This window comes from Nocardiopsis sp. NPDC006139 (assembly GCF_040614155.1).
GTDB classification, from domain to species: domain Bacteria; phylum Actinomycetota; class Actinomycetes; order Streptosporangiales; family Streptosporangiaceae; genus Nocardiopsis; species Nocardiopsis changdeensis.
In genome coordinates this window covers 162,466-217,642 of the sequence record NZ_JBEXTT010000008.1, presented here as the reverse complement: position 1 = coordinate 217,642, position 55,177 = coordinate 162,466, and the positions used below count along the sequence as shown (strand labels likewise).

The 55,177-nt window shown below is 75.2% G+C and carries 53 protein-coding genes and 2 pseudogenes (1 of these 55 cut by a window edge); 31 read left to right on the top strand and 24 right to left on the bottom strand.

Annotated features, from left to right (window positions below; all coding sequences use genetic code 11):
- A protein-coding gene (locus ABZ249_RS13410; RefSeq protein ID WP_355261590.1) for an MFS transporter crosses the window boundary here: on the bottom strand, nt 1-146 show its 5' portion. 1,408 nt of this gene lie to the left of the window's left edge; the window shows 146 of its 1,554 coding nt (coding positions 1-146); its start codon is at nt 144-146; its stop codon lies off the left edge, out of view.
- 123 nt (nt 147-269) lie between these two features.
- Here ABZ249_RS13410 and ABZ249_RS13405 point away from each other — a divergent pair, with 123 nt between their 5' ends.
- The 3 genes from ABZ249_RS13405 (at nt 270) to ABZ249_RS13395 (ending at nt 5,532) form a co-directional block, all read left to right on the top strand.
- The gene (locus ABZ249_RS13405; protein ID WP_355261587.1) at nt 270-3,542 is read left to right on the top strand and encodes a BTAD domain-containing putative transcriptional regulator; all 3,273 of its coding nucleotides are present in this window, start codon (nt 270-272) and stop codon (nt 3,540-3,542) included.
- Between the two features lie 34 nt (nt 3,543-3,576).
- Complete coding sequence (locus ABZ249_RS13400; protein ID WP_355261584.1) at nt 3,577-4,101, top strand: pyridoxamine 5'-phosphate oxidase family protein; 525 nt, start codon at nt 3,577-3,579, stop codon at nt 4,099-4,101.
- 72 nt (nt 4,102-4,173) lie between these two features.
- Nucleotides 4,174-5,532 carry an NAD(P)/FAD-dependent oxidoreductase gene (locus tag ABZ249_RS13395; protein ID WP_355261581.1) on the top strand — a complete coding sequence of 453 codons (1,359 nt, stop codon included), beginning with the start codon at nt 4,174-4,176 and terminating at the stop codon, nt 5,530-5,532.
- 110 nt (nt 5,533-5,642) lie between these two features.
- Here the strand turns inward: ABZ249_RS13395 and ABZ249_RS13390 are convergent, their stop codons facing one another.
- Together ABZ249_RS13390 and ABZ249_RS13385 are read right to left on the bottom strand one after the other, a co-directional pair.
- On the bottom strand, nt 5,643-6,530 hold the full coding sequence (locus tag ABZ249_RS13390) for a glycoside hydrolase family 19 protein (protein WP_220560891.1): 888 nt from the start codon (nt 6,528-6,530) through the stop codon (nt 5,643-5,645).
- A gap of 342 nt (nt 6,531-6,872) precedes the next feature.
- The gene (locus ABZ249_RS13385) at nt 6,873-7,727 is read right to left on the bottom strand and encodes a siderophore-interacting protein (RefSeq protein ID WP_355261578.1); all 855 of its coding nucleotides are present in this window, start codon (nt 7,725-7,727) and stop codon (nt 6,873-6,875) included.
- Between the two features lie 151 nt (nt 7,728-7,878).
- Between ABZ249_RS13385 and ABZ249_RS13380 the strand changes: the two genes are divergently transcribed.
- Nucleotides 7,879-9,102 carry an MFS transporter gene (locus ABZ249_RS13380; RefSeq protein ID WP_355261575.1) on the top strand — a complete coding sequence of 408 codons (1,224 nt, stop codon included), beginning with the start codon at nt 7,879-7,881 and terminating at the stop codon, nt 9,100-9,102.
- Between the two features lie 240 nt (nt 9,103-9,342).
- On the opposite strand, the gene ABZ249_RS13375 is transcribed toward ABZ249_RS13380, so the two are convergent.
- Both ABZ249_RS13375 and ABZ249_RS13370 read right to left on the bottom strand, forming a co-directional pair.
- Nucleotides 9,343-10,350 (bottom strand): BadF/BadG/BcrA/BcrD ATPase family protein, encoded by a 1,008-nt coding sequence (locus ABZ249_RS13375; RefSeq protein WP_355261842.1) that lies wholly within the window; start codon nt 10,348-10,350, stop codon nt 9,343-9,345.
- A gap of 77 nt (nt 10,351-10,427) precedes the next feature.
- Nucleotides 10,428-11,042 carry a TetR/AcrR family transcriptional regulator gene (locus ABZ249_RS13370; RefSeq protein ID WP_355261572.1) on the bottom strand — a complete coding sequence of 205 codons (615 nt, stop codon included), beginning with the start codon at nt 11,040-11,042 and terminating at the stop codon, nt 10,428-10,430.
- Between the two features lie 110 nt (nt 11,043-11,152).
- Here ABZ249_RS13370 and ABZ249_RS13365 point away from each other — a divergent pair, with 110 nt between their 5' ends.
- The 3 genes from ABZ249_RS13365 (at nt 11,153) to ABZ249_RS13355 (ending at nt 14,905) form a co-directional block, all read left to right on the top strand.
- Nucleotides 11,153-12,193 carry a carboxymuconolactone decarboxylase family protein gene (locus ABZ249_RS13365; RefSeq protein WP_355261569.1) on the top strand — a complete coding sequence of 347 codons (1,041 nt, stop codon included), beginning with the start codon at nt 11,153-11,155 and terminating at the stop codon, nt 12,191-12,193.
- Nucleotides 12,194-12,251: 58 nt separating this feature from the next.
- Nucleotides 12,252-13,529, top strand: coding sequence for a GNAT family N-acetyltransferase (locus tag ABZ249_RS13360; protein ID WP_355261566.1), 1,278 nt, complete (start codon nt 12,252-12,254; stop codon nt 13,527-13,529).
- A gap of 101 nt (nt 13,530-13,630) precedes the next feature.
- Nucleotides 13,631-14,905: a GNAT family N-acetyltransferase gene (locus ABZ249_RS13355; RefSeq protein ID WP_355261563.1), complete on the top strand. Its 1,275-nt coding sequence runs from the start codon at nt 13,631-13,633 to the stop codon at nt 14,903-14,905.
- Between the two features lie 53 nt (nt 14,906-14,958).
- Here ABZ249_RS13355 and ABZ249_RS13350 read toward each other — a convergent pair whose 3' ends face one another.
- A complete protein-coding gene (locus ABZ249_RS13350) occupies nt 14,959-16,011 on the bottom strand; it encodes an aminotransferase class V-fold PLP-dependent enzyme (RefSeq protein ID WP_355261560.1) in 1,053 nt (350 codons plus the stop codon).
- Nucleotides 16,012-16,126: 115 nt separating this feature from the next.
- Nucleotides 16,127-16,669, bottom strand: coding sequence for a MarR family winged helix-turn-helix transcriptional regulator (locus tag ABZ249_RS13345; protein ID WP_220560898.1), 543 nt, complete (start codon nt 16,667-16,669; stop codon nt 16,127-16,129).
- 398 nt (nt 16,670-17,067) lie between these two features.
- Here ABZ249_RS13345 and ABZ249_RS13340 point away from each other — a divergent pair, with 398 nt between their 5' ends.
- The 6 genes from ABZ249_RS13340 to ABZ249_RS13315 all read left to right on the top strand — a co-directional run bounded on the left by ABZ249_RS13340 (nt 17,068) and on the right by ABZ249_RS13315 (nt 24,161).
- Nucleotides 17,068-18,030 carry an MBL fold metallo-hydrolase gene (locus ABZ249_RS13340; protein ID WP_220560900.1) on the top strand — a complete coding sequence of 321 codons (963 nt, stop codon included), beginning with the start codon at nt 17,068-17,070 and terminating at the stop codon, nt 18,028-18,030.
- A gap of 157 nt (nt 18,031-18,187) precedes the next feature.
- On the top strand, nt 18,188-19,870 hold the full coding sequence (locus tag ABZ249_RS13335; protein ID WP_355261556.1) for an FAD-dependent monooxygenase: 1,683 nt from the start codon (nt 18,188-18,190) through the stop codon (nt 19,868-19,870).
- Nucleotides 19,871-19,925: 55 nt separating this feature from the next.
- On the top strand, nt 19,926-21,131 hold the full coding sequence (locus tag ABZ249_RS13330) for a cupin domain-containing protein (protein WP_220560902.1): 1,206 nt from the start codon (nt 19,926-19,928) through the stop codon (nt 21,129-21,131).
- Nucleotides 21,128-22,027 carry a hypothetical protein gene (locus tag ABZ249_RS13325; RefSeq protein ID WP_355261553.1) on the top strand — a complete coding sequence of 300 codons (900 nt, stop codon included), beginning with the start codon at nt 21,128-21,130 and terminating at the stop codon, nt 22,025-22,027. The genes ABZ249_RS13330 and ABZ249_RS13325 overlap by 4 nt, the downstream gene beginning before the upstream one ends.
- Nucleotides 22,028-22,109: 82 nt before the next feature.
- Entirely contained in the window at nt 22,110-23,330 is a 1,221-nt protein-coding gene (fahA, locus tag ABZ249_RS13320) for a fumarylacetoacetase (RefSeq protein WP_355261551.1), read from the top strand.
- A 195-nt stretch (nt 23,331-23,525) separates the two neighbouring features.
- Nucleotides 23,526-24,161, top strand: a complete 636-nt coding sequence (locus ABZ249_RS13315; protein ID WP_355261548.1) for a maleylpyruvate isomerase family mycothiol-dependent enzyme — start codon at nt 23,526-23,528, stop codon at nt 24,159-24,161.
- 45 nt (nt 24,162-24,206) lie between these two features.
- Here the strand turns inward: ABZ249_RS13315 and ABZ249_RS13310 are convergent, their stop codons facing one another.
- Nucleotides 24,207-24,611, bottom strand: coding sequence for a hypothetical protein (locus ABZ249_RS13310; RefSeq protein WP_355261545.1), 405 nt, complete (start codon nt 24,609-24,611; stop codon nt 24,207-24,209).
- Nucleotides 24,612-24,823: 212 nt separating this feature from the next.
- Here ABZ249_RS13310 and ABZ249_RS13305 point away from each other — a divergent pair, with 212 nt between their 5' ends.
- The 5 genes and pseudogenes from ABZ249_RS13305 to ABZ249_RS13285 all read left to right on the top strand — a co-directional run bounded on the left by ABZ249_RS13305 (nt 24,824) and on the right by ABZ249_RS13285 (nt 28,024).
- On the top strand, nt 24,824-25,402 hold the full coding sequence (locus ABZ249_RS13305; RefSeq protein WP_355261542.1) for an HD domain-containing protein: 579 nt from the start codon (nt 24,824-24,826) through the stop codon (nt 25,400-25,402).
- A gap of 20 nt (nt 25,403-25,422) precedes the next feature.
- Nucleotides 25,423-26,550 (top strand): sensor histidine kinase, encoded by a 1,128-nt coding sequence (locus ABZ249_RS13300; RefSeq protein ID WP_355261539.1) that lies wholly within the window; start codon nt 25,423-25,425, stop codon nt 26,548-26,550.
- Nucleotides 26,547-27,227, top strand: coding sequence for a response regulator transcription factor (locus ABZ249_RS13295; protein WP_260697222.1), 681 nt, complete (start codon nt 26,547-26,549; stop codon nt 27,225-27,227). Before ABZ249_RS13300 ends, ABZ249_RS13295 begins: the two co-directional genes overlap by 4 nt.
- Before the next feature lie 52 nt (nt 27,228-27,279).
- Nucleotides 27,280-27,630: pseudogene (locus ABZ249_RS13290) on the top strand (hypothetical protein); the annotation flags it as partial.
- A 91-nt stretch (nt 27,631-27,721) separates the two neighbouring features.
- Nucleotides 27,722-28,024, top strand: coding sequence for a DUF2306 domain-containing protein (locus tag ABZ249_RS13285; protein ID WP_355261535.1), 303 nt, complete (start codon nt 27,722-27,724; stop codon nt 28,022-28,024).
- A gap of 21 nt (nt 28,025-28,045) precedes the next feature.
- Here the strand turns inward: ABZ249_RS13285 and ABZ249_RS13280 are convergent, their stop codons facing one another.
- A complete protein-coding gene (locus tag ABZ249_RS13280) occupies nt 28,046-28,357 on the bottom strand; it encodes a hypothetical protein (RefSeq protein WP_355261532.1) in 312 nt (103 codons plus the stop codon).
- 211 nt (nt 28,358-28,568) lie between these two features.
- Between ABZ249_RS13280 and ABZ249_RS13275 the strand changes: the two genes are divergently transcribed.
- Complete coding sequence (locus ABZ249_RS13275; RefSeq protein WP_355261529.1) at nt 28,569-28,934, top strand: hypothetical protein; 366 nt, start codon at nt 28,569-28,571, stop codon at nt 28,932-28,934.
- Nucleotides 28,935-29,222: 288 nt separating this feature from the next.
- Here ABZ249_RS13275 and ABZ249_RS13270 read toward each other — a convergent pair whose 3' ends face one another.
- Both ABZ249_RS13270 and ABZ249_RS13265 read right to left on the bottom strand, forming a co-directional pair.
- A complete protein-coding gene (locus tag ABZ249_RS13270) occupies nt 29,223-29,915 on the bottom strand; it encodes a haloacid dehalogenase type II (protein WP_355261526.1) in 693 nt (230 codons plus the stop codon).
- 256 nt (nt 29,916-30,171) lie between these two features.
- Nucleotides 30,172-30,720, bottom strand: coding sequence for a GNAT family N-acetyltransferase (locus tag ABZ249_RS13265; protein WP_220560913.1), 549 nt, complete (start codon nt 30,718-30,720; stop codon nt 30,172-30,174).
- A gap of 267 nt (nt 30,721-30,987) precedes the next feature.
- Here ABZ249_RS13265 and rox point away from each other — a divergent pair, with 267 nt between their 5' ends.
- Nucleotides 30,988-32,430 (top strand): rifampin monooxygenase, encoded by a 1,443-nt coding sequence (rox, locus tag ABZ249_RS13260; RefSeq protein WP_355261521.1) that lies wholly within the window; start codon nt 30,988-30,990, stop codon nt 32,428-32,430.
- A 96-nt stretch (nt 32,431-32,526) separates the two neighbouring features.
- Nucleotides 32,527-33,996 (top strand): family 43 glycosylhydrolase, encoded by a 1,470-nt coding sequence (locus ABZ249_RS13255; RefSeq protein ID WP_355261518.1) that lies wholly within the window; start codon nt 32,527-32,529, stop codon nt 33,994-33,996.
- Between the two features lie 61 nt (nt 33,997-34,057).
- Here ABZ249_RS13255 and ABZ249_RS13250 read toward each other — a convergent pair whose 3' ends face one another.
- The gene (locus ABZ249_RS13250) at nt 34,058-34,546 is read right to left on the bottom strand and encodes a GNAT family N-acetyltransferase (protein WP_355261515.1); all 489 of its coding nucleotides are present in this window, start codon (nt 34,544-34,546) and stop codon (nt 34,058-34,060) included.
- A gap of 277 nt (nt 34,547-34,823) precedes the next feature.
- Nucleotides 34,824-35,453, bottom strand: a complete 630-nt coding sequence (locus ABZ249_RS13245; protein WP_355261512.1) for a TetR/AcrR family transcriptional regulator — start codon at nt 35,451-35,453, stop codon at nt 34,824-34,826.
- Nucleotides 35,454-35,508: 55 nt separating this feature from the next.
- On the opposite strand from ABZ249_RS13245, the gene ABZ249_RS13240 reads away from it, so the two are divergent.
- Entirely contained in the window at nt 35,509-36,966 is a 1,458-nt protein-coding gene (locus ABZ249_RS13240; RefSeq protein ID WP_355261509.1) for an aldehyde dehydrogenase family protein, read from the top strand.
- 19 nt (nt 36,967-36,985) lie between these two features.
- On the opposite strand, the gene ABZ249_RS13235 is transcribed toward ABZ249_RS13240, so the two are convergent.
- Nucleotides 36,986-37,723, bottom strand: a complete 738-nt coding sequence (locus tag ABZ249_RS13235) for a polysaccharide deacetylase family protein (protein ID WP_355261506.1) — start codon at nt 37,721-37,723, stop codon at nt 36,986-36,988.
- A 142-nt stretch (nt 37,724-37,865) separates the two neighbouring features.
- Nucleotides 37,866-39,425, bottom strand: coding sequence for a polysaccharide deacetylase family protein (locus ABZ249_RS13230; protein WP_355261503.1), 1,560 nt, complete (start codon nt 39,423-39,425; stop codon nt 37,866-37,868).
- 391 nt (nt 39,426-39,816) lie between these two features.
- On the opposite strand from ABZ249_RS13230, the gene ABZ249_RS13225 reads away from it, so the two are divergent.
- The gene (locus ABZ249_RS13225) at nt 39,817-40,056 is read left to right on the top strand and encodes a hypothetical protein (protein ID WP_220560921.1); all 240 of its coding nucleotides are present in this window, start codon (nt 39,817-39,819) and stop codon (nt 40,054-40,056) included.
- A 95-nt stretch (nt 40,057-40,151) separates the two neighbouring features.
- On the opposite strand, the gene ABZ249_RS13220 is transcribed toward ABZ249_RS13225, so the two are convergent.
- A complete protein-coding gene (locus tag ABZ249_RS13220; protein ID WP_355261500.1) occupies nt 40,152-41,213 on the bottom strand; it encodes a pyroglutamyl peptidase in 1,062 nt (353 codons plus the stop codon).
- Between the two features lie 193 nt (nt 41,214-41,406).
- Between ABZ249_RS13220 and ABZ249_RS13215 the strand changes: the two genes are divergently transcribed.
- From ABZ249_RS13215 to ABZ249_RS13205, 3 genes are all read left to right on the top strand, one after another.
- Nucleotides 41,407-42,951 (top strand): aldehyde dehydrogenase family protein, encoded by a 1,545-nt coding sequence (locus tag ABZ249_RS13215; protein WP_355261497.1) that lies wholly within the window; start codon nt 41,407-41,409, stop codon nt 42,949-42,951.
- Nucleotides 42,952-43,097: 146 nt separating this feature from the next.
- A complete protein-coding gene (locus ABZ249_RS13210; protein WP_220560924.1) occupies nt 43,098-43,568 on the top strand; it encodes a MarR family transcriptional regulator in 471 nt (156 codons plus the stop codon).
- A gap of 68 nt (nt 43,569-43,636) precedes the next feature.
- Nucleotides 43,637-44,065, top strand: coding sequence for an organic hydroperoxide resistance protein (locus ABZ249_RS13205; RefSeq protein WP_355261494.1), 429 nt, complete (start codon nt 43,637-43,639; stop codon nt 44,063-44,065).
- A 78-nt stretch (nt 44,066-44,143) separates the two neighbouring features.
- On the opposite strand, the gene ABZ249_RS13200 is transcribed toward ABZ249_RS13205, so the two are convergent.
- Nucleotides 44,144-44,734, bottom strand: coding sequence for a TetR/AcrR family transcriptional regulator (locus ABZ249_RS13200; RefSeq protein WP_355261491.1), 591 nt, complete (start codon nt 44,732-44,734; stop codon nt 44,144-44,146).
- 76 nt (nt 44,735-44,810) lie between these two features.
- Here ABZ249_RS13200 and ABZ249_RS13195 point away from each other — a divergent pair, with 76 nt between their 5' ends.
- The 3 genes and pseudogenes from ABZ249_RS13195 (at nt 44,811) to ABZ249_RS13185 (ending at nt 46,174) form a co-directional block, all read left to right on the top strand.
- The gene (locus tag ABZ249_RS13195) at nt 44,811-45,593 is read left to right on the top strand and encodes a class I SAM-dependent methyltransferase (RefSeq protein ID WP_355261488.1); all 783 of its coding nucleotides are present in this window, start codon (nt 44,811-44,813) and stop codon (nt 45,591-45,593) included.
- A gap of 9 nt (nt 45,594-45,602) precedes the next feature.
- Nucleotides 45,603-45,806: pseudogene (locus ABZ249_RS13190) on the top strand (ABC transporter ATP-binding protein); the annotation flags it as partial.
- A 173-nt stretch (nt 45,807-45,979) separates the two neighbouring features.
- Nucleotides 45,980-46,174, top strand: a complete 195-nt coding sequence (locus ABZ249_RS13185) for a hypothetical protein (RefSeq protein ID WP_355261485.1) — start codon at nt 45,980-45,982, stop codon at nt 46,172-46,174.
- Between the two features lie 60 nt (nt 46,175-46,234).
- On the opposite strand, the gene ABZ249_RS13180 is transcribed toward ABZ249_RS13185, so the two are convergent.
- The 4 genes from ABZ249_RS13180 to ABZ249_RS13165 form a co-directional block, all read right to left on the bottom strand.
- Nucleotides 46,235-47,245, bottom strand: a complete 1,011-nt coding sequence (locus ABZ249_RS13180) for a hemolysin family protein (RefSeq protein ID WP_220560930.1) — start codon at nt 47,243-47,245, stop codon at nt 46,235-46,237.
- Nucleotides 47,242-48,624: a hemolysin family protein gene (locus tag ABZ249_RS13175; RefSeq protein ID WP_355261482.1), complete on the bottom strand. Its 1,383-nt coding sequence runs from the start codon at nt 48,622-48,624 to the stop codon at nt 47,242-47,244. Before ABZ249_RS13175 ends, ABZ249_RS13180 begins: the two co-directional genes overlap by 4 nt.
- A 264-nt stretch (nt 48,625-48,888) precedes the next feature.
- Nucleotides 48,889-49,449 (bottom strand): TrmH family RNA methyltransferase, encoded by a 561-nt coding sequence (locus tag ABZ249_RS13170; RefSeq protein ID WP_355261479.1) that lies wholly within the window; start codon nt 49,447-49,449, stop codon nt 48,889-48,891.
- 325 nt (nt 49,450-49,774) lie between these two features.
- Complete coding sequence (locus tag ABZ249_RS13165; RefSeq protein WP_220560933.1) at nt 49,775-50,398, bottom strand: methyltransferase; 624 nt, start codon at nt 50,396-50,398, stop codon at nt 49,775-49,777.
- A gap of 140 nt (nt 50,399-50,538) precedes the next feature.
- Between ABZ249_RS13165 and ABZ249_RS13160 the strand changes: the two genes are divergently transcribed.
- Together ABZ249_RS13160 and ABZ249_RS13155 are read left to right on the top strand one after the other, a co-directional pair.
- Entirely contained in the window at nt 50,539-51,045 is a 507-nt protein-coding gene (locus ABZ249_RS13160) for a dsRBD fold-containing protein (protein ID WP_220560934.1), read from the top strand.
- Between the two features lie 241 nt (nt 51,046-51,286).
- Complete coding sequence (locus tag ABZ249_RS13155; RefSeq protein WP_355261839.1) at nt 51,287-52,561, top strand: APC family permease; 1,275 nt, start codon at nt 51,287-51,289, stop codon at nt 52,559-52,561.
- A gap of 12 nt (nt 52,562-52,573) precedes the next feature.
- Here the strand turns inward: ABZ249_RS13155 and ABZ249_RS13150 are convergent, their stop codons facing one another.
- The 3 genes from ABZ249_RS13150 to ABZ249_RS13140 form a co-directional block, all read right to left on the bottom strand.
- Nucleotides 52,574-53,335, bottom strand: a complete 762-nt coding sequence (locus ABZ249_RS13150; RefSeq protein ID WP_355261475.1) for an NUDIX domain-containing protein — start codon at nt 53,333-53,335, stop codon at nt 52,574-52,576.
- Nucleotides 53,332-54,060 (bottom strand): HAD family hydrolase, encoded by a 729-nt coding sequence (locus ABZ249_RS13145; RefSeq protein ID WP_220560935.1) that lies wholly within the window; start codon nt 54,058-54,060, stop codon nt 53,332-53,334. Before ABZ249_RS13145 ends, ABZ249_RS13150 begins: the two co-directional genes overlap by 4 nt.
- Nucleotides 54,061-54,202: 142 nt before the next feature.
- Nucleotides 54,203-55,150 carry a VWA domain-containing protein gene (locus ABZ249_RS13140; protein ID WP_220560936.1) on the bottom strand — a complete coding sequence of 316 codons (948 nt, stop codon included), beginning with the start codon at nt 55,148-55,150 and terminating at the stop codon, nt 54,203-54,205.
- Nucleotides 55,151-55,177: the final 27 nt, after the last annotated feature.

The window sequence follows — 55,177 nt, the reverse complement described above, 5'->3', positions numbered from 1 at the left end:
CCGGTGGGACCCAGGTCGGCGGCGATGTAGGGGGTGGCCAGGAACAGGACGGTCATCGCCAGGAACAGCAGCACCGTGGGCGCCATCAGGACCGCCAGGCCCGTCCAGGTCCGGGCGGTCGCCCGGGGAGAGGCATCGAGTGGCATCGTGAACCTTCTTCGCGGATCGGATCGAACGGTCACCACCGTGGCGGCCCGGGCTCCGGAAACCCTTCGGGCGGACTCAGGGCGGCGGCGCGGCCGGCCCTGAGGCCCCCTAGAGTTCGGATCATGAGATTCGGGGTGCTGGGGCCGCTGGCCGTGTGGGACGAGCGCGGGGAGCCGGTGCGGGTGCCCGAGCTCAAGGTCCGCCTGCTGCTGGCGGCGCTGCTCATCGAGCCGGGCCGGGTGGTGCCCGCCGACCGGCTGGTCGACGACCTGTGGGGAGCCGAGCTGCCCGCCGACCCCACCGCCTCGCTCCAGACCCGCGCCTCCCAGCTGCGCCGGGTCCTGGACGCCGCGGAGCCGGGCGGCCGCGCCCTGCTGGTCTCCCGCCGCCCCGGCTACCTGCTGGAGGCCGCTCCCGGCCGACTGGACGCGCGCGACTTCGAGGACCTGCTGGGCCGGGCCCGCGACACCGCCGACCCGGCCGCGCGGGTGGGCCTGCTGGGCGACGCCCTGGCGCTGTGGCGGGGGCCGGCCCTGGCCGACCTGGCCGACCACGACTTCGTCCGCGCCGCCGTCCTGCGCTGGGAGGAGCGGCGGCTCACCGCGCTGGAGGACCAGGCCCGGGCCCGCCTGGACCTGGGGGAGCACGCCGCGGTCGCCGACGGGCTCGGCGACCTGGTGGAGGAGCACCCGCTGCGCGAGCGCCTGCGCGCCGCCCACATGCTCGCCCTGTACCGGTCCGGCCGCCAGACCCTGGCCCTGGAGTCCTACCGCAGGCTGCGCGACCTGCTGGCCGACGAGATGGGCCTGGACCCGGGGCCGGAGCTGACCGCCCTGCACCAGGCCGTGCTCGCCCAGGACCCCGCCTTGGACGCCCCCGCGGCGCCCGCCGCCCCGGTGACGCACACCGTCCCCGGCATCCCGGCACCGCCCGCACCCGGCGGGGACGCCCCGCGGCTGCCGCCCCCGCCGGACCCGCCCGTGCCCCTCACCCCGCTGGTCGGCCGCGAGGACGACCTCGCCCGGGTGCTCGCCCTGCTGGAGCGGGCCCGCGCGGTCACCCTCACCGGCCCCGGCGGCGTCGGCAAGACCCGGCTGGCCCTGGCCGCCGCCGCACAGGCCGCCCCCGGCGGCGTCCACCCCGTCGACCTGGCCGGGGTCTGCCCGGGCGAGGACGCCGACAGCGCCGAGGCGGCCGTGGTGGAGGCGCTGTCCGCCGCCCTGGGGGTGCGCGACGACTCCTCCGGGACCAGCCCCTTCACCGCCCCGCCCGGCACCCGCACCACCCGGCTGGCCGACGCCCTGCGCACCCGCGACGCCCTGCTGCTGCTGGACAACGCCGAGCACGTGGCGGCCGCGCTCGCCCCGGTCCTGTCCGCCCTGCTGGCCGCCGCCCCCGGGCTGCGCGCCCTGGTCACCAGCCAGGTGCCGCTGGGCATCGCCGCCGAGCACCTGCACGCCGTGGAGCCCCTGCCCGAGGCCGACGCGGTGCGCCTGTTCGCCGACCGCGCCGCCGCCTCGGCCCCCGGGTTCGCGGTCACCGACGACAACGCCGACGCCGTCACCTCCATCGTCCGCCGCCTCGACGGCGTCCCCCTCGCCCTGGAGCTGGCCGCCACCCGGGTGCGGGCCCTGGGCGTCCACGAGCTCGCCGACCGCGTCGACGACAGGTTCGCCCTGCTCACCGACGGCTACCGGGACGCCCCCGACCGGCACCGCACCCTGCGCGCCGCCCTGGACTGGAGCTGGGAGCTGCTCACCGGCCCCGAGCGCGCCGTGCTGCGCCGCCTGGCCGTGCACGCCGACGGCGCCTCCCTGGCCTCGGCCGAGGAGGTCGTCTCCGGCGACGGCGTCCCCCGCGCGGAGGTGCCCGACCTGCTCGCCCGGCTGGTCGACCGCTCCCTGGTCACCGCCTCGCGCGAGGCCCGCCCCCGCTACCGGCTGCTGGAGTCCGTCGCGCTCTACGGGACGGAGCGGCTGCGCGAGGCCGGGGAGGAGGAGCGGGTCCGCCGCCGCCACCTGGACCACCACCTCGCCCTGGCCGAGAGGGCCGACCCCCTGCTGCGCACCGGCGCCCAGCGCAGGTGGCTGAACGCCCTGGACGCCGAGGGCGCGGACCTGCGCCGCGCCCTGGAGACCGCCCGCACCGCGGGGGACGCCGACGCGGCCCTGCGCCTGGCCGTCTCCCTGGCCTGGTACCGGGTGATGCGCGGCCGCCTGGCCGAGGGCGTGCGCGCCCTGGACACCGCCCTGCACCTGCCCGGCGCCCCGGACCACCCGCTGCACCGCACCGCTCTGCTGTGGCGCGCCGCCCTGGGGCACGGCCTGGGCCGCGACGCGGGCCCCGTCCCGGAGCCCGCAGGCGAGCTGGCCGCGGGCGAGGCGCGGGCCCGCTGGTTCCTCGCCCACGTGCGCACCGGGTTCGGCGGCGGGGACGAGGCCGGTCTGGAGGACCTGCACGCCTTCTTCGTCCGCACCGGGGACCGCTGGGGCGAGGCCGCGGCCGCGGCGACCCTGGCCCGGCGCGCCTTCGGCCGCAGCGACCTGGACGCCGTCCTGCGCCGCGGCGAGCGCGCCCGGGCGCTGTTCACCGACCTCGGCGACCGGTGGGGCCAGGCCCTGGCCTCCTTCCTGCTCGCCTCCCGGGCCGAGCCCGCCGGCGACCTGGACGCCGCCGAACGCCACCACCGCGAGGCCCTGGGCACCGCCGAGGACCTGGGCCTGTGGACCGAGGTCGGCGAACGCCTCACCTCCCTGGGCCGCATTGCCCTGCTCCGCCGCGACCTGACCCGCAGCGCCGAACTCCACGAGCGGGCCCGCCGGGTGGCCGCCGAACAGGGGCACGTGGTGGGGGAGGAGTCCGCGGTGCTGGGCCTGGGCCTGGTGGCCCGCCGCCGCGGCGACCTGGCGGCCGCCCGCACCCACCTGGGCGCCTGGCTGGACTGGCACCTGGAGTCGGGCTCGGACTTCGGGGCCGCGCTCATCCTCGCCGAGCTGGGGTTCGCGGCCGAACTGGACGGCGACGCCGCCGGGGCCGAGGACCTGCACCTGCGCGGGCTGGCGGCGGCCCGCCGCACCGGCGACCCCCGCGCCCTGGCCCTGGCCCTGGAGGGGCTGGCCGGGGCCCGCTCCCTGGCCGGGCGGGCCGGGCACGCCGCCCGGCTGCTCGGCGCCGCCGACGCCCTGCGCCGTTCGGTGGGGGTGCCGCTGCCCGACGCCGAACGCGACGACGTGGCCCGGATCGAGGACCGGATCCGGCGGGCCCTCGGCGCGGAGGGGCTGGCCCGGGAGACGGCGCGGGGCGCCGTGGAGGGGACCGAGGCGCTGCTCGCAGGCCGCTCCGGCCCTTCCGGCCCCGCCGCCCCGGCGGACCGGGAGGCCCTGAGCGGACCCTGAGGATCCCCGGAGCCGCGCGGCGCACGGTGGTGCCATGAACGATGACAGCACCGCCACCCGCCGCCGCGGCCGCGTCCACACCTTCGCCGACCTCCGCGAGGACTTCGACGCCGTCGTCGGCTCCGTCAACTACGCCACCATGGTCACCGTCGACGCCAAGGGCAGGCCCCGCACCCGCGTCCTCATCCCCGTCTGGGAGACCGAGGGCGACGAGCCCCGGGGCTGGCTGGCCACCTACCGCACCCCGGTCAAGGCCGCCCACCTGGCGAACAACCCGCACGTCACCTTCTCCTACTGGAACCCCACCCAGAACACGGCCTCCGTCGACGCCACCGCCGCCTGGACCGAGGACCCCGCCGACCGCCGCCGGGTCTGGGACCTGTACCGCTACGGCAGCCCGCCCGGGGCCGGCTACGACCCGTCCGGGTTCTGGAAGGGCCCCGACGACCCGGAGCTCTCCGTGCTTCGGGTGGACCCCTGGCGCGTGCAGGTGCTGCGCGGCCGCGACCTGGTCACCGGTGTCCCCGCCCGCATCTGGACCCGCGAACCCCGGTGGTGACCGCGTGTCGGGCACCCGGTGCGGGCCGGCAGGGGACACCATCGGTGGGGACCCGGCGAGCGGAGGACACCAATGGAGCACCTGGACGCCATCGTCATCGGCATGGGACCGGGCGGCGAGGTCGTCGCCGACCGGCTCCTGAAGGCCGGCAAACGGGTGGCCGTCGCGGAGCGCGAGCTCATCGGCGGCGAGTGCGGGTACTACGCCTGCATCCCCAGCAAGACGCTCATCCGCCCGCCCGAGGCCCGGGCCGACGCGGAGGAGGCCGCCGGGCTGGACCGGCCCGGCCTGGACTGGCCCGCGCTGCGCGCCTACCGCGACCAGATGATCCGCCACCTGGACGACTCCCGGCAGGTCCGGGGGTACCGGGACCAGGGGGCGCTGGTCCTCAAGGGCGCCGCCCGCGTCGTGGGCCGCGACCCCTGGCGGGTCGCGGTCGACGGGCGGGAGTACACCGCCGACCACGTGGTGGTCGCCACCGGCTCCGAGGCGGTGCGCCCGCCCGTCGACGGCCTGGACGGCCTGGGCCCGGACCGGGTGTGGACCAACCGCGAGGCCACCACCCTGACCCGGATCCCCGGCCGGGCGCTGGTGGTGGGCGGCGGAGCGGTCGCCGTCGAACTCGGCCAGTTCCTCGCCCGCATGGGGTCGGCGGTGACCCTCGTGCAGCGCGGCGACCGGCTGCTGGACCGCGAGGACCCGCGCCTGTGCGAACTGGTCTCCGAGCAGTTCGAGCGCGACGGCATCACCGTCCACCTGGGCACCGAGGTGGCCTCGGCGGCCGCCGACGGCGACGGCGTCGCGGCGGTGCTGGGCTCGGGGGAGAGCGTCGGCGCCGACGTCCTCGTGCTGGCCACGGGGCGCAGGCCGCGCGGCGACGGGCTCGGCCTGGCCGACCTCGGCGTGGAGACGGACCGGGGCGCCCTGCCCGTCGACGAACGCTGCCGGGTCGCCCCGGGGCTGTGGGCGGTCGGCGACGTCACCGCCCGCGCCATGTTCACCCACGTCGCCAAGTACCAGGGGCGGCTGGTGGCCGCCAACATCCTGGGAGGGGACCGCCGCGCCGACTACACGGGGGTGCCCCGGGTGGTGTTCGCCCACCCCGAGATCGCCGGGGTCGGGCTCACCTCCGAGCAGGCCCGGGACCGGGGGATCGACGTGGCCACCGCCGAGATCGACCTGCCCGAGACCCTGGCCCGGCCCTGGACCCACGCCACCGACCCGCGCGGCACCCTCGGGGTGATCGCCGACCGGGACGAGGGCGTGCTGGTGGGGGCGTGGGCGTTCGGGCCGATGGTCTCCGAATGGATCAACACCGCGGCGCTGGCGATCCGCGCGCGGATCCCGGTGGGCTACCTCATCGACTCCACGCCGCAGTTCCCCACCTTCAACGAGGGCTACGTGGCGGCGCTGGAACAGCTGGACCTGTAGCGCCGCAGAACGGGGGAGCGGGGGCGCCCCCGGCCGGACGGCCGGGCACGCCCCCGCTCTGTACAGCCGGACCGGCTGCTCTCCACGGGCGTTCGGACCCGCCCGGGAGGTCAGCAGCCCAGGTTCGAGCCGGTGGTGGTGCCCAGGATCTGGGCGAACCGGGTGAACTTGTCGATCCGGCTCTGGACCTGCCCCGGGTTGCCCCCGTTGCACTCCAGGCCGCCGTTGATCGCGCGGATCGTCTCGCCGAAGCCGTGGCCGTCGACGATGGCCCTGTGCGGAGTGATCGAGCCCGCGCCGGTCTGGGTGTTCCAGTACCACAGGCCGGTCCGCCAGGCGACCGAGGCGTTCTGCTCGACCTGGTAGGGGTTGTTGAGCAGGTCGATGCCCAGGGCGTCGCCCGCGGCCTTGTAGTTGTAGTTCCAGCTGAGCTGGATCGGGCCGCGGCCGTAGTAGGCGGCCTGGCCCGCCGGGCAGCCGAAGGGCTGGTTCCGGTCGCAGTAGTGGGGGTAGTTGGCCTCGTTGGTCTCCTTGATGTGGACGAGGCCGCCGGTCTCGTGGCTGACGTTGGCCAGGAAGGCGGCCGCCTCGCGCTTGCGGATCTCGGTGCTCCCGGTGTTGGTGAACGCCGGGTAGGAGCTCAGCGCGGCGACCAGGCCGCTGTAGGTGTAGAAGGGGTTCCGGTTCGGGAACATCTGGTCGAACTGGGCCTGGGTGACGATGAAGTCGCTCGGCCCCGGCTGCTCGCCGCCGTCGCCGCCGGTACAGGGGCCCTGGTCGGCCCACACGTCCGAGGCGCCGGGGCGCTCGTTCTGCGTCCACCACTTGGCGGTGTAGTTGCGGCCCTCGTAGGAGGCCGTCTTGCCGCCGGTGTAGACGGCGGAGGCGCTCCAGGGCGCCGCGCAGACGGCGGCCTGCGCGGCGGTCGCGGGGAGAACGGTGAGCAGGGCCGCCATCGCGCCGAGCGCGGCGAACTGGCTCAGGAGACGTCGGATCACGTGATCACACTCCTCGGGGGCGGCGCGCATCCGACCGCGCGCCGCAGGGGGTGCCGTCACCCAAGCAAGTGTGGTCTAGACCTGTCAAGACCGGTAGTACGTATCGTGAGGATACGGTGACAGAACGCGGTCCGCCGCGGTACCGCGGCCGCGGGTCCTGGGGCGTGTTCGGTGGATGCTTTCGAGCGTTTCGGCGCTTGCGTCGAATGCCGGGAGCGGCCGCGAGGTGATCTCTCGCAGGACGACCGGCGCAGGTCAGCCCGGGTTCGGCTGTCCGAGCGCAGGCGGTGCGGCGAGAGGAGGCCTCGCGGCCGCGACCCGGAATGATCCGCCGAGCGCGCCCTAGGAGCGGTCGGCCAGGGCCGCGGCCTCCTCGTCCTCCACCTGCCTGTTCCACTCGGCCTTGGAGGACTGCCAGCCGTCCTCGTCGCGGCCCAGCCGCCAGTAGCCGGAGATCGACAGGTCCTCCTTGGGCAGGCCGTGCTCGACGCGCAGCAGCCGGCGCAGGTCGCGCACGAACCCGGCCTCGCCGTGCACGAACGCGTGCACCCGTCCCGCCGGGAACTCCAGGGCCCGCACCGCCTCGGTGAGCAGGGAGCCCACCGGTCGGTCGCCCCGGTGCAGCCAGTGCACGCGCACCCCGGAGTGGGCGTCCAGCTTCTGTTCCTCCCGGGGGTCGGCGACCTCCACGAACACGTGCGCGGGACGCCCCTCGGGCAGGCGCTCCACCGCGGCCGCGATCGCCGGGAGGGCGCTCTCGTCCCCTGCCAGCAGGTGCCAGTCGGCGTCCGGGTCGGGGGAGTAGCCGCCGCCCGGGCCGAGCAGGCGCAGCGTGTCGCCGGGGCGGGCCGCGGCCGCCCACGGCCCGGCGAGCCCGGCGTCGCCGTGGTGGACGAAGTCGACGGTCAGCCGCCGGGTGGCCGGGTCGAAGGCCCGCACGGTGTAGGTGCGGGTGACCGGCCACTCCTCGCGCGGGCGGCTCTCGCGGATCTCCCGCACGTCGTAGGGCTCGGGGTCGCCCTCGGCGGGCGGCGGGAACAGCAGCTTCACGTAGGAGTCGGTGTACCCGGCGGTGGCGAAGGCGTCCAGGCCCTCCCCGCCGAACACCACCCGCACCATGTGCGGGGTGAGGCGCTCCACCGCCTCCACCCGGCCCACGTGCACGGTCGCCTTCGGTCGTTCCCGTCGCTCGGTCACGGCGGCCCCCTTCGTCGAAACGTGTTAGGCGAACCTAACACCACCCTCGGCCAGGGTACCCCTCCGGGGTGCCGGAGAGGGTGGTGGAAATACCCCTGGGGGGTATATGGTTACCGCGTTCGACGACGACCACTCCACGAGGAGCGCCACCATGGGACTTTTCGCCATCCGCGACTACCGCAACCTGTTCTCCGCCCAGGTCATCGCCCTGTTCGGCACGGGGCTGGCCACCGTGGCCCTGGGGCTGCTCGCCTACGACCTGGCGGGCCCGGACGCCGGCGCGGTCCTGGGCACCGCGCTCACGATCAAGATGGTCATGTACGTCCTCATCGCGCCCGTGGTCGCCGCCTACGCGGACCGGCTGCCCAGACGGCTGTTCCTGACACTGCTCGACGCGGTGCGCGCCGCGGTCGTCCTGGCGTTACCCTTCGTCACCGAGATCTGGCACATCTACGTGCTGATCGGCGTCCTCCAGGCCGCCTCCGCGGCGTTCACGCCCACCTTCCAGGCGGTCATCCCCGACATCGTGACCCGTGAGTCCGACTACACGCGGGCGCTGTCGGCCTCCCAGGTGGCCTACACCATGGAGAGCCTGCTCAGCCCGGTGCTCGCCGCCGTCGCCCTGACGTTCATGACCTTCGACTGGCTGTTCGTCGGGACGTCGGCCGGCTTCGCCGCCTCGGCCGCGCTGGTCCTGGCGACCCGGGTCCCCGACGCCCGGCCCAGCGGGCTCACCCGGGTCTGGGACCGGCTGGCCTCGGGGATCCGGGCCTTCGCGGCCGCCCCCCGGCTGCGCGGGGTCCTGGCCCTGAACCTGGTGGTCGCCGCGTCCGGGTCGATCGTGGTCGTCAACACCGTCAACTTCGTCCGCGACGGGCTCGGCGGCACGCAGGCCGACGTCGCCTGGATGCTCGCCGCCTCCGGCGGCGGCACCCTGGCCGTCGCCCTGGTCCTGCCGCGCGTGCTCGACCGCGTCGCCGAACGCGCGGTCATGATGACCGGCGCCGCGGTCCTCGTGGCCGCCGTACTGGCCGCCGTGGGGACGGCGTACGCGCAGATCGCCGCCTGGGCGGTCGCGGTGCCGGTCTGGGTGGCCGTCGGCGCCGGGATGGCGCTGGTCATCACGCCGACCGGCCGGGTGATCCGCTCCTCGGTCGCCCCCGCGGGCCTGCCCGCGGCCTTCGCGGCCCAGTTCTCGCTGTCGCACGCGGCGTGGCTGGTCACCTACCCGGTCGCCGGGTGGATCGGCACCGCCGCCGGGTTCGCGCCCGCCTGGACCGTCCTGGCCGTCCTGGCCGTCGGCGGGGCCGCGGCGGCCGCGGCCCTGTGGCCGCGCGAACGCGCTTCGGCCGCCCCGTCCCCGGCGCGGGTGTGAAGGCCGGCCCGGGCGGCCCCGCCGTCCGGGCCGCCGCCCTCGACGGGCGGCCCGCGGCCGCGGCACCCCCGTCCCGCCCGGCGCCCGTTGAGGGCGGGAGCCTTCGGTCCTGCACCGGCATCCCCGCCCGTCGCGTGGCGGACGGCCCACGGCCACGGGTCCTCCCCGGGGGCCTCTCCTCCGGGCCTCCGGAACCCGGCCGGGCGCCTCACGGAAACCCCCGGCGGCCGAGGACGGGCCTCAGGCGGCGTCGCTGCGGCCGTCGCGGGTGGGGGCGGTGAAGACCGCGTGCAGGCGGGTGTCGTCGGCGGGGGCCCCGGCCTCCAGGGCCGCCAGCCAGGCCGCCGCCCCGGCGGTGCACCCGGCCGTCGACAGCGGCGACCCCGCGGTGCCCAGCGCCAGTTTGCGGGTGAGCGCCTCGTGCACCGGCGCGGACCCCAGCAGCACCCCGCCGGCCAGCACCACCGGCCGCCGCTCCCCGGGCGTGCGCACCTGGTGCACCGAGTGCGCCAGGTGCCCGGCCGCGGCGTTCACGATCACCTCGGCCGCCTCGTCCCCCTGCGCGAACGCCTCCGAGACCAGCGGGGCCAGCTCGGCCAGCCCGATCGGCGGCCGCCCGGTCAGTGTGCGGGCGAAGGCGCGCGCGTGCTCCTCGGGCAGGTGCTCGCGCCCCTGGACCGGGCGCCTGCCGGGGATGACCCGCTTGGCCACCATCCGCGCGAGCGGGCTCAGCGCCGTGCCCCGGCTCAGCTGGCGGGCGGTCTCCCGGGCCGCCTGGTGGCCGATCCAGAACGCCGACCCCTCGTCGCCGATCAGCCAGCCCATCCCGTCCGCGGACCGGCTGCGGCGCCGCCCCTCGATCCGGGTCGCGATCGCGCCGGTGCCCGCGATGAGCACCGTCCCGTCGGGTTCGGGGGTGCCGGAGGCGAACGCCACCTCGTCGTCGCCGACGAACACCATCCGGTCCGCCGGCACGCCGACCAGCAGCAGCTCCTCCACCAGTGCCGCGCGCACCCGGTCGTCGCGCAGCGCCGACACCCCGGCCAGGCCGATCGCCCCGGCCACCACGTCCTCGCGGGCGCGCGGCCCGGCCTGGTCGAGGGCGGCGCCCACCGCCCGGGCCAGTTCCCGGCCCGCCCGCGCGGTGCCGTGCGTGTTGGGGTTGGCGCCGCCGGCCCGGGCCAGGCCCACCCGCTCGCCGGCCGGGGTGGCGACCAGGGCCCGGGTGGAGGTGCCGCCCGCGTCCACCCCCACCACCAGGCGGGGGCGGTCGGAGCGCTTCGTCGTCGAAGAGGTCACGGCTGTCACAGGAGGGAACTGCCCTTTCAGCGGTCGGAATACTCTTCGCGCAGGCGGCCGACCACGGCCAGCGCGGTCTGGGCGGCCTCGGCCGCGGCCCCCTCGTCCAGCGGGTCCCCGCTGACCAGCAGCCTGAGGTAGACCGGCGCGGCCAGCGCGCGGGCGACCCGCGCCGGGTCGGTGCCGGGCGGGGCCTCGCCCCGGGCGACGGCCCGTTCCACCACCGGCCGGACGTGCTCGACGCGGTCGGCGAAGACCCGCTCGCGCGCCCGCGCGATCTCGGGGATGCGCGCGGCGTCGGCGAGCATCGCGGTCATCACCGCGCCCCGCGGCGAGGTGAGCAGGCCGACCAGGGCGCGGGCCAGGGCCTCCAGGTCGCCCGCCAGCGCGCCGGTGTCGGGCACCGGGACCTCCGTGGCGGCCAGGTGCTCGAAGGCGTCCACGACCAGCGCCTGCCGGTCGCGCCAGCGCCGGTACACGGTGGTCTTGTGCACTCCGGCGCGGCGGGCCACCGACTCGACGCTGAGGTCGGCGTAGCCCCGCTCGCCCAGTTCGGCCAGGGTGGCGGCGCGGACGGCGGCCAGCACCTTGGCCCCGCGCCCCACCGGCCGGGCGGGGCCGGCGTCGTGTTCGTGGGTCATCGTCCTCCCGGGATCGTCCCGATTCTCCCTTGCCGCAGGTGCCCGGCGCACGCATACTGAAGCTATCGCAACAAAAAGTTGCGATAGCCCCCGTGGTTCGAGGAGGACCCGTGCCCGACATCTACCGCTACACCTCACCGGTGGCCCCCAAGGACGCCACCGGACCCGTCGCCGCCGCCTACGCCCAGATCAAGGACGAGTTCCTGCTCGCCGACGGCCCCCTCATGACCCTGTCCCGCGCCCCCGAGCTCCTGGTGTGCGTCTGGGCGCTGCTGCGCGAGTCCGAACTGGCCGGGCCGGTCCCGCGCGCCGAGCGCGAACTCGTCGCCGTCGCCGTCTCCGCCGCCAACACCTGCCCCTTCTGCGTCGACGCCCACACCGCCCTGGGCCACGCCGGGGGCGACCACACCGCCGCCGAGGCCGTCCGGGCGGGCCGCCGCCCCCGCGACCCCGCCCTGGCGGCCCTGGCCGACTGGGCCGCCGCCACCGGCGACCCCACCCCCGGCCCCCGGCCCGCGCCGCCCTTCCCCGCCGATCACACCGCCGCGTTCATCGGCACCGCCCTGGTCACGCACATCATCAACCGGGTCACCTCCTCCCTCCTCGTCGAGCGCCTGCTGCCCGGCGACCTCCAGCGCTCCCGGACCGTGCGCCGGGTCCTGGGCGCGGCCGTGCGCCGCGGCCCCGGCCGGCCCGTGGCGCCCGGCCGCTCCCTGGAACTGCTGCCGGCCACCGACACCGCCCCGCCCGCCTGGGCCGACGGACCCGTCGGCACCGCCTACGCCGCACTGGCCGGGACCGTCGCCTCCCTGGACGTCCCCGACACCGTCCGCGCCCGCACGCGGGACGCCGTCGCCGCCTGGGACGGGCGCCCGCCCGCCCTCTTCGAGGACCCCGTGGGCGCGCACGCCGACGGGCTCGACGCGCCCGACCGGACCGCCGTGCGCCTGGCCGTGCTCGCCGCCCTGTCCCCGCACCGGATCGCCGACGCCGACGTCGCCGCCTGGCGGGCCGCCACCGGCCGCACCGCCGACGCCGACCTGGTGCGCCTGGTGGTCCTGGGGGCGTTCACCGCCGCCGACCGGATCCAGCGCTCCCTGGCCGCCGCGGCCGCCCGCCGACACCCCGCCGGTCAGCCGGGGGAGGCGTAACCGCGGACACAGGGAAAAGCAGTGGCGCGCCCCGCGGCGGTCCTGAGAGGGTCGGTCCATGGCAGCAGAGCACCACCCCGCGACACCCCGATCCGACGGACCCGGATGGGAGGTCGACCGGCCCGCGGAGGACGAGATATCCGAGGCCACCGGGGTGTTCGCCACCGCCATCAACATCCCGTTGAACGACCTGCTCGACACCGAGCGCGACCACCCCGTCAACGAGCCCGACCGCTTCCTGGTCGTCCGCGACGGCGGCCGCATCGTCGGCACCACCAACTCCCACCCCTTCTCCCTCACCGTCCCGGGCGGTCCGCGCCCGGCGGCCGGGGTGACCGGGGTGGGCGTGCTGCCCACCCACCGCAGACGCGGCATCCTCACCGCGCTCCTGCGCGAACAGCTCGCCGACCTGCGCCGGTGCGGCGAGAACCTGGCGATCCTATGGGCCTCCGAAGGCGGCATCTACGGCCGTTACGGCTACGGCCAGGCGTTCCGCCAGCACACCTACTCCGTGAGCCGGGCCCATGCCGCCCTGCGCCCCGACGCGCCCCGCGACCCCTCGCTCACCCTGGAGCTTGCCGAGCCCGCCGACGTCCTGCCCGACCTGGACCTGCTGCACCGCGCCGCCCAGGCCGAACGCCCGGGCGGCTTCCCCCGCGAGGGCAACTGGTGGAAGCTGCGCCTGTGGATGCTCTCCCGCCCCCGGCCCGACACCTCCGACCTGCGCGCCGTCGTCGTCCGGGACGCCCGGGGCCGCCCCGTGGGCGCGGCCCTGCACCGGGTCACCACCGGCTACGGCGAGGGCGGCCTGCCCACCGGGACGGTCTCCGTCCGGGAGGTCAACGCCCTCACCCCGGCCGCCCGCACCGCCCTGTACGAGTACCTCTTCGACACCGACCTCACCGTGGAGACCGAGGTCGTCGGCCTGCCCGAGGACGACCCCCTCCCCGCCCTGCTGGCCGACCCCGCCCAGGCCGTCCGCCGCGCCGGCGGGGGCCTGTGGCTGCGCCTGGTCGACGTGCCCGCCGCCCTGGCCGAGCGCACCTACGCCCACCCCTTGGACACCGTCATCGAGGTCGCCGACCGGCACGCCCCCTGGAACGCCGGGCGCTGGCACCTGAAGACCGACGGGGAGCACACCCGGGTGGAGGCCGCCACGACGGCCCCCGACCTGTCCCTGGACGCCGCCCACCTGGGCTCCGCCTACCTGGGCCGCGGGCCGGTGACCACCCACGTCGACGCCGGCACCGCCGTCGAGCACACGCCCGGCGCCGCCGCCCGCCTGGACACCTCCCTGTACACCCCCCGGGCACCCCGCTGCGACACCGGCTTCTGAGCGGGACGGGCCCCGGCCGACACGGGTCCGCCGGGCCCCGCCCCGTTCCGAACGCCCCCCATCCCGTCCCGACCGCACCGAACGACAAGGCGAAGAACACCATGACCACATCCGACAGCCCGCGCGCCGAGTGGACCGTGCGCGGCACCGACCGGGACGAGTACGCACGGGCGGCCCGGGTCATCGGCGAGGCCCTCCTGGTCGCCGAGGACGTGCCCGCCATGCTGGAGCGGATGCGTCCGATCCACGACGCCGAGGGCTACGAGCGCGTCCGCGTGGCCGTCGACGACATCGACGGCGAAGAGCGGATCGTCGGCGCCACCAACGACTTCCGCTTCGAGATGACCCTGCCCGGCGGGCCGCGCCGCGTGGCCGGGGTGACCGGGGTGGGCGTGTGGCCCACCCACCGCCGCCGGGGCGTGCTCAGCTCCCTCATGCGCCGCCAGCTCGCCGACATCCACGCCGCGGGGGTCAGGTACGCCGCCCTGTGGGCGTCCGAGGGCGCCATCTACGGCCGCTTCGGCTACGGCCCGGCCGTCGCCGAGACCGAGGCCCACATCGCCCGGCCGCACGCCGCGCTGCGCCCCGACGCGCCCCGCGACCCGGAGCTGGAGGTCCGCCTGGGCTACGCCGCGGAGCTGCGCGCCGACCTGGAGCGGGTGTACGCGGAGGCCGCCGCCGCCCGGCTCGGCCAGGTCGCGCGCCCCGGCCACTGGTGGGACCGGACCCTGCGCGACAAGCCCGAGCACCGCGAGGGCCGGGGCCCCAAACACGCCGTCGTGGTCCGCGGGCCGCAGGGCCCGGTGGGCTACGCCCTGTACAGCACGCGGAGCAAGTGGGAGTCGGACGGCCCGGCCGGGACGGTGTACGTCCAGGAGATGCGGGCCACGGTCCCGGCGGCCTGGACCCTGCTCTACGAGCACCTGCTCGACCGCGACCTGACGGCCCGGATCGAGTTCGAGTTCATGCCGGTGGACGACCCGCTCGTGCACCTGCTCGGCAACCGGGACCGGCTGGTCCGGGAGGTCTTCAACAGCCTCTGGTTCCGGCTGGTGGACGTGCCCGGCGCGCTGTCCGAGCGCACCTACGCCGCCCCGGTGGAGGCGGTCCTGGCGGTCACCGACCGGTACGCGCCGTGGAACGCCGGGACGTGGTCGCTGAAGGCGTCCCCCGAGGGCGCGCGGGTGGAGGCCACCGACGCCACCCCGGACGTGTCGCTGGACGCGGCCCTGCTGGGCGCGGCCTACCTGGGGCAGACCCCGCTCACCGGGTACGCCGCCGCCGGGCTGCTCACCGAGCACACCCCGGGGGCGGTCGCCCGCCTGGACGCGGCCCTGCACCGTCCGGACGCGGCCTTCAACGGGTCCATCTTCTAGCCGTCGGCGGCCGCCCGGCCCGCAGCGTCCGCTGCGGGCCGGGCCGGCCCGTTTCAGCCGGTGAGCGCCTTGACCAGCCGCTCCACGTCCTCCTCGGTGTTGTACAGGTGGAACGAGGCGCGCAGGCGCCCGTCGCGGGCGGCCACCGCGATGCCCTCGTCCAGCACCCGCTCCACCCCGCCCGCCGGGGCGGCGACGGACACGATCGCCGAGCCCGCCGGCTCCAGGCCCAGGCCGGTGCGCAGCAGGTCGCCCAGGGCCGTGTTGTGCGCGTGCACGGCGCCGACCCCGGCCTCCTCCAGCAGCGCCAGGGTGCGCTCCAGCCCCGCCCAGGCGGGCCACACCGGCGGCAGGTCCAGCCTGCGGGCGCCCGGCGCCAACGCCAGCGGCCCGCCGTACAGGCTGTTCCACGGCTCCTCGGCGGCGTACCAGTTGCCCGCGAGCGGGGACAGCTCCGCCAGCGCCTCCGCGGTGCCGGTGAGGAACGCCGCGCCGCGCGGCCCCAGCAGCCACTTGTAGGTGCTGCACACCGTGTAGTCGATCCGGTCGGCGGGCAGCGGCAGCCACCCGGCCGCCTGGGTGGCGTCCACGAGCAGCCGCGCCCCGTGGGCGTCGCGGGCCGCCAGCAGGTCCTCCAGGGGAGCGATGCGCCCGTCGGAGGACTGCACCGCCGACACCGCCACCAGCCGGGTGTCCGGGCCGACCGCGTCGGCCAGGTGCTCCAGCGGGACCTCCCGGACGGCGAGGTCGGCCCGGGCCAGGAAGGGGTGCACCACCGAGCTGAACTCGCGGGCGGCGACGACGACCTCGGCGCCCGGCGGCAGCGCGGCGGCGACCGTTCCGACGAACTGGGCGGTGTAGGCGCCGATCGCGGTGTTCTCCGCGGGCACGCCCAGCAGGCGGGCGTAGGAGGCGCGGGCGCGTTCGACGCCCGGGTCGGCGTCGGCAGGGGAGAACCGACCCTCGGCCACGGCGCGGGTGTACTGCGTCACCGCGTCCAGCGCGGTGTCGGGGGTCAGCCCGTGGGTGGCCGTGTTGAGGTACACGGCCCCGGGGGAGAAGTGCCGTCGTGCGGCGTCGATGCGGGCACGGGTGGAGTCGTCCATGCCCCCATGCTCCCCACGCCGGGGAACCGGGTTCAAGGGCCGCTCGGGTCGGGATTGGCCCTTGTCGCGGGGAAGGGCGCGGGACGGCGGCCGGGTGCCCCCGGGCCGGGCGCCCTCAGTTGCGGAACTTGGCCTGGGCGTCGGTGGACCCGGCCATGAGCTTGTTGAGCAGGCGGACCAGCTCGCGCCGCTCCTCGGGCTCCAGGGCCTCGGCCCAGGCGGACTCGCGGCGGTTGTGGGCGCGGAACCCGCCGAGGATGGCGTGGTAGCCCGCCTCGGTCAGGCTGAGCTGGAGGGCGCGGCGGTCGTGGGTGGCGCGCTCGCGCAGGATGAGTCCGTCGCGCTCCAGGGTGTTGAGCAGCGCGGACAGGGCGGCCCGGCTCATGCCGGAGATCTCGGCGGTGGTCTTGGCCTCCATCGGCCCGGCCAGCCAGAGCGCGAAGATCACCCGGAACCCGGGCCAGGTGAGCCCGCGCGGCCGGTGGACCGTGGACTCCAGGTCGTAGATGACCATGCTCGTGGCCCGGTTGAGGGTGAGGACCATGCGCATGGCGTCGGCGTTGACGGAGGGGAGTTCCTGCTCGGCCTTCTGCACCGCGTAGTCGACGAACGACCAGAAGGTGAGGTCACTGCTGGGGGGTGCGGTGTCATGGGTCACGGGACCAGCCTAATACCTGGGGTCCGGGCCGTGTTTACCGTGCTTTTCCCTTTCCGTGGGCGCCTTGTTCAGTGGTGACGGCGGACGGGTGGAACGCGGCGAATGCTCTTTTCGGGGTGGAGGCGGCGCTTTTTCCGTTCTTCGTTCCCGGGGGGACCGCGACCCGCCGCGGGGAGGCGGGGGTGTCGTGCGCGCCGTGGGGAGAGTGGGGGAGCGGGGCAGGTCGGTGCCCTGCCGTCGGCGGCCGACAGGCGTACAGTGTGACCTGTATCACCGGCGAGGTGGCTCTGCGCCTCTTGGTCCGGTGACGCAGAGCACGTTATGGTCTGAATCATCAAACGTTTGATCATTATGGGCGGCGGCCGCCGCCCGGAGCGAGTGAAGGGGTCCCGACGACCATGGCAGCCAAGCCGTTCGCCTCGTCCGCCGACACCGAGGCCAAGCAGCAGACCCTGGAGGTCCTGGCCGACGGCGTCTACGCGCTCACCGCCGAGGGCGACCCCAACGTGGGCGCCATCGAGGGCGAGGACTTCCTCGTGGCGTTCGAGGCCCTGGCCACGCCCACCGCGGCCCGCGAGTGGCTGGCCAAGCTGCGCGAGCACACCGACAAGCCCGTCCGCTACCTGGTCCTCTCCCACTACCACGCGGTCCGCGTCCTGGGCGCCAGCGCCTTCGACGCCGAGATCATCCTCACCCACGAGAAGACCCACGAGCTGATCCGCGAGCGCGGCAAGGAGGACTGGGCCAGCGAGTTCGGCCGCATGCCCCGCCTGGCCAAGGACGCCGGCTCCGTGCCCGGCCTGACCTGGCCCACCCAGACCTTCGCCGACCGCACCACCATCGACCTGGGCGGCGACCGCGGCGAACTCGTCCTGGAGTACTTCGGCCGCGGCCACACCGAGGGCGACATCGTCGCCTGGCTGCCCCGGCAGAAGATCCTCTTCGCCGGCGACCTCGTCGAGGCCCAGGCCGCCCTCTACACCGGCGACGCCTTCCACAAGGACTGGGCCGGCGCCACCCTGGACAGGGTCAAGGCCCTGGGCGCCGAGATGCTCGTCGGCGGGCGCGGCGCGGTCAGCCGCGGCCGCTCGGAGGTCGACGCCGCCATCGAGCAGACCCGCAACTTCCTCAACGTGATGATCCGCGAGGTCGGCGGCGTCCACGAGCGCGGCGGCACCCTCAAGGAGGCGTTCGAGGCCACCCACGCCGCCCTCGTCGACGACTACGGCCACTGGCCGATCTTCGAGCACTGCCTGCCCTTCGACGTCTCGCGCCTGTGGGACGAGTTCTCCGGCATCGAGCGCCCCGTCATCTGGACGGCCGAGCGCGACCGCGAGGTCTGGGACCTCCTCCAGGCCTGAGCGGACCGCCGGGGCCGAGCCCCGCCCCCGCGGGAGGGGAACCTCCCGCAGGGGACCCGCGGCCGCCGACGCCCCGGCGGCGGGCACCCGTCCCGCCGCCGGGGCCGCCCACCGACCACCCCCGCCCCGAAGGGGCGCCGACGCCCAGGAGCCCGACATGCGACCTCCCGCTCCACGACCCCCCGCCGACACCTCCGCCGAGCCCGTCCTGGTCCTGGGCGCCGGCCCCGTCGGCCAGACCGCGGCCCTGCTGCTGGCCCGGCGCGGCGTCCCCGTCCGCATCGTCGACTCCCGGCCCGAGCGCGACGCCGTCGGCTCCAAGGCCATCTGCCAGCAGCGCGACGTCCTGGACGTGTGGGACTGGGTGGGCGCCGGAGAGGTCGCCGAAGAGGGCCTGACCTGGGACACCGCCCGCACCTTCTACCGCGACAGCGAACTGTTCAGCGTCCGCCTCGCCGACCCGGGCGCCTCCCCCCTGCCGCCCTTCGTCAACATCTCCCAGTCCCGCACCGAGGAGATCCTCGACCGCCGCCTCGCCGAGGCGGGGGTGGCGATCTCCTGGGACCACACCGTCACCGGCATCGAGCAGGACGACACCGGCGTCACCGTCACCTGCGACACCCCCGCCGGCCCGGTCCGCCTGCGCGGCACCCACGCCCTGTCCTGCCTGGGCGCCCACGGCGGGGTCGTCCGCCGCGCACTGGGCCTGGGCTTCGAGGGCACCAGCTTCCACGACCGCTTCCTCATCTGCGACATCCGCGCCGACCTGGGCGACTGGGCCCGCGAGCGCCGCTTCTACTTCGACCCCGAGTGGAACCCCGGCCGCCAGGTGCTCATCCACCCCTGTCCCGACTCGGTGTTCCGCATCGACTGGCAGGTCCCCGCCGACTTCGACCTGGAGGCGGAGGAGGCCAGCGGACGACTGGACGCCCGCATCCGCCAGATCATCGGGGAGAAGCCCTACGAGATCGTCTGGCACTCGGTGTACCGGTTCCACACCCGCGTGGTGGACCGCATGCGCGCGGGCCGCATCCTGCTCGTCGGCGACAACGCCCACCTGGTCGCGCCGTTCGGCGCCCGCGGGCTCAACTCCGGCGTCCAGGACGCCGAGAACGCCGCCTGGAAGATCGCCTACGTCCGCGCCGGGTGGGCGGACGAGGAGTTCCTGGAGACCTACCACACCGAACGCCACGCCGCCGCACTGGAGAACGCCGAGATCACCGGCGCCACCATGCGCTTCCTCGTCCCCCAGGACGAGGCCGAGCACACCACGCGGGTGAGCGTCCTGGAGCAGGCGCTCACCGACGAGGCCGCCCGCGCCCGGGTCGACTCCGGGCGCCTGGCCGAGCCCTTCTGGTACGTGGACTCCCCGCTCACCACGCCCAACGCGCGGTTCCCCTTCGGCGGCCGCCCGCCCCGCGGCCGGGCCCCCGAGCCCTGCCCCGGCGTGATCGCCCCCGACGCCCCGGTCGAGGTGCCCGGCGGCCCGTCCGGCGGGGACGCGCCGACCCGGCTGCGGTCCCTGCTCCGTGAGGGCGTCACCCTGCTGCTGGGCCCCCTCCCGGAGGGCACCGACGCCGACGCCGCCCGCGACGGCGTCCTGGCCGCAGCCCGGGGCGCCACCGGCGCGCCCGTGGCCGCGTTCCACCTCGCCGACATCGACACCACCGGGGCCCTCGCCAAGGCCCTGGACTGCCACCCCGGCGGGGTGTGGGTGCTGCGGCCCGACGCCCACATCGCCGCCGTCGTCGACGCCGCCGACACCGGGGCCGTCGCCGCCGCCGTCCGCACCTGCCTGGGGCGGGCCGCCGCCCCCGAACGACCGGCGCCCGCGCTCTGACGCCCGGCGCGACCGCACGAACCACGACCCACGACGACCACCTGGAGGACATGCCATGGCCTACTACCGCCAGGTAGGCGAGGTGCCCCGCACCCGCCACACCCAGCACCGCACCCCCGAGGGCGGCCTGTACTACGAGGAGCTGATGGGGGAGGAGGGCTTCTCCGCCGACTCCTCACTGCTCTACCACCGCGCGATCCCGTCGGCCATCGTCGACGCCGCCGAGTGGGAGGTCCCCGACCAGAGCCGCACCCGCAACGCGCCGATGGTGCCGCGCCACCTGCGGCTGCACTCGCTCTTCGACGACCAGGAGTGGAAGGCCGCCGACGTCGTCCAATCGCGCCGCCTGGTCCTGGGCAACGACGACGTGCGCATCTCCTACGTGGTCGCCGGGGCGCCCTCGGAGCTGTACCGCAACGGCATCGGCGACGAGTGCGTGTACGTGGAGTCCGGCAGCGCCCGCGTGGAGACCGTGTTCGGCCTGCTGGAGGTCGGCCGCGGCGACTACGTCATCCTGCCCCGGGCCACCACCCACCGCTGGGTGCCCACCGGCGACGAGCCGCTGCGCGCCTACGTGATCGAGGCCAACAGCCACATCGCCCCGCCCAAGCGCTACCTGTCCCGCTACGGGCAGCTGTTGGAGCACGCGCCCTACTGCGAGCGCGACCTGCGCGGCCCCTCCGAGCCGCTGCTGGTCGAGGGCGAGAACGTGGACGTGCTCATCAAGCACCGCGGCGACGGCCCCGGCGGCATCTCCGGCACCCGCTACACCTACCCCACCCACCCCTTCGACGTGGTCGGCTGGGACGGGTGCCTGTACCCGTACGCGTTCAACATCGACGACTTCCAGCCCATCACCGGCCGGGTGCACCAGCCACCGCCCGTCCACCAGGTGTTCGAGGGCCACAACTTCGTCATCTGCAACTTCGTGCCGCGCAAGGTGGACTACCACCCCGGGGCGATCCCCGTGCCGTACTACCACTCCAACGTGGACTCCGACGAGGTCATGTTCTACTGCGGGGGCGACTACGAGGCCCGCAAGGGCTCCGGGATCGGGCAGGGCTCCATCTCACTGCACCCGGGCGGCCACTCCCACGGCCCGCAGCCCGGCGCCTACGAGCGCAGCATCGGCGCCGAGCGGTTCGACGAGCTCGCCGTCATGGTGGACACCTTCCGGCCCCTGGACCTGGGCGAGGGCGGGACCGCCTGCGACGACGGCGCCTACGCCTGGACCTGGGCCGGAGGGAGGCGGGAGTCGTGAGCGGCGCCGACGCGGCGGCGGGCGCAGGCGGGGCCGGGGACGCCCTGTACCGCTCCCTGTTCGACGACGCCGCCCTGTTCCCGCCCGGCAACGCCCCCATGGGCGAGGCCCTGCCCGCCCACCGCGGGCACCGGACCTCGTCCCGGGCCGCCTACGTGGGCCCCTTCCTGGTCTCCGACGCCCGTGTGGCCGAGCTGCGCGCGGTGCTGTCCCGCGAGGACGGCGACCACCCGCCCCTGGGGGTCGTGGTCACCGTCCCCGGCGGCGCCGACGGGGTCGCCCCCGCCGTCGAGGCGGTCCTGGCCGACCCCGCCCTGCGCCTGGAGGGCCTGGAGGTCGCCGCCCCGCCCGGCGGCGCCGACGGGGTGGCCGCCGTGCTCAACGCCCACCTCCCCGACGGGTCGGGCGGGCACGGGAGCGTCCAGGGGTACGTGGAGGTCTCCCGCCAAGGCGGGCCCGAAGGGGCCCGTGCGGACCTGGCGGCGCTCGCCTCCGCCGGGCTCCGCGCCAAGTTCCGCACCGGCGGGGTCACCGCACAGGCCCACCCGGACGAGGACGAGCTGGCCGCGTACCTGTACGCCGCCGTCGACCTCGGAGTGCCCTTCAAGTGCACCGCCGGGCTGCACCACGCCGTCCGGCACACCACCTCCGAGGGGTTCGAGCAGCACGGTTTCCTCAACGTGCTGCTGGCCGCCGACACCCTGGTCCGGGGCGGGAGCGCCGCGGAGGCGGCCGCGGTCCTGGCCGACCGGGACGGCGGAGCCCTGGCCGCCCGCGCCAAGGGGCTCACCGCCGGGGAGGCGGCCGCGGTCCGGGCCGCGTTCCGCTCCTTCGGCACGTGCAGCATCATCGAGCCGCTGGAGGACCTCATCGTCCTCGGGGCGCTCAGCCCCTGAACCGCCGACGAACGACCACCCCCGCGGCCGGGCCGGAACCGACGGCCCGGCCGCGGGGCCGCACCCAGAAAGCGCGCACCCCATGCCCGACAGCTGGATCGACCTGCCCCAGGACACCGAGTTCGGCCTGGCCACCCTGCCCTACGGGGTGTACGACACCGGCCCCGGCGACGACCGCGGCACCCGTATCGGCGTCGCCGTCGGCTCCCACGTCCTGGACCTGGGGGCCGCGGCCCTGACCGCCGGATCCCCCCACGCCGACCTGCTCCGCACCCCGAACCTCGACGCGCTGCTGGCCGCCGGCCGCCCCGTCTGGGACCGGGTCCGCGCCGACCTGGCGGACTGGCTCACCGACCCCGCCCGCGAGGAGGCCCTGCGCCCCCACCTGGTGGACCGGGCGTCGGTGCGGCTGCACCTGCCGTTCACCGTCGCCGACTACGTGGACTTCTACGCCTCCGAGCACCACGCCACCAACGTCGGCCGGATCTTCCGCCCCGACCAGGAGCCGCTCACCCCCAACTGGAAGCACCTGCCCATCGGCTACCACGGCCGCTCCGGGACCATCGTGGTGTCGGGCACCGACATCGTCCGCCCCACCGGGCAGCGCAAGCCGCCCACCGAGCCGTCCCCGGTCTTCGGGCCGTCGGTGCGGCTGGACATCGAGGCCGAGGTGGGCTTCGTGGTCGGCACCCCCAGCCCGATGGGCGGGCGGGTCGGGGTGGACGGCTTCGCCGACCACGTCTTCGGCGTGTTCCTGCTCAACGACTGGTCCTCGCGCGACCTCCAGGCCTGGGAGTACGTGCCGCTGGGCCCGTTCCTGGGCAAGTCGTTCGCCACGTCCGTCTCCCCATGGGTGGTGCCGCTGGCCGCCCTGGAGGCGGCCCGCGTGGAACAGCCCGCCCAGGACCCCGAGCCGCTGCCCTACCTGCGCGGCACACAGCCCTGGGGCCTGGACCTGCGGCTGGAGGTCCGGCTCAACGGGCACGTGGTGTCGCGCCCCCCGTTCTCGCAGATGTACTGGACGGCGGCGCAGCAGCTCGCCCACATGACCGTCAACGGGGCGTCGCTGCGCACCGGCGACGTGTACGCCTCGGGCACGGTGAGCGGCCCCGAGGTGGAGCAGCGGGGCTGCTTCCTGGAGCTGACCTGGAGCGGCAAGGAGCCGCTGCGGCTGCCGGACGGCACCGAGCGCACCTTCCTGGAGGACGGGGACGAGGTCACCATCACGGCGACCGCCCCGGGCCCGGACGGGACCCTGGTCCACTTCGGCGAGGTGAGCGGGCGGATCCTGCCCGCCGTGTAGGCGCCGGGCGGGGGCCGCGGGCCCCCGCCCCGCCCTCCGGGGCGCGGCCCCGGGAACCCGGCTCCGCCGCCGGGCCGGAGGATTGTCGGAACCGTGGGGCAGGATCGCCCCTGACCGTAGGACCGGTACCGACGACCTGGAGGACCCGATGGCGCAGGGCGGACCCGAGGACGGCGTTCGGCGGAGGCGGCCGGAATGAGGCGGGGAGAGGACCTGTGGCCCCTGGTCCACGCCGAGCGCGCCGCCCTGGCCGACGACCTCGCCGGGCTGTCCGAGGAGGACTGGGCGACCCCGTCGCTGTGCGCCGGGCTGACGGTGCGCGAGGTCCTCGCGCACCTGACCGCCGGGGCGAGCCTCAACGGGCTCCGGTGGTTCGCCGGTGTCGTCCGCTGCCGGTTCGACTTCGACGCCCAGGTCGCGATGCGCCTGGCCGAGCAGATGGGGGCCTCCGGCGCCGACACCCTCGCCCGCTTCCGCGCGGTGGTGTCGAGCACGACCTCGCCGCCGCTGCCCCGGATCGCCATGCTGGGCGAGGCCGTCGTGCACGGCGAGGACATCCGGCGCCCGCTGGGCATCGCGGCCGACCGGCCTGTCGGCACCCTGACGCGGGTCGCCGAGTACTACCGGGGCTCGGACCAGGTCGTCGTCGCCAGGAGCCGGGTGGCGGACCTGCGGCTGGAGGCCGCCGACGGCCCCTTCGCGGCCGGGGAGGGGCCGCGGGTCGCCGGGAGCACGCTCGCGCTGATCATGGCGATGACCGGCCGGTCCGCACACCTCGGCGACCTGAGCGGGGACGGGGTGGAGGTGCTGCGCGGGCGCCTGGACGGATGAGCCGGCGGGGCCGGGCGGCGGGCTCCGCCGACCGGCCCCGCGGGGTCACACCGTTGCGTCCCCCGCGCCGGTGAGGTGGCCGGCGAGGACGTCGGCCTCGGCGCGCAGGCGCAGGGCGGCGTCGTGCCGGCCGTGGGCGGCGTAGCGCTCGGCCTCGGCCCGCCGCTCGGTGACCTGGGCGCGCAGCAGGCCGTGGACGTCCTCGGCGGACAGGACGCGGCGGGGCGCCTCGGTCGAGCCGACGCCCGCGCTCGCGCCGGCGACGTGCTCGCTCCCGGCCGCCCCGCCGCCCGCGGGGGCGGTGACGGCCTCGGCGTTCTCGATGGCGGCCAGGGCCGTGCGCAGCGCTGAGACGGCCTCGGGCCTGCGGGCCTTCATCGCGGCGACCAGGTCGGCGCGCAGCAGCGCGCGCAGCTCCTGGGGCGGGCGGTGCCCGGGTGGCGTGTCCACGTCGTCCCTCCTTCCTCCGGGGCCTCGGGGTACGAAGCCGGAACGTACCGAAAGTACTCTTTCATTCCCTAACAGGCAACTAGAAAGGGAATGATGAGGAGTTTCAGTGGACTCTCCTCCTGTGGGTGGCGGAAACCCGGGCGGACCGGGGCCGGATGTAGTTGGATGTCCGGGGGCGCGACCCGCCGCCCCCGACGCGGAAGGACGTGACCATGGGCGACGACGGGCCGGCCCGCATCGCACACCTGCTGTTCGAGGCCGGGACGCTCAAGAACCAGCGCCGTACCGGCTGGTGGGTCGCCGGGGTGCGCGACCCCGAGTCGGTGGCCGAGCACTCGTGGCGGACCGCCCTGATCGCGTCGGTGCTGGCGTCGATGGAGGGCGCCGACCCCGCGAAGGCCGCGCTGATCGCTGTGTGGCACGACACCGGCGAGACCCGCACCGGCGACCTCCACCACCTGGCCCAGAGGTACCTGGAGTCCAAGCCCGACGCCCGGGACATCGCCGCCGACCAGACCGGGGGGGTCCCGGAGGCGGTGGGCGCGATGGTGCGCTCCGCCGTGGCCGCCTACGAGGAGCAGGACACCCCGGAGGCGCGCTGCGCCAAGGACGCCGACAAACTGGAGTGCCTGATCCAGGCCGTGGAGTACCGGGCGCAGGGGCACGCGGCGGCGCAGAGGTGGATCGACTCCAGCCTGGAGCGGATCGCCACGGACGGGGGGCGGGCGCTCGCCGCGGCGGTGCTGGCGCAGGAACCCCTGGACTGGGTCCGCACCGCCATGGGCCGCTGAGCCCCCTGTACCCTGGCCGTGTGCGCGGCCTCCTCCGCTCCCTGTGGGACGAGCCCCGGCCCCCTCGCCCGCCGTCGCGGCCACGTCGGGACCTGGCGCTCGCGGGTGTGCTCGCGGCCGCCGCGGTGGCCGAGGCCGTGCTGCGCCCCGACCTGCCGTGGCGGATCCCGACGCTGCTCCTGACCGTCGGCCTGATCGCCCTGCTGCCGCTGCGCCGCACCCGGCCGCTGGCGGTGGTCGCGGCCACCTTCGGCCTCTCCGGTCTGGCCACAGCGGTCCTGGGCGGCCAGAGCGCCCCGCTGTACACGACGGTCTGCTTCCTGCTGCTGCCCTACGCGCTCTTCCGCTGGGGATCCGGCCGGGAGATCGCGGCGGGATCGGCCGTCATGCTCGCCAATGCGGCGGTCCCCGTCCTCTCGGGCGCCCCCGCCGACACGCTGGGCGGGGCCGCCGTGCTCTTCTCGGCCGCGGCCCTGGGCGCGGCGGTGCGGTACCGGGCCGGGGCCCGCGAGCGCGAGTTCGAGCGGGCCCGCCTGCTCGAACGCGAACGGATCGCCCGCGACCTGCACGACACCGTCGCCCACCACGTCTCGGCGATGGCGGTCCGGGCCCAGGCCGGGCTGGCGGTGGCGCGGACGCGGCCCGGGGCCGCGGTCGACGCCCTGGAGGTCATCGAGGCCGAGGCCGCCCGCGCCCTGACCGAGATGCGCGCCCTGGTGCGCGTCCTGCGCCGGGACGAGGACGGCCCCGCGGCTCGGGTGCCCCACCCGCGGGTGGGCGACCTGCGCGCGCTCGCCGGGGCCTCCGGCGGCCCCGCCGTGGAGGTGGAGGTCGACGACGGCCTCGACGACCTGCCGCCGGAGGTGGCGGCCGCGGTCCACCGCCTGGCCCGGGAGGCGGTCGCCAACGCGCGCAGGCACGCCCGCAACGCCACCCGCGTCCGGGTGCGCGTCACCGCCGACGACACGACGGTGCACCTGCGGGTCAGCGACGACGGCGACCCCGTCAGCCGCGGATCGACCGGTTACGGGCTCATCGGCATGGCCGAACGGGCCGAACTGCTCGGCGGCACCTGCCGGGCCGCGCCCGGCCCCGGGCGGGGCTGGACCGTGGCCGCCGATCTGCCCCGGGCCGGGGCGGCCGCATGAGCGGCGGTCACGGACACGTCCGGGTGGTCGTCGCCGACGACCAGGAGATCGTCCGCACCGGCCTGACGATGATCCTCGACGCCCAGCCGGGCATCGAGGTCGTCGGCCAGGCCGCCGACGGCCGCGAGGCCGTCGCGCTGGCGCGGCGCCTGCGCCCCGACGTGTGCCTGTTCGACATCCGGATGCCCGGCACCGACGGCATCGAGGCCACGCGCCTGCTGGCCGGCCCCGGGGTGGAGGACCCCCTCGCCGTCGTCGTCATCACCGTGTTCGACCTCGACGAGTACGTGTACGCCGCGCTCAGGGCCGGGGCCCGCGGGTTCCTGCTCAAGGACGCCGGGGCCGACCTGCTCGCCCAGGCCGTGCGGGCCGCCGCCGCGGGCGACGCGCTCATCGCCCCGGGCGTCACCCGGCGGCTGCTCGACGCGTTCGCGCGCAACCGCCCCGCCGGGCCTCCCGAGCAGCCCGCCGAGGCGCTCACGGACCGGGAGGAGCAGATCCTGCGGGCCGTGGCCCGGGGGAGGACCAACGACGAGATCGCCCGCGAGACCTACATCGCGGTGAGCACGGTCAAGACCCACATCGCCGGCATCATGGCCAAGCTCGGCGCCCGCAACCGGGTGGAGGTCGCCATGTGGGCCTACGAGACCGGCAGGGCCGGGAACACGCCGCGCTGACCGGAAGGACGAGTCGGCCCTCCTCCTTCCGGCGGACCCGGACCCGGCCCGAATGCCGATGCCCCGGCACCGGCCCGGCGGCCACGATCGGAGCACGGCGGCGGGCGCGGTGTCCGCCGCGGCAGCGAAAGGACCCGTCGTGACCCCCTCCGCCCGACGCGAGTGGCCCGTACCCGTTCTGCTGATCCTGCTCAGCGCCGTGCCCGTGATCGCGGGCGGCGTGCGCCTGGGCGACCTCGGCGGCGGCGGGCCGGTCACCCCGGACAACGCCCGGTTCTTCGCCGACCCGGTGCCCGTGGTGCTGCACATCGTCGCCGTGGTGCCCTACTGCCTGCTGGGCGCCCTGCAGTTCGCGCCCGGGCTGCGCCGCCGCCGCTGGCACCGCCTGTCGGGGCGCCTGCTGGTCCCACTGGGGCTCGTCGCGGCCCTGACGGGGGTGTGGATGAGCCTGGCCTACCCCCCTGAACGAGGGGGAGGGCGCCTCGCTGACCCTGGTGCGGCTGGTGTTCGGGAGCGCCATGGCGGCGGCGGTCCTGCTGGGGTTCGCGGCCGTCCGGCGCGGCGACATCGCCGGGCACCGGGCCTGGATGACCCGCGGGTACGCGATCGGGCTGGGGGCGGGGACCCAGGTGTTCACCCACCTGCCCTGGGTGCTGCTGCTGGGACAGCCGGGAGAGGCCACCCGGACGGTGCTGATGGCGGCGGGGTGGGTGGTCAACCTCGCCGTCGCCGAGTGGGCCGTCTGCCGCGGTCCGGCGGCCGCGGGGGAGCGTGCCGCGGCCCCGGCCCGGCGCTGACCGCGGGGCGGCGGCGGGCCGCTACGGGCCGCCGGTGAGCAGGCAGTGGCCGACGGAGCCGGGCCCGCCGAACGCGGGGTGCCGGGAGGCGAACTCCACCAGGCCCAGCAGCACGGCGGCGGTGGCCGCGGACAGGCAGGCGAGCCGGAGGCCCCGGTTCCCGCCGGCCGGGCCCGGACACGGGCTCCGAGGCGCGCGGCCCGATCCCGCGAAGGGCGGTTCCCCGTACGGGACGCCGTGGGGCCGTCCGGCCGGGAGAAGGGCGTAGGGGTCCCCGGGGCCGACCGCCCGGCGGGGGAGGAGCAGGGGGTCCGTGTCCGAGAGTGAGCGCATGAGGTCCTTTGTACAGCCGGAGGATGGGGTTCGCCGGGCTGTCGGGATATCTTCCGGAAGCGGAAACCAAGGTCCTGAACCGGAACCGCGCGGACGTCACCGCATATCGCCCCGATATGCCGTTGAACCGTGCCGGTGCCGGTCATCTGCGGCGGTTCACGGTGGTCCCGTGCGCACGCCGCGTCGTGGAAACGGAGAACGGAGGCCGGAGATGGACGTGGTCCGCGCGCCGGTGCGCGCCTGGGCGGAGGAGATCCTGCGCGGCCTGGGCGACCCGCCCCTGCGCGACCTCGTGGTGGAGTCCCGGCCGGAGAGCGGGGAGGTGGAGGTCGTGCTGTGGTTCCCCGACGGCACCGCAGCGGGCTCCTACCTCCAGGCCGCCATGACCGACGCCGAAGCGGTGGTCCACCTGGCCGACGGCCTCCAGGACGCCGCCGTGGAGCAGGCCCTCGGGCGGCCGCTGCCGCCCTGCCCCGGCCACCCGCACCCCCCGACCGCCCGCCTGGTCTCGGGGGTCCCCGCCTGGGCCTGCCCGAGGACGGGAGGGGCGGTCCGCCCCATCCTCGCGCCCCCGTGAGGGGAACCGGGCGCCGGACCGGCGCCGCCGACGCCCGGAAGCGGCGCCCGCGTCGGCGCGGACGCGCCCCCGCCCGCCCGGACCTGCTCCGGCGCGGCATGCGGGGCCGGCCGTCCGGCCCCGGCGGCCCGGCACGGACGGCGTCGCCGCCCGTTCCCGGCGCGACCCGAGCCGTGTGCCCGGGTACAGGGGGCCCGGCCGCCGCTCGCGGGGCCGCCCCGGGCTCGGGTCGTCACTACACGGTGCACACCGCGGCGGCCCGCCCCCGGCATCCCCGGTGGCGGGCCGTCAGTCGGCGGTGAGCAGCGCGGCCAGGTCGTCGAGGCCCTCCGCGCTCAGGTCGAAGGCGTCCGCCGGCCGGGGCGGGTCCCCGACGGGGCGTTCGACGTAGGCGGTCCTCATGCCCACGGCTCGGGCGCCGCGCAGGTCCCAGGCGTGGGCGGCGACCATGAGCAGGCGTTCGGGCGCCAGGCCGGTGTTGGCCACGGCGAGGCGGTACACGTCCGGGTGGGGCTTGTACCCGCGCACATCCTCGGCGGAGAGCACCTGGTGCCAGCGCAGCCCGGCGTGGGTGTTGATGCGGGTGAGCGCCGGACGGCCGGCGTTCGACAGCCCCATCACGGGCAGGCGCGCGGCGATCCGCTCCAGGCCCGACACCGAGTCCGGCCACGGATCCAGGCGCTGCGCGGAGTCCGCCAGCGCGCGGACCGCGTCCGCGTCGGCGACGCCGGCCTCCGCGGCGACGCGTTCGGCGGCCTCCCGGTCGATCGCGGTGCTGTCGGTGTAGGGGTGGCGGCCCGCGAGGATGTCCCGCTGCCGCTCCTCGACATGCCGCTGCCACGTCCCGACGAGGCCGTCCACGCGCGCGTCGTCGAGCCGGGCGGGCAGCGAGCGGATACCGCGTGCGATCCCGCCGGGTTCGTCGACCATGGTGCCGAGGATGTCGAACACGACCACGTCCACGTCGGGGAGCGGAGCCATGGGGCCTCCTGAATCGTCTGGTATCGGATGGTGGAGGGCCCCGCCGGGGCGCCGCGGCGGCCGGGGCCCCGGCGCGGGGAGGGGCGCGGACCTGCGGGGGCCGTGGTGGTCCTTTTCGCCGCGGAGCGTACCTCCCCCCGCCTTCCGGGACCGCCGGGAACGCGGCAGGTGCGCCCGCGCCCCGGCCCCCGCCGGGCCCTCGGCACCGGTCCGCCCCGGCCGTCGGCCGGGGCGGTGCCCTTGGGGCCGGCCCGGCTCAGCCGGTCGGCGCGGCCGGGGACCACACGCCGAACCACTGCTCGGCGCCGTACTCCTCGAACCGCTCCGCCTCGGTGAACCCCAGCCTCGCCGCCAGGCGCATCGCGCGGTCGTTGGCGGTCTGCGTGCACAGCACCACCGGCTCACCGGGCAGCGCCCCGGCGAACCAGTCGAGCACCGCGGCGCACGCCTCGGCGGCGTACCCGTGCCCCCAGGCCCGGGGCAGGAACAGGTAGCCGAGCTCGGCCTCCGCGCCCTCCGGACGCACGTGGCCCGGGCGCTCCGGGTCGCGCCGGTCGAGCGTGGTCATGCCGACCATCGCCCCGTCGAGCTCGACCGCGAACAGGCCGGGGCGCCGTCCGGGCACCTCGGGCATCGCGCGTTCGAGGTCCTCGCGCGGCTGCGGTCCGCCGAGGTAGGTGCCCACCTCCGGCGAGGAGAACAGGTCGATGAACGCTTCACGGTCCCGGGCCTCGGTCTCACGGAGCACGAGGCGTTCGGTCTTGATCGGGGAGGGTGGCCAGATATCGGGCCCGAGTTCAGACATGGCGGGCAAAGTAGCACATCCCCGGGCGAGAACTCAGGGAATTACGGGACCCCGCAAGCGGATGCGGCGGCCCGGGAAGAAGGCCGCCCCAAAGCGAAAGGCAGGGGTTCCGGGAACCTCCTGCCACTCTCAATCTATAGCGCACCCCGGGGCTTGCGGCAAGACCCGGGTCAGGGCGCAGAATCGTCGATCGCGGCCGCCGTCGGCGGGATCCCCGGGACCCGGTGAGGGGCGCGCCGCCATCGACACGCACCGAACGGGGGACACATGATCGACGTGGTCATCGCCGGCGGGGGGCCGACCGGCATGATGCTGGCCGCCGAACTGCGGCTGCACGGGGTGGAGGTGGTCGTGCTGGAGAAGGAGGCCGAGCGGCCGCCCTTCGTCCGCGCGCTGGGGCTGCACGCGCGCAGCATCGAGGTGATGGACCAGCGCGGCCTGCTGGGCCGGTTCCTCGCGGAAGGGCGCGAGCACCCCCTGGGCGGGTTCTTCGCAGCCATCCGCAAGCCCGCCCCCGCGGGGCTCGACACCGCGCACGGCTACGTGCTCGCCATCCCGCAGACGACCATCGACCGGCTGCTGGAGGAACACGCCGCCGAGGCCGGCGCCGACATCCGGCGCGGCCGCGAGCTGGTCGGCCTGGAGCAGGACGCGGAGGGGGTGGACGTCGAACTGGCCGACGGGACACGGCTGCGCACGCGCCACCTCGTCGGCTGCGACGGCGGCCGCAGCACCGTGCGCAGGCTGCTGGGCGTCGGCTTCCCCGGCGAGCCCAGCCGGACGGAGACGCTGCTGGGCGAGATGGAGGTGACCGCGTCGCCGGAGGAGCTGGCGGCGGCGATGGCCGAGGTCCGCAGGACCCACCTGCGCTTCGGCATCGGCCCCATGGGCGACGGGGTCCACCGGGTGGTCGTGCCCGCCGCGGGGGTGGCGCCTGACCGGACCGCCGCGCCGACCCTGGAGGACTTCAAACAGCAGCTGCGCGAGTACGCGGGCACCGACTTCGGGGTGCACTCCCCGCGCTGGATGTCCCGCTTCGGCGACGCGACCCGGCTGGCGGACCGCTACCGGGTCGGCCGGGTGCTGCTGGCCGGGGACGCGGCGCACGTCCACCCGCCGGTGGGCGGGCAGGGGCTCAACCTGGGCGTCCAGGACGCCTTCAACCTGGGGTGGAAGCTGGCCGCCGAGGTGAACGGCCGGGCCCCGGCGGGGCTGCTGGACACCTACGAGGCGGAGCGCCGCCCGGTGGCGGCCGACGTGCTGGACAACACCCGCGCGCAGATGGAGCTGATGTCCCCGGAGCCGGGGCCGCAGGCGGCGCGCCGCCTGGTGTCGGAGCTGATGGACATCGAGGAGGTGAACCGGTACCTGACCGAGAAGATCATCGCCACGGGGATCCGCTACGACGTGGGCGCGGAGGGGCACCCGCTGCTGGGCGCGCGGCTGCGGGACGTGGAGCTGAAGGAGCACGGGCGCCTGTACGGGCTGATGCACGGCGGCCGCGGACTGCTGCTGGACCGGACGGGGAGCCTGTCGGCACAGGGGTGGCGGGACCGGGTGGACCACGTCGTCGATGACAGCGAGGAGCTGGCGGAGATGGACGTGCCCGCGGTGCTGCTGCGCCCGGACGGCCACGCGGTCTGGGTGGGGCGCGACCGGGAGGGGCTGCCCGACGCGCTGTCCCGGTGGTTCGGATCCGCGGCCGCCTGAACGCGCACGGGCCGCCCGGAAACGCCTCCGCCGAGGGGAGGCGTGCTTTCCGGGCGGCCCCTTCCGGGCGCGCCCGCGACGTGCCAGACTCGTCGCGTGATCGAGCCCGAGGCGCCCTCCTCCCCGGCCGGTGTGCTGCCGACCCGTCCCGTCCTCGGGGGCTTCCACCCCGACCCCACCGTCTGCCGGGTGGGCGACGACTTCTACCTGGCGTGCTCCAGCTTCGAGTACGCGCCGGGGGTCCCGCTGTTCCGGTCCCGGGACCTGCTGGCCTGGGAGCCGATCGGCCATGTGATGGACCGCCCCGCGCACCTGGCGGCCGGCGCCGGCCCCTCGGGCGGCGTGTACGCCCCGACCCTGCGCCACCGCGACGGGACCTTCCACCTGGTGACGACCGACGTCTCCGCCGGTCCCGGCCACCTGCTGATGACCGCGTCCGACCCCGCCGGCCCCTGGTCGGACCCCGTCCGCATCCGCGGGGCGGGCGGCATCGACCCCGACCTGGCCTGGGACGAGGACGGCCGGTGCCTGCTCACCTGGTCGGACGGCGGGATCCGCCAGGCCGTTCTGGACCCGGCCACCGGCGAGCTGCTGACCGGGCCGCGCACCCTGTGGAGCGGCACCGGCGGCAGGGACCCGGAGGGGCCGCACCTGTACCGGGTCGGCCGGTGGTGGTACCTGGTGATCGCCGAGGGCGGCACCGGTCCCGGGCACGCGGTCACGGTCGCCCGCGGGCCCTCCCCGCAGGGCCCGTTCGAGCCCTGTCCGGACAACCCCCTGCTGACCGCCCGGGGCACCCCCGGCCCGGTCCAGAACACCGGCCACGCCGACCTGGTCGAACGCCCCGACGGGTCGTGGGCGATGGTGTTCCTCGGCGTGCGCCCCGCGGGCTCCTTCCCCGGCTGGCACGTGCTGGGCCGGGAGACGTTCGCCGCGGAGGTCTCCTGGAGGGACGGCTGGCCCGTGGTCTCCGGCCCGCTGGAACCCCCGCCGCGGCCCCCGGTGTGGTCGGTCCTCGCCGACGGCGTGATCGGGCCCGACTGGGTCGGCGCCGGCGTCCTCCCCGGCCGTGTGCTGCGGTGGGCGGGGGACCGGTGGCGGATGGCCCCGCCCGGCCCCGGCCGGGTGTTCGTGGGCCGCCGCCAGGAGCACACCACCATGACCGCCCGGGCGGTCGTCGCCGCGGACGGCGGGACCGGCGCCCTGGAGCTGCGCATCGACCCCGCCCACCGGTTCGCGCTGGAGGTCGACGCGGACCGGGTGCGCGCCGTGGCGCAGGCCGGGCCGCTCACCACCGTGCTGGGGGAGCTCCCCCTGCGGCCGGGGACGGAGCTCGAACTGCGCGCGGTGCCCCCGACCGCGCCCCTGTACAGCAGGGAGCGGGGGCCGGACGTGCTCGTCGCCGGTGTCCGCACCCCGGACGGCGGGACCACCGAGCTGGCACGGCTGGACGGGCGGTACCTGTCCACGGAGGTGGCCGGGGGGTTCACCGGCCGCATGGTCGGCGTCTCCTGCGCCGGGGGCGGGATCGCGGTGCGTTCCGTGGAGTACCTGGGCGGCACCTGACGGCGACGCCCGGGGGAGTCGTGGGCGGCCGGGCCGTTCGGACTCCGGACGGGATCCGGGCTCACAGCCTCCGGTACATGATGTGCAGTCCCACGAACCCCTTTCGCGGGTGCGCGAACCCCTCCGGCAGCGTCCCCACCACCTCGAACCCCAGCGACCGGTACAGCCCCACCGCCCGCTCGTTGCCCTCCACGACCGCGTTGAACTGCATCCCGCGGTAGCCCGCCGCGCGCGCCCAGTCCAGCGAGTACTCGCACAGGGCCCGCCCCACCCCCTTGCCGGAGTGGGCGGGGTCGACCATGTAGCTGGCGCTCGCGATGTGCGAGGCGTTCCCGCCGTGGTTGCGGTTCATCTTGGCGGTGCCCAGGACGCGGCCGTCGCCGTCCACCGCGACCACCGTCCGGTCCGGCTCGGGGAGCAGCCACATGTCGCGCGCGGCCTCCTCGCCCAGGTCCGCGGGGTAGGTGAAGGTGTCGCCGGCGGCGACGATCCGGTGGAGGACGGGCCAGATCGCGGGCCAGTCGGCCGGGAGCGCGGTGCGGATGTGCATGGCGGACAGTGTGGTGTTCGGCTTCGTGCCCCCGCAAGTCGTTTGCGCGGTCCGGCCGGCGCACCGGATTGAATCTACGTCGTAAAGGCGGGGGTTCGAGAAACTACAAGACCAAGAGAACAAAGAGGCGTGCGGCTACGCCGCACACCCTTCCTGAAGCGTGTTCGGCGGACACCCCCGGGCGGTCCGGCGCGGGCGCCGAAGGAGCACGGACGGCCTCCGGGGGATCTCCCGCGAGACGGCGGGCGCGGGTCGGCCCGGGCATCGCGGGGCGGAATCATCCGCCGGACGCGTCCTGAGCCCCCAGCGCCCTCAGCAGGTAGGGGAGCAGCCGTTCCGCCATGTCCCGCCCCGGGCGCCCGCCCGGTTCGTGCGGGACCAGGAACGTGTGCGTCACCATCGGCCCGATCACCAGCTCGCCCACCACCACCGGGTCCTCCACCGGGGGGATCTCCCCCCGGTCGGCCGCGCGGGCCACGATGGCCGCCACGCGGTCCTGAAGCGGTGCCACGTACTCGCTCACCAGCACGTCGGCCAACGCCCGGTTGTGCGCCGCCTCGCCCAGGATGGCGCGCAGCAGCTGCCCGGAGGGGCCGTCCAGGGCGGTGGCCTTGTCGTGCAGCAGTTCGCTCAGGTCCGAGCGCAGGGCCCCGGTGTCGTGGTCGGGGCCCAGGTCCTCGCACCACACCGCCGCGGCCTGGAGAACCAGGTCCTCCTTGGAGCGCCAGCGGCGGTACAGGGTCGCGGTGGAGACGCCGGCGCGGCGGGCGACGGCGGCGGTGGTCAGTCCGCCGTAGCCGTGCAGGCGGAGTTCGTCCAGGGTGGCGTCCATCAGCGCGCGGTCCCGGGCGGCGTCCCTCGGCCTTCCGCGGCGGGGCGTCGTCTCGGGCAGATGGTCCGTGGTCATGGCAGCATCCTACGGTCCCTGGTCAAAACGAAAAGGTTTCGTTTAGTATCCGGCTATGACGAACGACACCCCTGGCACCCCGACCATCCGGCAGGCCACCGTTCAGACCGCGGCGCCGGCCCCCATCGACGGCGACGCCGCCGCGGAGATCTCCGCGCTCGTGCGCGGCCTGCGCGCCGCCTTCGCCTCCGGCCGCACCAAGCCCGTCGCCTGGCGCCGCACCCAGCTGCGGCGGCTGCGCGCCCTCCTGGTGGAGGAGCGCCCCGCGCTGGAGAAGGCGCTCAAGGCCGACCTGGGCAAGAGCCCCGTGGAGGCGCACACCACCGAGATCGGTTTCGTCATCAACGAGATCGACCACACGCTCAAGCACCTGGCGTCGTGGCTGCGCCCCCGGCGCGTGCCGGTGCCGATGGCGCTGGCCCCCGCCAAGGCCCGCACGGTCCGCGAGCCGCTGGGCACGGTGCTCATCATCAGCCCGTGGAACTACCCGGTGAACCTGGCGCTGGCCCCCCTGGTCGGCGCCCTGGCCGCGGGCAACGCCGTGGTGATCAAGCCCAGCGAGCTGTCGCCGGCGACGTCGGCGCTGCTGGCCGACCTGGTGCCCCGGTACCTGGACCCGGAGGCGGTCGCCGTGGTCGAGGGCGGTGTCCCCGAGAGCACCGCGCTGCTGGAGCAGCACTTCGACCACATCTTCTACACCGGCAACGGCCAGGTGGCCCGTATCGTCATGGCGGCGGCGGTCAAGCACCTGACCCCGGTCACCCTGGAGCTGGGCGGCAAGAGCCCGGCCATCGTGGAGCCGGGTGTGGACCTGGCCGCCACGGCGCGGCGGCTGGCGTGGGGCAAGTTCACCAACGCCGGCCAGACCTGTGTGGCCCCGGACTACGTGCTGGCCGTCGGCGGTACGGCGGACGGGCTCCAGCGGGAGCTGGCGGCCGCGATCACCGAGATGTTCGGCGAGGACCCCAAGGCCAGCGGCGACTACGGGCGCATCGTCAACGAGCGCCACTTCGACCGCCTGGTCGCGCTGCTGGGCAGCGGCACGGTGGTGGCGGGCGGGCGCCACGACCGCGGGGACCTGTACATCGCGCCGACGGTGCTGGGCGACGTCACGGCCGACACCCCGGTCATGGCCGAGGAGATCTTCGGTCCGATCCTGCCGGTGGTCGGCGTGCCGGACCTGGACGCGGCGATCGCGTTCGTCAACGAGCGGGACAAGCCCCTGGCCCTGTACGCGTTCACCGAGTCGGAGGAGACCAAGCGCCGCCTGACCACGGAGACCTCCTCCGGCGGCCTGGCGTTCGGCCTGCCCATCGCGCACCTGGCCGTGCCCGACCTGCCGTTCGGCGGTGTGGGCGAGAGCGGCATGGGCGCCTACCACTCGACGGCGTCCATCGACACGTTCTCGCACACCAAGTCGGTGCTGGACAAGTCGCTGGTGCTGGACACCATGCGGGTGGCCTACGCGCCGATCACGGACCTGAAGGAGAAGATCCTGCGGCGGATGCTGTGAGCCGCGGCGGGGCGCGGGGCTAGCGGGCGTCGGTGATGGCGACGCCCGGCTCCAGGTCGTCCCCGGCCAGGTCGGAGACGGTGACGAACTCGTATCCGTCGTCGGCGAGTCCGTCGAGGATGCCGGGGATGGCGTCCACGGTGCTCTCGTGGATGTCGTGGAAGAGGACGACGCTGCCCTGGTCGGTCTCTTCCAGGGTGACGTCGGTGACGGCGCCGGCGTCGCGGCTCTGCCAGTCGAGGGTGTCCACGTCCCACAGGACGATGGGCTTGTCGATGGCCTCGCGGGCGGTGTCGTCGAGCGAGCCGTAGGGCGGGCGCACGGTGGTGGGCTTCTCGCCGGTGACGTCCTCGATGGCCTTGTCGGTGCGCTCGATGTCGTCCTTGACGGCGGAGCCGGACAGGGTGGCCAGGTCGTCGTGCTTCCAGGAGTGGTTGCCGATCTCGTGGCCCTCGTCGGCCATGCGCTCCACGGTGTCGGGGAAGTTCCCCACGTTGGAGCCGAGCAGGTAGAAGGTGGCCTTGGCGTCGTGGTCGGCGAGGGTGTCCAGGACCTTGTCGGTGTACTGTCCGGGGCCGTCGTCGAAGGTCAGGGCGACGCACTTCTCCTTGGTGCAGTCCGGGGCGGCGATGCTCTTGGCCTCGGCCTTGAGGGCGGTGTCGGCCGCGGCGGGCGAGGCGGGGATCAGGAGGGCGGCGAGGGCGAGGCCGCCGGTGGCGACCAGGGCGAGTTTGGGTTTCGGAAAGGTAACGTTCACGCAGGAGAATGTATGCGAGCCCGTGACCTGGGAAAAGGTGAACGCCCACGAAGTGACGAACCGCTCTTTGCGTCCGTGGGGGAATGGAATGCGCGAACCCCCGCCACGGCGGGGGTTCGCGCGTCCGGCGCCCGGGGCGCCCTCAGTTCACGCGGGCGTCGGTGAAGACGTCGCCCGGGGCCAGCGCCTCCAGGCCGAACAGGTCGGTGACGGTCACGAAGTGGTAGCCCTGCCGGTGCAGCCCCTCCAGTACCTGGGGAACGGCGTCCACCGTGCTCGGGTGGATGTCGTGGAACAGCACCACGCTGCCCGCCGTCGTGTGCTCCAGGGCGTGCTCGGCCACCTTGGCGGTGTCGCGGCTCTGCCAGTCCATGGTGTCCACGTCCCACAGGATCAGCGGCTGGTCCACGGCCTTGCGCACGGTCCCGTTGAGCGAGCCGTAGGGCGGGCGGATCGTCAGCGGGTCGGAGCCGGTGATCGCCCGTACGGCCTCGTTGGTGCGCGTGATGTCGTCGGCGACCCCCGCCTCGGACTTGCCCGCCAGGTCGTCGTGCTTCCAGGAGTGGTTGCCCATCTCGTGCCCCTCGGCGTGGGTGCGCTCCACCACCTCGGGGAACTCGCCCACGAGCGAGCCCAGCACGTAGAACGTGGCGCGGGCGTCGTACTCGGCGAGCATGTCCAGCAGCCGCTCGGTGTCCTCGCCCGGGCCGTCGTCGAAGGTCAGCGCCACGCACTTGAGGCGTGAGCAGTCCAGGCTGTCGCCCTCGGCCGACAGCTCCCCGTCCAGCGGGAAGTCGGGCTCGCCGGACAGGGCGGCCTCCCGTGCGTGGTAGCCCAGCTCCGACAGCAGGCCCTCGGTGTCCTCGGGCTGGACCGGCAGCAGGACCTCGCTGACCCGCCCGGCCTCGGGCACGTCGCCCGGCTCCATGCGCACCGCCAGTCCGCCGGCGGTGCTGAAGGCCAGGTCGGCCAGGGGCGAGCCCTCCCACAGTTCGGCGGCGCGCAGCGCCTGCTCGGGGTCGGACAGGTCCAGCGGGGCGGTGTCCTCGCCGGTGGCGCCGGGGGAGGGCGGTGCGGAGCCGACCCCGGCCTCGCCGGGCCCGGAGTCCGGGGCCTCCTCCTGTTGGGCGGCGCGCAGCGCCACCTCGCCGACCAGGCCGGGCAGTTGCTCGGTCGGCATGTCGTAGTCGTCCTCCAGCACGCCGGCCAGGGCCAGGTGGGCGCTCTCGATGGCCTCCTCGTCGCGGAACAGCGACGTCCAGGGCAGGACGGTGTCGTGCTCGGCGTCGTACCACAGGGTGCGGGCGCCGAAGGTCTCGTTGACGCCGGCCTTGACGGTCTCGGTGACGCGGACGCCCACCACCTTCGGCGAGGCGGCCAGCACGGTCGCGTCCTGGAGCAGTTCGGGCGTGCCGTTCTCGGGCAGGTCCTCCAGGAATTCGGTCTGGCGCTCGGCCATGGAGGTGTGGATCTCCGTGGTCAGCGGGTGGTCCGGCCCCAGGATCGGGTAGCGGTACCCGACCGTGCCGGCGTCGGTGGCCACCGAACGCGTTCCCACCTGCACCGCAGGCCACGCGTCGAGTGGTATGCGCACCGCCTCGGCATAGGGCAGGGCCGGTTCCGCGGCGTGGCAGCCGGGTACCAGGAGCAGGCCCAGAACGGCGGTGACGGCGAGTTTTCGGCTAATCGAGGTGACAGGCACGAGGGGACCATATCGAAGGGGCCACCGAAACAATAATCAGAACGCGCCCGATTGAATACTCTCTGTCATGATTTTGGAGGAGAGTGAACAAGCGCGAAGAGGCGAACCCGTGGCCCGGGTCGGGCGTCCCACCCTTTAACGTGGTGTCCGCTCCACGCATCTGTTTCGAAAGGGACTCATGAGCTACGGTCCAGGCCCCGGCCAGCCGCCCAACGGCGGAACCGGAGGATACTTCCCCCCGCCTCCGGGAGGAACCGGCGGCTATCCCCCTCCGGGCGGCGGCTATCCCCCGCCCCCCGGCGGACCGGGCGGCTACCCGCCGCCTCCGCCCGGCGGCCCCGGCGGCTACCCGCCCCCGGGCGGCCACGGGCCCCAGGAACCGCCCTTCAGCATGGGCGCGGCCATCGGCGCGATCATCGCCAACGTCATCGGCCTGTGCGTGTGCTGGGGCTTCGCCCTCATCGGCCTGATCCTGGGCGTCATCGGCGCGTCCCTGGCCACCAGCAACCCCAAGGCCGCCAAGACGTGCACCATCATCTCCTGGGTGCTGTTCGGCGTGGGGATCGTGGTCGGCATCATCTACATGGTCCTGTACGGGGCCTGGTACCTGACGGCGCTGTCCTCGTACTGACGTGCCCCCGCCGGCCGGCCACGGCCGGCACGGCCCGGTGACACGGCGGGCGCGCGGCCTTCCCGGCCGTGCGCCCGCCGTTCCCTCTTTCCGGCTCAGACCAGGGTCGCGGCCACCGCGGCGACGATCTCGCGCACCCGGGCCAGCACCGGGGCGTGCTCGCCGGTGGAGCCGGTGCGGGGCAGGTGGACGTGCCCCGCCGGGATCGAGGACCCGGCCCGGTCGCGCAGCAGGGTGTTGCGGTAGGCGATCTCGTTGGACAGGTAGTCGCCGCCGCCCCCGCGCCGGGCCGCCGAGCCCGGTGTGGGCCCGCCGGGGCGCACGACCGGTTCGCCGCCGCCCGCGGGGACCTCGGTGACCTCGGTGTTGACCACCACCGGTCCGCCGACCCGGGCGGCGATCTCCTCCACGGGCAGGGAGGAGCGGGTCCACTCGGGCGCGTCCGGGGGCAGGGCCCGGCCGGTGCGCGCCGCCCCCAGGTTGTCGGTGCCGCCGCCGCGCCACACGCCGTTCCACACCTCCAGGTCGAACCGGTCGGGGCGGCCGCGGCTGAGGGTGAGGACGGCGTCGGCCTCCCCGTGGACCCGGCCCAGGGCCTCCTCCACCAGGCCCGCGTCGAAGTCGGCCCAGCGCACGGGGAAGACCGCGGTGCGCACCACGGCGGTGCGCCCGCCCACGGGGAAGGTCCACCCGTTCAGGTCCAGGGCGGCGGCCCCCGACGGGTTGGCGCAGGCGGGGTCCTCGTCCAGGCGGAAGGGGTCGAACCCGGTGACGACGATGCGCAGCAGGCGCTCGCCGGGCGGGAAGAGCAGTTCGGTGATGCCGCGCGAGGCGGTCTCCAGCAGGTGCAGGAGCCCGGCGCGGTCCTCCTCGGCCAGGTCGAAGGCGGGCCGCCAGGTGCGCAGGCGGGCGGCCAGCCGCAGCCGGGCCCAGTACAGGGGGCGGTCGTCGACCGTCCCGACGTCGGTGCGGGCGGCCTCGGTCCACAGCCGCGAGGCGTGGGCGGCGACGGCCTGGCGGGCCGCCTCGGTGTCGGCGGCGTCGTTGAGGTCGGCGGCGAAGAGGGGGTCGGCGGCTCCGAAACCGGAGCGGTCGAGGATCCTTCGGGGGACGTCGAGGTCGGCGCGGTCCTCTTCGGGGGTGGTGTCGTGGTGCACGGGATCGCTGTCTGTCTCGAAGTCGGCCGGTGCGGCCGGGGGATGGGCGCTCGCGAGTCTAACGCCGCGCGGGGGCGCCCCGGGGTACGGGGATCGGGCGCGCCGCGAAACCTGGACGGCGGGGCTGGACCGGCGGCCCCGGACTTGGCAGGGTGTTGAGTGTCCTGCCCCCTCTCGACGAAGAGAGTCGCACATGCACACTTCCGGACTCCCCGACACCGAACACCTCGCCGAGCGGGCCAGGGAGGCGCTGGCCCGGTGCGGCGTGGACCGGCTGCGCGAGCCGGTAGGCGCCGCCGGGACCGCGCGGACCCCCGTCACCGGGGGGATCCTGTTCCCCGTGGAGTTCGACACGGCGGCCTCCGCCGAGCGGGCGGTGGCGGCGGCGCACGCCGCCTTCCCGGCCTGGCGGGACACCCCGGCCCCGGTGCGCGGGGCGCTGGTGCGCCGCCTGGGGGAGCTGCTGCGCGAGCACAAGGGCGACCTGGCCGAGCTGGTGACGATCGAGGCGGGCAAGATCCGCTCCGAGGCGCTGGGCGAGGTCCAGGAGATGATCGACGTCTGCGAGTTCGCGGTGGGCCTGTCGCGCCAGCTGTACGGGCGGACCATGCCCTCGGAGCGGCCCGGGCACCGGCTGATGGAGACCTGGCACCCGCTGGGCGTGGTCGGGGTGATCACGGCGTTCAACTTCCCGGTGGCGGTGTGGTCGTGGAACACCTGTATCGCCCTGGTGTGCGGTGACACGGTGGTGTGGAAGCCCTCGGAGCTGACCCCGCTGACGGCGCTGGCCTGCCACGCCCTGCTGATGCGCGCCGCGCGGGAGACGGGGGCGCCGGACGACGTCCACCGCGTGGTGCTGGGGGACCGGTCGGTGGGCGAGGCCCTGGTGGACGACGCGCGGGTGGCGCTGCTGTCGGCGACCGGGTCCACGGCGATGGGCAGGGCGGTGGCGCCGCGGGTGGCGGCGCGGATGGGCCGGTACCTGCTGGAGCTGGGCGGCAACAACGCCGCCGTGGTGGCCCCCTCGGCCGACCTGGACCTGGTGGTGCGCGGCAGCGTGTTCGCGGCGGCGGGCACGGCCGGGCAGCGCTGCACGAGCCTGCGCCGCCTCATCGTGCACGAGGACGTGGTGGAGGAGGTCGCGGAGAAGGTCGTGGCCGCCTACCGGCAGCTGGAGGAGCGCATCGGCGACCCGTTCGCCGAGGAGACGCTGGTGGGTCCGCTGATCGGCGAGCGCGGGTACACGGCGATGCGCGAGGCCCTGGACCGGGCCGAGGCCGACGGGGGCCGGGTGCTGGTCGGCGGGGCGCGGCGGCTGGAGCAGGACGCCAAGGACGCCTACTACGTGGAGCCCGCGGTGGTGCGGATGCCGGGGCAGACCGAGGTGGTGCGCCGGGAGACGTTCGCGCCGATCCTGTACGTGCTGGCCTACCGCACCCTGGAGGAGGCGGTGGAGCTGCACAACGGGGTGCCGCAGGGGCTGTCCTCGGCGATCTTCACCCGCGACCAGCAGGAGGCGGAGCGGTTCCTGTCCTCGGCGGGGTCGGACTGCGGGATCGTCAACGTCAACATCGGCACCTCGGGTGCGGAGATCGGCGGGGCGTTCGGCGGGGAGAAGGACACCGGCGGCGGTCGGGAGTCGGGTTCGGACTCGTGGAAGGCGTACATGCGCCGGGCCACCAACACGGTGAACTTCGGCGGTGAGCTGCCGTTGGCCCAGGGGGTCCGGTTCCTCTAGGGGCGGGGGCGGGGCGGGTCCGCGGGCCCGCCCCGTCGCCGGGGTTCCGTGCGCGAAAAAATGTTTGTGCTCAATCTTGTTGTGGGCAACCGATCTCTGTTACGGTGTGACGGCACCCGAAGGACGGGACGGGGAGGAGAAGAGCCGTGGCCGAGACCGAGTACGACCCGCTCGCCCTGGACAACCAGCTGTGCTTCTCCCTGTACGCCGCCTCCCGCGCCCTGACCGGGCTCTACCGGGAGCTGCTGGGCGACCTGGGCCTGACCTACCCCCAGTACCTGGTCATGCTCGCGCTGTGGGAGCACGGAACCCTCAGCGTCAAGGGGCTCAGCCGGGTCCTGCACCTGGACTCGGGCACCCTGTCGCCGCTGCTGCGCCGGCTGGAGGCCGCCGGGGCGATCACCCGCACCCGCAGCGCCGCCGACGAGCGGGTCGTCGAGATCGGGCTCACCGAGCGCGGCGCCGCGATGCGGGAGCGGGCCCTGGGCATCCCCGAGCAGCTCACCTGCGCCTCGGGGCAGCCCGCCGACCGGGTCCGCGACCTCATCACCACCCTCGACGAGCTCACCCGCTCGGTCGAGAACGCGGCCGCCCGGCGGCCCTGCGGGACCGGGTGAGGACCGACCGCCGCACGCCACCACGAACGCCACCACAGGCTCCGCGGGGAGCCGAAGGAGAGGAACCCATGGCATACGACGTCATGTACACCGCGCAGGCCACCGTCACTGGCGAGGGCCGCAAGGGCCACGGCCGCACCGACGACGGCCGTCTGGACGTCGACCTGTCCGTGCCCAAGGGCATGGGCGGCGACGACGGCCCGGGCACCAACCCCGAGCAGCTCTTCGCCGTCGGCTACGCCGCGTGCTTCCACGGCGCGCTCAAGGCCGTCGCCCGCAAGGACAAGACGAGCGTCGACGGCTCCACCATCGAGTCGCACGTCAGCCTGGGCAAGTCCGATGAGGGCCTGGACATCGCGGTGGAGCTGGACGTCACCATCCCCGGTGTCGACCAGGCCAAGGCCGAGGAGCTGGTCGAGGCCGCCCACCAGATGTGCCCCTACTCCCGCGCCACGCGCGGCAACATCGAGGTCAAGCTGACCGCCAAGGCCGTCTGAGCCCGTACCGCGCAGTACTCGGGGGGCGTCCCGCACGGGGCGCCCCCTTCGCCGTGCCCGGGGTCGCCGTGCCCGGGGTCAGGGGGCGAGCGCCCCGCCCACGGCCGCGGCGATCGCGCGCCGCACGGCCCCGGGGTCGGGCCGCCGCCCGGTGCGGTCGGCGAACAGCAGGTGGGCGGTGCCGATGAGGGCGGGCGCCAGGGCCTCGACGTCGGTGTCGTGGCGCAGGCGGCCCAGGTCCCGCTCGGCGGCCAGGTAGGCGCCGATCCGGTCCACGGCCTCGGTGAGCACCGGGACCCCGGCCGGGAGGTCGCGGCGCAGCCGGGCGCGCAGGCCGTCCCGGAAGGTGACCAGGGCGACCACCGCGACCGCGATCGAGTCGAACAGGTCGGTGAGGGCGCCGGTGAGGTTGTCGACGACCTCGCCCCGGCCGGCCCGGTCGCGCAGCAGCGCGGTGCGGGCGTCCAGGCGCCGGGAGCGGTCGAGCACGAACGCGGCGAGGAAGTCGTCGAAGTCGTCGAAGTGGCGGTGCAGCACTCCCTTGGCGCAGCCGGCGGTGTCGGTGACGGCGCGGCTGGTGAGCGCGCTGGGCCCGGACCCGACCAGGATGCGCTCGGCGGCGTCGAAGAGCAGTTCGCGCACGTCGCGGATGGCCACCCCGGTCGGCATCGGCCCCACCCCTCTCCCCGTTCTTTTCTGGGATACCAGGTTCCCAGAATGGGCATGCGCCCACTAAGGTGGGCGCATGCCCACTTCTGAGTTCCGCCCCGCACCGGGGACCGCCGTCTCCTTCGGTACCGACGCCGCACGCTACGACCGCGCCCGCCCCGGATACCCCGCCGCCCTGGTCGAGAGGGTCCTGCCCGGCCCCGGACCCCGGGACGTCCTCGACGTCGGCTGCGGCACCGGGATCTCCGCCCGCCCCTTCCGCGCCGCCGGCCACCGCGTCCTGGGCATCGACCCCGACCCCCGGATGACCGACCTGGCCCGCGCCGGCGGCCTCGCCGTCCAGAACGCCGCCCTGGAGGACTGGGACCCGGCCGGACGCCTCTTCGACGCCGTCGTGTGCGGCCAGGCCTGGCACTGGGTCGACCCGGTCGCCGGACCGGCGGCCGCCGCCGCGGCGCTGCGCCCGGGCGGGCGCCTGGCCGTGTTCTGGAACGCCCTGGACCCGCCCGCCGACCTGGCCGAGGACTTCGCCCGCGTCCACGAGCGCGTCCTGCCCGACCTGCCCGCGATGCCGCGCCGCACGGGCGCCGAGGGATACACCGACCTGGCCTCCAGGGTCGCCGCGGACCTCACCGCGAGCGGAGCCTTCGCCGCCCCCGAACCGTGGCGGCACACCACCCGGGAGCACTTCACCCGCGAGGCCTGGCTGGAGCTGCTGCCCACCGGCGGCCTGTACACACGGCTGCCCCGCCCGGTCCTGGACGCCCTGCTGGAGGGCGTGGGCGCCGCCATCGACGCCGCCGGGGGCGCCTTCCCCGTGCACCGCACCACCGTCGCCGTCATCGCCGAGCGCACCTAGAGTGGACCGGTGAGCGAACCCACCGTCATCGCCCGCGGCGTGGGCGTGGAACCGGGCGGCGTCCCGGTCCTGCGCGGAGCCGACCTCACGGCCGCCCCCGGGGAGGTGGTCGCGGTACTGGGCGCCAACGGCGCCGGGAAGACCACCCTGCTGCGCTGCCTGGCCGGGCTGCAGCGGTCCGAGGGCACCGTGCGCGTGCTGGGCCGCCCGCCCTGCTCGGCGGCGCCTGGCTGACCCTCGCCCTGGCGGGCCTGGACCTGGCGGGACCGGGCACCGCTGCCACCGGCGCGCCCCTGTGGCCGCTGGGGGCGCTGTGCGCGCCCGCGCTGGCGGCGGGCGCCCTGCGGATGGCGCGGCGCCGCCCCGTCGAGCACACGGCCCCCGTCATGGACACGCCCCTGGGCCCGGTGCCGCTCGGTCCGGTGCAGTGGGCGCTGACCGGCCCCGACCTGGCCGCACTCGGCTGCCTGCCCGCGCTCCTCGCCTTCACCGCCGGGGGGAGCGGCACGCTGTTCGCGGCACAGGCGCTCGCGGGCGCGGCGGCCCTGGCGGCCTACTGCGCCCTCCGGCGGCGCCCCTGAGACGGAACGGAAAAAGGGGGCCCGGGGTCGTACGACCCCGGGCCCCCTTCGGGCTCACCCTCAGGCGGCGGTGTCCAGCAGCAGCAGCCGGTCCAGGATGTCCTGGAGGGTGACCAGACCGATGGTCTCGCCGTCCTCCTCCACCAGGGACAGGTGGCTGCGGCTCTCCCGCATGGTGCTCATCGCCGAGTACATCGGCGTGCCCGCGGGCAGCGTCAGCACCGGGCGCATCAGGTCCGCGGCGGTCGTCCCCGCCGGGCTCGTCAGCGCCTCGCGCACGTGCAGCACGCCCACCGGCACCCCGCCGTCCATGACCACCAGGCGCAGGTGCGAGGACTCGCGGGAGACCCGCTTGATCTCCTCCACACCGTCGTCGGGCCCCACCGAGGCGATCTCCTCCCGGGGGGTGACGATCTCGCTCAGCGGACGGGAGTTGACCTCCAGAGCCGTGGCCAGCTGGTCGCGGCGCTCGGAGTCCAGCGCACCGGCCTTGGCCGAGTGCTCCACCAGCTCGCGGACGTCCTCGGGGTTGTGGCCCGAGTGCATCTCGTCCACGGCCTCGACCCCGAACCGGTGCAGGCACCAGTTGGCCATCCCGTTCAGGGCCAGCAGCAGCGGCCGGGTGAACCACATGAACACCCGCATCGGGATCGCCAGCATGATCGCCGACTTCTCCGGGTGCGAGATCGCCCACGACTTGGGGGCCATCTCGCCCACGACCAGGTGCAGGAACGTCACCACGATCAGCGACAGCACGAACGACACCACGTACCCCACCGCGCTGGGCAGGCCGCCGAACAGCGGCTCCAGCAGGTGGTGCACCGCGGGCTTGGAGATCGCGCCCAGCGCCAGCGCGCACAGCGTGATCCCCAGCTGGGAGCCGGCCAGCAGCAGCGACAGGTCCCGGGCGCTCTTGACGGCCGCCCGCGCCGAGGCGCTGGTCTTGGCCTCCTCCTCGAGCCGGTAGCGGCGGGCCGCCACCAGCGCGAACTCGATCGCGACGAAGAACGCGCTCAACGCGATGATGGCGACGGTCAGCGCCAGCGCCACCCAGATGTTCATGTCGCTCATGCGCGCGCCTCCTCGGCCTGCTCGGAGCCGGCCTCGTGCAGGCGCACCTCCACGGTGTGCGGCACGTGCCGCTGGACGGAGGACACCCGCAGGGTCAGCGCCATGTCGGGGTCATCGTCGTGGGCGCTGACCGGGCGCGGCAGCGGCAGGGCGATGGTGTCGCCCACCTGCGGCAGCCGGTGCAGCTCGTGGATGACCAGGCCGCCCAGCGTCTCGTAGTCGCCCTCGGGCAGGTCGTGCTCGATCAGCCGCTCCACCTCGTCGATGTGCAGCCCGCCCGGGACCAGGTAGGAGCCCTCACCGTCCAGGTGGGCGGGGGCCTCCTCCTCCGGGGCGTGCTCGTCGGCGATCTCGCCGACCAGCTCCTCGGCCAGGTCCTCGGTGGTGATCACGCCCGCCAGGCCGCCGTACTCGTCCACCACGCAGGCGAACTCCTCGTTCGCCTCGCGCAGCTGGTCGAGCACGCCCGGCAGCGGCAGCGACGCCGGCACCATGACGGTGGGCCGGGCCACCTCGCTGACCTTGACGTGCTCCAGGTCGCGGTCGCCCAGCGCCAGCACGTCGCGCAGGCAGATGACGCCCACGATGTCGTCGACGCCGTCGCCCAGGACCGGGAAGCGGGAGTGGTCGGAGGCCATGAGCTCCACGACCCGGCTGACCGGGTCGCCCTCCTCCACCGTGGTCACCTCGGGGCGTGGGATCATCGCGTGCCCCGCCGTGCTCTCGTGGAAGTCCAGGGTGCGGTCCAGCAGGGTGGACAGCTCCGCGGGCAGGTCCCCGCTCTCCTTGGACTCGGCGATGATGCTCTCCAGGTCGCGCGGGGTCGCCGCGTGCTGGACGTCCTCCACCGGCTCGATCCGGACCAGCTTCAGGATCAGGATCGCCGCCTGGTCGAACAGCCAGATGACCGGGCCGAACACCTTGAGGTAGATCCCCGTGGACAGGGCCAGGGCGCGGGCCACGGGCTCGGGCCGGGCGATGGCCAGGTTCTTGGGGAAGAGCTCGCCGAAGACCATCTGGACGACGGTCGAGAACAGCAGGGCCAGCACGGTGCCGACGGCGACGCCGACGCCGGTGGGCACCCCGACCCCGCCGAGGAGTTCGCCGATGCCCTCGCCGATCAGCGGCTCGGCGACGTAGCCGACGAGCAGTGCGGTGACCGTGATGCCCAGCTGGGCACCGGAGAGCATGAACGAGGTGCGGTTGGTGATGCCCAGCGCCCGCTTGGCGCCGGCGTCACCCGCCGAGGCCCGCGCCCGCAGTCGGGAGCGGTCCACGGCCATGTAGCCGAATTCCTGGGCGACGAAGTATCCCGTCGCCACGGTGATCAGGAAGACCACCAGAATCCCCAGGCCGATACTGAGAACGGTGCTCATCATCGGGCACGCACCGCCTGGGCAGTGTTCCCGGCGCCACCGGGAACGGTTCTACGAGGGCGCGTGCCCCCGGGAGAAGGAGGCTCGTCTGTTTCAGGGCCACAGCATCCCTCAGGGATGCTGCCGGTACTTCGGGACGGGTCCACTTTTCCTCTCTCTGCGCTGATGCGCTCAGGGTGATGCCGTTTGTGGTACGGCTGTGACAGGTGGGAGACCTGCTACGCGATCAAAGACGAAGGGCGGCGGGGGAAAGTTCCCGCCACCTGCTCAGTTCCCGACCGGAGCGTCCGCCTCACCACCGAGGGAGGCCCACTCGCGACGGCGGGCCTCGGCGAGCGCGATCGCGGTGGCCACGGCCACGTTCAGCGATCCCACCCGCCCGATCTGCGGAATGTAGGTGACGGCGTCCGCGCCCGCCAGCAGGGCGGGGGAGCAGCCGTGGTCCTCGGCGCCGACGGCCAGGCACACGTCGCCGTCCAGCGGGGCGGCGTGCAGCGGCACGGCCCCCGAGGCCAGTTCCAGGGCGACCACCTTGTAGCCGTCGGCGCGGGCGGCGGCCAGCGCCTCGGCGGTGGAGCCCGCCCGGACGTGGTCCACCTTGGCGGCGGTGCCCAGGGCGGTCTTGCCGACCTTGGGGTCGAGCGGGTCGGCGCTGTTGCCGGCGAGCCAGAGGCGGTCCACGCCCAGGGTCGCGCAGGTGCGCAGGATCGAGCCCAGGTTGTAGGGCTGGGTGACCGACTCGACGATCAGGGCGAGGCGTCCCTCGGTGCTCCTGCGCCACTGGCGGTTCAGGCGTTTGACATCCGTGGGGCGCAACTGCGTGCTCAACTGCGGTGTGTTCCTCGGCGGTGTGTGGACGGCCACCCGGGACCGGGTGTGCGCACCAGGTTACCGGGCGGAACCCGGACACGCACGTGTGACCGGACACAAGAGGACAAGAGCCTCCTCTCGCCCACGGCCTCCCCGCCGCCCGTGGGTGTCCCCACGCCGCCGCACCGCGGCGCTCCCGCCTCCCGCCGCCCTCAACGGACGGCCCGCGATCATGGCCCTTCCGCATACGGGCGGGCTGTGGCCGCGAACCTCCCGTACACGGGCGGGCTGCGGCCGAGGTCTTCACGGATACGGACGGCGCGTGGCCCGCAGGAGCCCGCGTTCAGCCGCGGCGGACGGCGAGGACGCGGAAGCCCGCGCGGGAGGCGGTGCGCTCGGTCGGGAACCCCTGCTCCACCAGCCACTTGTGCAGGGAGTCGGCGCCCAGGTGGCGCTGCACCACCAGGTGGGCGACGCCCTGCTCCGACAGCCGCCCCAGCCACACCCGCAGCAGGGTGTGCAGGACGCCCTTGCCCACCCGGATCGGCGGGTTGGACCAGATCGCGTCGAAGGGGCCGGACAGGTCGGGCGCGTCCTCCTCGGCGGGCTCCCCCTCGGGGGTGACGACCGCGAAGCGGGCGTTGTCCAGGCCGTGCTCGGCGGCGTTGCGGCGGGCCAGGCCCACCGCGCGGGAGTTCACGTCCACCCCCAGCACCTGTGCGGCGGGGGCGCGGGAGGCCAGTGTCAGCGCGATCGGCCCGTAGCCGCAGCCCACGTCCAGCAGCCGCCCGCCCTCGGGCGGGGCCGGGACCGACTCCAGCAGCACCCGGGTGCCCAGGTCCACCTTGTCGGGGGAGAACACCCCGCGGTCGGTGTGCAGGCGCAGGTGCAGGTCGGGCAGGACCAGGTCCGCGGTGGAGGGACGGCTCGCGGCGTCCGGGTCGGAGTCGAAGTAGTGCTGGGCCACGCCGTGACGCTACCAGCACCGGTGCGCGTCCCACGCCCGGCAAAAACCTCACATGCTGCGGAAAACGACGTGCCAAGCCCCGACACGACCCGGCAAGGGGTGCGGAAGATGGAGTTATCCGAGGGATGGCGGGGGAACCCATGCGAGCACAGGTAGGAGATCGTCTGGTCATCGAGAGCCAGCGCGCGGACGCACACCGCCGGACCGGCGTCGTCACCGGGATCCGGGGGAGCGGCGGGGAGCCCCCGTACCAGGTGCACTGGCTCGACGCCGGGCAGGGGCACGACGCCCTGGTCTACCCCGGCCCGGACGCGCACATCGAACACCCGCCCGGCGCGGACGCCGGGACGAGCACGGAGGGGGCGCAGATGCACACGACCAAGCGCTGGAACGTCGACGTCTTGATCTCGGAGGAGAACGAGGGTGAGGCCGCCCGCACCTGGGCGGAGGTGGGCATGGTCGCCGACGACGGTACGGCGCTGCGCGGTCACGGGATGGCACGCAAGCACCCGATGGACATGGACGTCCCCGAGATCGGCGAGGAGCTCGCCGTCTCCCGGGCGCTGTCGGACCTCTCGCGCCAGCTCCGGCAGGTCGCCGCCGAGGACATCAACGACAACACCGGCACCCCGTGGCGGCCCACCTGACCGGGCCCGCCCGCCGGGCGGCGATCACGAGGGAACACGGACCCCCGGCCCCGCAGGGCCGGGGGTCCGGCCGTGCCCGCCCCGGCCGGGACCGACACCCCTCGGACCGGAAGTGGCCACCCTCACCACCGGGGGAACGCACCCGGTGGTCACCGGGATCGGGCACACTCGAAACGTCCACCGAAAGGAGGCCCCGGGCCGGGAGGGCCCGCCACCGACGTCCATCAGGCAAGGAGACGCCCTGTTGACCACCTCATCACCGCAGGCCGGACCCGCCCGGGTGCTCGGCACCGTCGACGCGGTCGCCATCGGCGCGGGCGCGATGCTGGGGGCCGGGGTCTTCTCCGTGTTCGCCCCCGCGGCGCAGGGCGCCGGCGCGTGGCTGCCCGTGGCCGTCCTCATCGCCGGACTGGTCGCCTACTGCAACGCGATGTCCTCGGCGCGGCTGGCGGCCCGCCACCCCGAGTCGGGCGGCGCCTACATCTACGGCCGCGAGCGCCTGGGCGACATGTGGGGCTTCCTGGCCGGGTGGTCGTTCGTCGTGGGCAAGCTCGCCTCCTGCGCGGCCATGGCGCTCACCTTCGCCGCCTACGTGCTGCCCGGGTGGGAGAGACCGGTGGCGGCCGCCGCGGTGGTGCTGACGGCCGCCCTGGGCCACCGGGGGGTGCGCCGCTCCACGCTCGTGGTCAAGGTCCTGCTGTCGGTGGTGCTGGCGGTGCTGGCCGGCGTGGTGGTCGCCATGCTGATGAGCGGGCGGCTGGCCGCCGTCGCCGAGGTCGACGGGCTGGGCCCCTGGCCCGGCTCCTTCGGGGTGCTGGGCGCGGCCGGGATGATCTTCTTCGCGTTCGCCGGGTACGCCCGGGTGGCGACCCTGGGCGGGGAGGTCCGCGACCCGGCGACCACCATTCCGCGCGCCGTCACCCTGTCCCTGGGCGGGGTGCTGCTGATCTACCTGGTGGTGGGTACCGGGACGCTGATCGTGCTGGGCCGGGAGCGGCTCATCAACTCCTCGGCGCCGCTGGCGGACGTGGTGCGGGTGGCCGGGCTGGAGTGGGCGGTCCCGGCGGTGGCGGTCGGCGCCGCGGTGGCCTGCCTGAGCGCCCTGATCACCCTGCTGATGGGGGTCACGCGGACCACGGCGGCGATGGCCGCCGACGGCCACCTGCCCCGGGTGCTGGCCACGCGCCGCGGCCGCCACGGGGTGCCGGTGTACGCCGAGGCGCTGATCGCCGCGATCGTGGTGGGCCTGGTGCTGTTCACCGACCTGACGGGGGCGATCTCCTTCTCCGCGTTCGGGGTGCTGGTGTACTACGCCATCACCAACGCCTCGGCGCTGCGGCTGGGCCCCGACGAGCCCCGCCCGCCGCTGCCGGTGCCGCTGGGCGGCCTGGTGGGCTGTGTGGTGCTGGCGTGCAGCCTGCCGCTGAACGCGGTCGCGGCCGGCGCCGCGGTGCTGGCCGCGGGCGCCGCCCTGTGGTGGGTGCGCGACCGGCTGGGCGCCCGCGCCGCGGGCTGACGCCGCCCCGCGTCAGCCGCGGACCAGGAACTCCAGGCCGCGCCGGGTCGTGGTGGACAGGCGCAGGTCCCCGAGCTGGTCGGGGGAGAACCAGGCGCAGTCGGCGGTGGAGCCGCTCTGCTCCAGGACCCGGGGCGGGACCGGGTGCGCCACGTGCACGTGGGAGAACACCCACACCGCGTACACCTCGTGCCCGGTGGGCGGGACGCGGTGGTGGCTGGTGACCGTGATGAGGCGGCCCACCACGCCGTCCTGGCCGGTCTCCTCGTGGACCTCGCGGCGCAGGGCCGAGCGCACGTCCTCCCCCGCGTCGACGCCGCCGCCCGGCAGGTGCCAGGTGCCCGCGCCGGGGAAGCCGTCGGCGATGAGGCTGAGCAGGATGCGCCCGGCGGGGTCGGTGACGATCCCGTAGGAGGCCATGCGGCGCAGCCGCGGACGGTCGCCGGCCGGGTCGGGCTCCTCCGGGAGCAGCTCGGCCAGGCCCGGCTCCAGCCCCTGGGGCGGCAGGACCGCGGGCCATTCGCCGACCGCGTCGGGGGTGGCGAACACGACGCGGTCCACGTGCAGCGGCGAGGGGGACCGGCCCGGGGTGGAGGCGACCTCGGTGATCACGTCCAGGGCGACCAGCGGCGCGTCCTCGGGCAGGCCGCCCAGGGTCCGGGCCAGGGCGGCGGGGTCCTGGCCGAACAGCACCCGGGCGCCCAGCAGCCGGGGCCCGCCCGGTCCGCGGACGACCAGGTGCGCGGTGACGCGGCGGGGCAGTGCGGGGATCACAGCGTTCCCGCGGTGACCGCGGGCAGGCCGATGAGGCGCAGCAGCTCGTCCATGTTGTGGACGGTGGTGACGCCGTCGAAGCGGCGGCCGTGGTGGCGGTCGATCATGACCGGGTACATGCGCGAGGCGACGGCGCCCACGCCGTCGGACTGGATCTGGTCGCCCACGTGCCAGCAGGCGGCGGGGTCCACGCCCAGGCGCTGGGCGGCGAGGTGGAAGATGCGCGGGTCGGGCTTGCCGGCGCCCGCGCTGTCGGCGCAGACCACGGTGTGGAAGTAGGGGGTCAGCTCCAGGGCCTGCAGCTTGGCGTGCTGCAGGGCCTCGATCCCGTTGGTGAGGACGGCCAGCCGGTACCCGGCCGAGGCCAGGGCGCCCAGGGCGGGGATCGTGTCGGGGAAGACCTGCCAGGCCGAGCGGTGCACGTCGAGGTAGAGCCGGTACAGCTCGTCGCAGTGCTGGTCGGCGATGCCCGAGTGCCCGGCCTGGACCGCCAGGGCGCGCACCCGCTGGCGGCGCTGGTCCTCCAGGGACAGGTCGCCGCGCAGGTAGGCGCCGAAGGAGATCTCGGTCTGCACGTCCCACAGTGTCCGGGCGGCGCCGAAGTCCGGGTGGCCGAGCCGCTCCATGAGTGCGCGCAGTCCGGCCGAGGACGCGGCGACGTCGTCGATCAGGGTGTCGTCCAGATCGAAGCAGATGGCGGTCGGGGCAGCGGGTATGTTCGGCATCGTTCCTCAACTGGGTGAGCATGACAAAACATGCCAACGCTAACCCGTGCAGATGACGGAAAAGGGGTAAACCCCTCCGAAAGGGATGTGACCAGGGTCACATATAATGCCGTCACCGCACGTCACACGCCTGCGGAACCGCCTAGGGCAGGCGTTGGAACCATAGAAGCGACGTGATCGACGTGGCCAGCGCCAACAGGATCGCGACCAGCACGAACCGTGTGACGATCTCCTCATGCACCGTCTCGGTCCCCAGCGACGAGCCGATGTCCTCGTAGACGTCGTCCAGCTCGTGCCCGCTCTCGGCCTCGTAGAAGTGCCCCTCGGTGATCTGCGCCAGCTCCTGCAGCGCCTCCTTGTCGATGTCCGCCGGGACCTGGTAGCCGTCGATGTCGATCATCGCCGCCCCCGTCCCGAACGCGATCGTCGACACCGGCACGCCCTGGTCGCGGGCCACCGCCGACGCCTGGTCGATCTCCCGGCCGCTGGTGTTCTCCCCGTCCGACAGCAGCACGATCGCCGACGGCGGCGGGTCCTCCTGCGACTCCTCGTCGAACCCGCGGATCGCCTCCAGCGACGCGAAGACGCCCTCGCCGATCGCCGTACCCGGCCCCAGCTGCAGGTTCTCGATCGACCCGATCACCGCCTGGTGGTCCTGGGTGGGGGAGGACACCACCGTCGCCTGCGCCGAGAACGCCACCAGCCCCACGTTGAACCGGTCCGGCAGCGTCTCCACGAACCCCTGCGCCGACTCCTTGGCCGCCCGCAGCCGGTCCGGCTCGATGTCGGTGGCCGCCATCGACAGGGACACGTCCACCGCCACGATGATCGTCGCCCGCTCGCGCGGCTGCTCCACCGGCATCGCCGGGAGCGCCATCGACGTGATCAGCACTCCCAGGGTGACCGTGAACAGCGCCGCGGGCACGTGCCTGCGCGCGTCCGGCCGGTGCGGCGCCACCTGGTCCAGCAGGGACAGGTTGGTGAACCGCACCGTGTACTCGCGCCGCTGCATCTGGGCGAACACGTACGCCCCCACCAGCGGAACGAGCAGCAGCAGCCACCACAACCGCTCGGGTTCCAGGAAGGTCATCGCCCACTCCCCCGTCTCCAGGCCCGG

Coding starts and splice junctions, on each gene's coding strand:
- ABZ249_RS13370 (WP_355261572.1), bottom strand. CDS start 11,042: ATGACCCACGAACACGACGCCGGCCCCGCCCGGCCGGTGGGGCGCGGG.
- ABZ249_RS13145 (WP_220560935.1), bottom strand. CDS start 54,060: ATGCCGAACATACCCGCTGCCCCGACCGCCATCTGCTTCGATCTGGAC.
- ABZ249_RS13315 (WP_355261548.1), top strand. CDS start 23,526: ATGAGGCGGGGAGAGGACCTGTGGCCCCTGGTCCACGCCGAGCGCGCC.
- ABZ249_RS13250 (WP_355261515.1), bottom strand. CDS start 34,546: ATGCACATCCGCACCGCGCTCCCGGCCGACTGGCCCGCGATCTGGCCC.
- ABZ249_RS13185 (WP_355261485.1), top strand. CDS start 45,980: ATGGACACGCCCCTGGGCCCGGTGCCGCTCGGTCCGGTGCAGTGGGCG.
- ABZ249_RS13275 (WP_355261529.1), top strand. CDS start 28,569: ATGGACGTGGTCCGCGCGCCGGTGCGCGCCTGGGCGGAGGAGATCCTG.
- ABZ249_RS13395 (WP_355261581.1), top strand. CDS start 4,174: ATGGAGCACCTGGACGCCATCGTCATCGGCATGGGACCGGGCGGCGAG.
- ABZ249_RS13195 (WP_355261488.1), top strand. CDS start 44,811: ATGCCCACTTCTGAGTTCCGCCCCGCACCGGGGACCGCCGTCTCCTTC.
- ABZ249_RS13330 (WP_220560902.1), top strand. CDS start 19,926: ATGGCCTACTACCGCCAGGTAGGCGAGGTGCCCCGCACCCGCCACACC.
- rox (WP_355261521.1), top strand. CDS start 30,988: ATGATCGACGTGGTCATCGCCGGCGGGGGGCCGACCGGCATGATGCTG.
- ABZ249_RS13405 (WP_355261587.1), top strand. CDS start 270: ATGAGATTCGGGGTGCTGGGGCCGCTGGCCGTGTGGGACGAGCGCGGG.
- ABZ249_RS13400 (WP_355261584.1), top strand. CDS start 3,577: ATGAACGATGACAGCACCGCCACCCGCCGCCGCGGCCGCGTCCACACC.
- ABZ249_RS13335 (WP_355261556.1), top strand. CDS start 18,188: ATGCGACCTCCCGCTCCACGACCCCCCGCCGACACCTCCGCCGAGCCC.
- ABZ249_RS13340 (WP_220560900.1), top strand. CDS start 17,068: ATGGCAGCCAAGCCGTTCGCCTCGTCCGCCGACACCGAGGCCAAGCAG.
- ABZ249_RS13360 (WP_355261566.1), top strand. CDS start 12,252: ATGGCAGCAGAGCACCACCCCGCGACACCCCGATCCGACGGACCCGGA.
- ABZ249_RS13350 (WP_355261560.1), bottom strand. CDS start 16,011: ATGGACGACTCCACCCGTGCCCGCATCGACGCCGCACGACGGCACTTC.
- ABZ249_RS13175 (WP_355261482.1), bottom strand. CDS start 48,624: ATGATGAGCACCGTTCTCAGTATCGGCCTGGGGATTCTGGTGGTCTTC.
- ABZ249_RS13160 (WP_220560934.1), top strand. CDS start 50,539: ATGCGAGCACAGGTAGGAGATCGTCTGGTCATCGAGAGCCAGCGCGCG.
- ABZ249_RS13305 (WP_355261542.1), top strand. CDS start 24,824: ATGGGCGACGACGGGCCGGCCCGCATCGCACACCTGCTGTTCGAGGCC.
- ABZ249_RS13180 (WP_220560930.1), bottom strand. CDS start 47,245: ATGAGCGACATGAACATCTGGGTGGCGCTGGCGCTGACCGTCGCCATC.
- ABZ249_RS13200 (WP_355261491.1), bottom strand. CDS start 44,734: ATGCCGACCGGGGTGGCCATCCGCGACGTGCGCGAACTGCTCTTCGAC.
- ABZ249_RS13225 (WP_220560921.1), top strand. CDS start 39,817: ATGGGCGCGGCCATCGGCGCGATCATCGCCAACGTCATCGGCCTGTGC.
- ABZ249_RS13240 (WP_355261509.1), top strand. CDS start 35,509: ATGACGAACGACACCCCTGGCACCCCGACCATCCGGCAGGCCACCGTT.
- ABZ249_RS13215 (WP_355261497.1), top strand. CDS start 41,407: ATGCACACTTCCGGACTCCCCGACACCGAACACCTCGCCGAGCGGGCC.
- ABZ249_RS13380 (WP_355261575.1), top strand. CDS start 7,879: ATGGGACTTTTCGCCATCCGCGACTACCGCAACCTGTTCTCCGCCCAG.
- ABZ249_RS13205 (WP_355261494.1), top strand. CDS start 43,637: ATGGCATACGACGTCATGTACACCGCGCAGGCCACCGTCACTGGCGAG.
- ABZ249_RS13270 (WP_355261526.1), bottom strand. CDS start 29,915: ATGGCTCCGCTCCCCGACGTGGACGTGGTCGTGTTCGACATCCTCGGC.
- ABZ249_RS13245 (WP_355261512.1), bottom strand. CDS start 35,453: ATGACCACGGACCATCTGCCCGAGACGACGCCCCGCCGCGGAAGGCCG.
- ABZ249_RS13295 (WP_260697222.1), top strand. CDS start 26,547: ATGAGCGGCGGTCACGGACACGTCCGGGTGGTCGTCGCCGACGACCAG.
- ABZ249_RS13265 (WP_220560913.1), bottom strand. CDS start 30,720: ATGTCTGAACTCGGGCCCGATATCTGGCCACCCTCCCCGATCAAGACC.
- ABZ249_RS13280 (WP_355261532.1), bottom strand. CDS start 28,357: ATGCGCTCACTCTCGGACACGGACCCCCTGCTCCTCCCCCGCCGGGCG.
- ABZ249_RS13140 (WP_220560936.1), bottom strand. CDS start 55,150: ATGACCTTCCTGGAACCCGAGCGGTTGTGGTGGCTGCTGCTGCTCGTT.
- ABZ249_RS13355 (WP_355261563.1), top strand. CDS start 13,631: ATGACCACATCCGACAGCCCGCGCGCCGAGTGGACCGTGCGCGGCACC.
- fahA (WP_355261551.1), top strand. CDS start 22,110: ATGCCCGACAGCTGGATCGACCTGCCCCAGGACACCGAGTTCGGCCTG.